The organism is Cupriavidus sp. MEYA8 (genome assembly GCF_059278825.1).
In genome coordinates this window covers 2,188,496-2,245,804 of sequence record NZ_CM181221.1, presented here as the reverse complement: position 1 = coordinate 2,245,804, position 57,309 = coordinate 2,188,496, and the positions used below count along the sequence as shown (strand labels likewise).

The following is a 57,309-nucleotide window of genomic DNA, read 5'->3' as shown; positions in this document are numbered from 1 at the left end:
CGGTAGCAGGGGGTTCCCTGTGCATTGACGCCGACTTGGTACCGTTTTTGATCTTTTTTCTGGCGCGTTTTTGCGCCGCTTGACTTGAACCGGGGAGTTCCATCCCCATCATTCACCACTAAACCTATAAATTTGGAGTGTGCCATGAGCAACAAAGGGCAACTGCTACAAGACCCGTTCCTGAACGCGCTGCGCAAAGAGCACGTGCCGGTGTCCATCTACCTCGTCAATGGCATCAAGCTGCAAGGCAATATCGAATCGTTCGATCAGTACGTCGTGCTGCTGCGTAACACTGTGACGCAGATGGTTTACAAGCATGCGATTTCCACCGTCGTTCCGGCGCGCGCGGTCAATTTCCGCGTGGATGATTCCTCCGAGAACTGATCTGCCTCACGGCCGCGGCAACCCGCGGTCGCGGACCCAAGGCATCGGCCTGGCGCCCTTCAGGGTTGCACCGATGCCCGGTACCGGTGCGCCAGCGCGGCCGGTGCCTGCCGGACCGGCCGCGCATCTCGCCGCCGTGGCTTCCCGCCCGGTGCGGGCAGCCATCCCGGCCGGGGACAGGGCAGGGCGGGACTTCCGCCGGCCATCCCTGGAAACCATCGGAAAGCGTTCCGCTATTCCTTGCTATTCCTCTCGCTACCGCTAATTCCCAGCGCATTCGCGCCATCCCTTGGATCCCAGAGCTACTTCCAACACTGCCCCGTCGCGCGCCATCCTCGTCGGCGTCGATTTCGGCAAGCATGATTTCGAGGAAAGCCTCAGCGAGCTCGCCTTGCTGACCTCCACCGCCGGCTCGCTGCCGGTGCATACGCTGACGGGCCGCCGCTCGCGGCCGGATCCGGCGCTGTTTATCGGCTCGGGCAAGGCCGAGGAACTGAAGGAAGCCGCCGACGCGCTCGATGCCGACGTGGTCGTGTTCAACCACGCACTCAGCCCGGCGCAGCAGCGTAACCTCGAGCGCTTCCTGAACCGCCACGTGATCGACCGTACCGGCCTGATCCTGGACATCTTCGGGCAGCGCGCGCAGAGCCACGTCGGCAAGGTGCAGGTCGAGCTGGCGCAGGTGACGTACCGCGCCTCGCGGCTGGTGCGCGCGTGGAGCCACCTGGAGCGGCAGAAGGGCGGTATCGGCATGCGCGGCGGCCCCGGCGAGCGCCAGCTCGAGCTGGACCGGCGCATGCTGGACGACCGTGCCAAGCGGCTCAGGGCGGACCTTTCGCGGCTGCAGCGCCAGCACAGCACGCAGCGGCGCGCACGCGCGCGCAACGACACGCTCAGCATTTCGCTGGTGGGCTATACCAATGCCGGCAAGTCGACGCTGTTCAACGCGCTGACCAAGGCGCGCGCCTATGCCGCCGACCAGCTGTTCGCCACGCTCGATACCACCTCGCGGCGGCTGTTCCTGGACGGGCTGGGCAACGTGGTGCTGAGCGACACGGTCGGATTTATCCGCGACCTGCCCACGCAGCTGGTGGCGGCGTTCCGTGCCACGCTCGAGGAAACGGTCCATGCCGACCTGCTGCTCCATGTGGTCGATGCATCTAGTCCGGTGCGCCATGAGCAGATCGAACAGGTCAACCGCGTGCTGGCCGAGATCGACGCGTCCGACATCCCGCAGATCGTGGTGATGAACAAGATCGATGCGGCGCCCGAGTTGCTGGACCAGGGCCCGCGCACCGAGCGCGATGAAGACGGCATTCCCACCCGGGTGTTCCTGAGCGCGCGCGAAGGGATCGGCCTGGATGCGCTGCGCGAAGCGGTGGTCGAGGTGGCCCAGTGGCTGGCCAGCCGCCCGCCGGAGCCCGCGCCCTACGACCAGAGGCTGGGCGACGCCCATCTGTATGAGGGCAACGGCGACAGCGGCGATCTGGCAGGCGATGGCGCCGACGACGACCAGCTGGGGGCCAGGCCCTGAGCCGGGCCAGCGCGGAGTCTTGCGCGGCTCAGGTGCCGCAGTGGTGCCGCAGCGGCGCATCTGCGGCCCGATTCGGAGCGCCTTTCCACGGATTGGTCGCGATTTGGGTAAATGTGGCGCAGATGACTGCTAGAATCCCCCTGTTACAAACTTCCCCGGACCCGTGCACTTCATGCCCCAGTTTCCCCGGAATGCTGATTCGAGCCTGACACCAGGCAGCCGCTTCGCGCCACGCGCGGGCTGGCAGCGCCTGCGCGCCATCTTCTCGCTGAACGATCCGCGCTGGGGTCGCAATGGTGACGACGACGACAAGAAGGACGGCCGCGACGACAACCGCCAGCAGAACCAGCGCCCGCAGCAGGATGGCGGCCCGCCGGATCTGGACGAACTGTGGCGCGACTTCAACCGCCGCCTGAACGGCCTGCTCGGCCGCAAGGAAAACGGCGGTGGCGGCAACCAGGGATTCGGCGGCCCGCGCACCCCGGGCAAGGGCTCGGGCGTGGGCGTCGGCGTGATCGTGGCCGCGGTGGTCGGCATCTGGCTGGCCAGCGGCTTCTTCATGGTGCAGGAAGGCCAGACCGCCGTGATCCTGCAGTTCGGCAAGTTCAAGTATTCGGCCGGTCCCGGCATCAACTGGCGGCTGCCCTGGCCGATCCAGTCGGCCGAGGTTGTCAACCTGTCGGCGGTGCGCTCGGTCGAAGTGGGCCGTTCCACCTCGATCAAGGACAGCAACCTGAAAGACTCGTCGATGCTGACGCAGGACGAGAACATCATCGACGTGCGCTTCACCGTGCAGTACGTCATCCAGGACGCGACCGAGTTCCTGTTCTTCAACAAGACCGACCGCGGCGGCGACGAGGAGCTGGTGACCCAGGCCGCCGAGACCTCGGTGCGCGAGATCGTCGGCCGCAACAAGATGGATGCGGTGCTGTACGAGAACCGCGAGCAGATCGCGCAGGGGCTGGCCAAGTCGATCCAGGCCATCCTGTCGGCCTACAAGACTGGCATCCGCGTGCTGTCGGTCAACGTGCAGAGCGTGCAGCCGCCCGAGCAGGTGCAGGCCGCGTTCGATGACGTCAACAAGGCCAGCCAGGACCGCGAGCGCGCGATCAGCGAAGGCCAGGCCTATGCCAATGACATCATCCCCCGCGCCAAGGGTACCGCGGCGCGCCTGATGGAAGAGGCCGAAGCCTACCGCTCGCGCGTGGTGGCGCAGGCCGAGGGCGATGCCTCGCGCTTCCGCTCGGTGCAGGCCGAATACGCCAAGGCGCCGCAGGTGACGCGCGACCGGATCTATCTCGAAACCATGCAGCAGATCTACACCAATTCGACCAAGGTGCTGGTGGACGCGCGCCAGGGCAACAATCTTCTTTACCTGCCGCTGGACAAACTGATGGCGCAAGCTGGCGACGGCCGAGCGGCCACCCCTGGCCAGCCGGGAGCCGGCACGCCGGCGCCGGCTCCCGAGACTTCGCCGGATACCCGGTCGCGCGAATCGCTGCGCAACCGTGACCGCGACTCGCGCTGAGGAGACCCGTCATGAACCGACTGATTTCCTTCGCGATCGGCTTTTTCATCCTGCTGGCCGTGCTGTCGTCGATGCTGTTCGTGGTCGACCAGCGCCAGTACGCCGTGGTGTTCGCCTTCGGCGAGATCAAGCAGGTGGTGCGCGAGCCCGGCCTGCATTTCAAGCTGCCGCCGCCGTTCCAGAACGTGGTCTTCATGGACCGCCGCCTGCAGACCATCGACGTGGCCGCCAACGAGCGCTTCCTGACCGCCGAGAAGAAGAGCATGGTGGTGGACTGGTTCGTCAAGTGGCGCATCACCGATCCGCGCAAGTTCTTCGTCGCCTTCGGCGGCAACCTGCGCGGCGCCCAGGACCGCATGACCCAGCGTATCGATGCCGTGGCGCGCGAGGAGTTCGGCAGGCGCACCGTGGCCGACGTGGTCGCGGGCGAGCGCGAGCAGGTGATGCAGGCCATCCGCAGCGGCATGGTCGAATACGCCAAGTCGGTGGGTGTCGAGATTCTGGACGTGCGCCTGAAGCGCGTCGACCTGCTGCCGGCGATCAGCGAATCGGTGTACCGCCGCATGGAGGCCGAGCGCAAGCGCGTGGCCAACGAGCTGCGCTCCACCGGCGCCGCCGAGGGCGAAAAGATCCGCGCCGACGCCGACCGCCAGCGCGAAGTGGTGCTGGCCGAGGCCTATCGCGATGCCCAGGTGATCAAGGGCAACGGCGATGCCAAGGCGTCGCAGATCTACGGCGATGCCTTTGGCCGCGACCCGCAGTTCGCGCAGTTCTGGCGCAGCATGGAAGCGTATCGCAACACCTTCCGCGACAAGCGCGACGTGCTGGTGCTGGAGCCCAATTCCGAGTTCTTCCGCTATATGCGTTCCAGCGGCGGCGCCGCGGCGGCCGCGTCCGGCGGGTCCGGAGGCAAGCGCTAGAACGTCCGCTTGTCCGTGTGGCGAATTGACAAAACCCCGGCTTGCCGGGGTTTTGTCCGGCTGGAGCCATCATTGCCGAGTGATGGACCGGGCGCGCGGAGAGGCAGGGCTGCGGCAACAATGTGCCCGGGCGTGGCCCGGCACCGCGGGCGCGGAGCCCGCGGGGTAACCGAATGACCGAGAAGAGATTCACCATGTCCAACCATTGGCTGCTACCAGAAAACATTGCCGACGTGCTGCCGTCGGAAGCGCGCAAGATCGAAGAACTGCGTCGCCGCATGCTGGACCTGTTCCGCACCTACGGCTACGAGCTGGTCATGCCGCCGATGCTGGAATACCTGGAGTCGCTGCTGACCGGCACCGGGCATGACCTGGACCTGCGCACGCTCAAGCTGGTGGACCAGCTGTCGGGCCGCACCATGGGCCTGCGCGCCGATATCACGCCGCAGGTGGCGCGCATCGACGCCCACCTGCTGAACCGGCCAGGCGTGACGCGCCTGTGCTATGCCGGCAACGTGCTGCATGCGCGGCCGGCGGGCTTCCATGCCACGCGCGAGCCGATCCAGATCGGTGCCGAAATCTACGGCCACGCCGGCCTCGAAGCCGACGTCGAGATCCAGGAGCTGATGCTGGCTGCGCTGCAGGCTGCGGGCCTGTCGGAGATCCGCATCGACCTGTGCCACGCCGGCATCCTGGAAGCGCTGCTGGCCGGACTGCCGTCGATCCGCAAGATCGAGGACGCACTCTTTGCCGCGCTCGAGACCAAGGATGTGCCCGCGCTGCGCGAGCTGACCGTGGGCATGCCGCAGACCGAACGCGATGCGCTGCTGGCGCTGCCGACGCTGTACGGCGGGGTCGAAGTGCTGGACCGCGCCCGCGCCACGCTGCCGCCGAGCCCGGCGATCGGCCGCGCGCTGGACGAACTGGCCGCGCTGGCGGTGCAGGTGCGTGGCGCCAGCGTCAATATCGACCTGTCGGACCTGCGCGGTTACCACTATCACAGCGGTGTGATGTTCGCCGCCTATGTGGCGGGCCTGCCCAACTACGTGGCCCGCGGCGGGCGCTATGACAAGGTGGGCGAAGCCTTCGGCCGCGCCCGCCCGGCGACGGGCTTTTCGCTCGACCTGCGCGAAGTGGCGTCGCTGTCACCGGTGGAAGTGCGCGCCCAGGCGATTTTCGCGCCCTGGGATGCGGATCCGGCACTGCGTGCCGCGATTTCCGCGCTGCGTGCCGCTGGCGAGATCGTGATCCAGTCGTTGCCGGGCCATACTCACGAGCTCGACGAATTCAACTGTGATCGCCAGCTGGTGCGCCAGGATTCCGGCTGGGCCGTGGTGCCGCGCTGACGCCGGGCGAGCAATCCCGCCCAAAAATCGGGAATCGCCCTGCAACAAGAGTAGAATACGTTTTTAACCTATTGACCAAAGCAATATGTCCGCATCCGCAGTAGGCCAGGGACGCAATGTCGTCGTGATCGGCACCCAGTGGGGTGACGAAGGCAAAGGAAAAATCGTCGATTGGCTTACCGACCATGCAAAGGGCGTGGTGCGGTTCCAGGGAGGCCACAACGCTGGCCACACCCTGATCATCGGCGGCAAGAAGACCATTCTCCGCCTGATCCCGTCGGGCATCATGCGCGAAGGCACGATCTGCTACATCGGCAACGGTGTGGTGCTGTCGCCCGAGGCGCTGTTCCGTGAAATCGAAGAACTCGAAGCCGCCGGCCTGCAGGTGCAGAGCCGCCTGCGCATCTCCGAGGCGGCAACGCTGATCTTGCCGTACCACGTTGCCATCGACAAGGCGCGCGAAGCCCGTCGCGGCGCGGCCAAGATCGGCACCACCGGCCGCGGCATCGGCCCGGCATATGAGGACAAGGTTGCCCGCCGCGCGCTGCGTGTGCAGGACCTGTTCGATCCCGAGCAGTTTGCCGAGCGCCTGCGCGAGAACCTGGACTACCACAACTTCATGCTGACCCAGTACCTGGGCGCCGAAGCGGTGGACTTCCAGCAGACGCTGGACGATGCGCTGGCCTTCGCGCCGCGCCTGGCCCCGATGGTGGCCGACGTCTCGGCCGAGCTGTACGCGGTCAACGCCGCCGGTGGCAACCTGATGTTCGAAGGCGCGCAAGGCACGCTGCTCGACGTCGACCACGGCACCTATCCGTTCGTGACCTCGAGCAACTGCGTGGCCGGTGCGGCCGCCGCGGGTGCCGGCGTCGGTCCGGGCCGCCTGAACTACATCCTGGGCATCACCAAGGCCTATTGCACGCGCGTGGGCTCGGGCCCGTTCCCCAGCGAGCTGTACGACAACGACAACCCGCAGCGCCAGGACCAGGTCGGCGTGCGCCTGGCCAACGTCGGCAAGGAATTCGGTTCGGTCACCGGCCGTCCGCGCCGCACCGGCTGGCTCGATGCGGCCGCGCTCAAGCGCTCGGTGCAGATCAACGGCGTGTCGGGTCTGTGCCTGACCAAGCTGGACGTGCTCGATGGCCTGGACAGCATCAAGCTGTGCGTCGGCTACAAGCTCGACGGCACGACTGTCGACATCCTGCCGCGCGGCTCCGACGCCGTGGCGCGCTGCGAGCCGGTCTATGAAGAGTTCCCGGGCTGGAACGAATCGACCTTCGGCGTGAAGTCGTGGGACGCGCTGCCGGAGGCGGCCCGCGTCTACCTGAAGCGCGTGGAAGAAGTGGTGGGCATCCCGATCGACATGATCTCGACCGGCCCGGACCGCGACGAGACCATCCTGCTGCGTCACCCGTACAAGGCCTGACCCGGCAACCAGAAGCATGACGTAGTGCCGCGGCGTCACGAACGCCGCGGCCTGCAACAGACCATCGGCCCGCGCAAGCGGGCCGAGCCTTATTTGCCATCCGGGCCATCCGGGCCAACGGGCCACGAAGATATCTAGAGCAAAACGATGAACCTGCCAACCAACGATGAAGAGAACCTGTGGGTCTCGTGGGACGAATACCACCGCCTGATCGCACGCCTGTCGCTGAACGTGCATGAGTCTGGCTGGAAGTTCGACAAGATCCTGTGCCTGGCGCGCGGCGGCCTGCGCGTGGGCGACCAGATGTCGCGCATCTTCGACGTGCCGCTGGCGATCCTGGCTACCAGCAGCTATCGCGAGGCGGCTGGCACGCAGCAGGGCGACCTGGATATCGCGCAATACATCACAATGACGCGCGGCGAGCTGTCGGGCAAGATCCTGCTGGTCGACGACCTGGTCGATTCGGGCATCACGCTGGAACGCGTGGGCCGCCACCTGAAGGAGCGCTATCCGGCGGTGACCGAGGTGCGCTCGGCGGTGCTGTGGTACAAGGCCTGCTCGAAGATCGAGCCGGACTATCACGTGACCTTCCTGCCGTCGAACCCCTGGATCCACCAGCCGTTCGAAGAGTACGACACGCTGCGTCCCCACAACCTGGGCGCCTGGCTCAAGCGCGGCAAGCGCGCCAGCCTGCTCGACGACGACGCGAGCGCCTGAGCGTCGTCCCGCTTCATCTGTGCCCGCGGCGCCCGCCGCGCGGCACGGGAACCGGTGGCGTCGGTAGCCGGCCGTGCCCGCGGAATGCCGGAATCGCCACTGAAGCTGTTACACTCCTCGGCATTGCCGGACCGATGTGGTTCGGTTGCCGCGCAAGGCAATTGTGCGCGGTTCCAAGGGCGGGAGAAAACCCGTACGCTGATGTATGACACCGCGGCAAGTTGCCGCCAAGCAAGGAGTGGAAGTTGCCGGATCTGGTACGCCAACAAAGCGCCGAAAACAAAAAACCCGCAGGGCTCGAAAGCGCTGCGGGTTTCCCGGTGATCTGGTGCCCAGGAGAGGACTCGAACCTCCACAGTGTTGCCACCGCTAGGACCTGAACCTAGTGCGTCTACCAATTCCGCCACCTGGGCAGGTGTCGAAACAACCGAAGCGCTCATTATAGAGAGCGCGAGAATTTTGTCAAATAGTTTCCAGAAAAAATTGAATCAGAACAACTATCCGATCCCCAGCCGGGAAGAAATCCTGGGCGTGCTGAGAACGTCGGGATCTCCGCAGTCGGCAGGCGATATCGCCAAGGCCCTGTCGGTCACGCGCAAGGAGCATGACGGCTTCCAGAAGCGCCTGGCAGCGATGGAACGCGACGGCCAGATCGAACTGAACCGCAAGGGCCGCTATGAACTGGCCCACCAGCCCAACTTCGTCACCGGCCGCGTGCAGGGCCACCGCGACGGCTTCGGCTTCCTGATCCGCGACGATGGCGAGGACGATATCTTCCTGCCCGAGCGCGAACTGCAGAAGGCCATGCACAACGACCGCGCGCAAGTGCGCGTGGTGGGCTACGACCGCCGCGGCCGGCCCGAGGGCCAGATCGTCGAGATCATCGAGCGCGCCAACCGCTACGTGATCGGGCGGCTACTCAGCGAGGGCGGCGTGCTGGTGGTCGCACCGGAAGACAAGCGCATCAGCCAGGACATCCTGATTCCGCCCAAGGCGCAGGGTAAGGCCCGCGTGGGGCAGGTGGTCAGCGTCGAGCTGATCGAATATCCCGACCGCTATGTGCAGCCGGTGGGCCGCGTGGTGGAGATCCTCGGCGAGATCGACGATCCCGGCATGGAGATCGAGATCGCGGTGCGCAAGTATGGCGTGCCGCATGCCTTCTCGCCGACCGCGGCCAAGGAAGCCGCCGCGTTGCCGGACGAAGTACGCCAGGCCGACCTGGACCACCGCATCGACCTGCGTGACATTCCGCTGGTGACCATCGACGGCGAAGACGCGCGCGACTTCGACGACGCGGTCTACTGCGAGCCGGTCAAGATCGGCCGTGCCAAGGGCTGGCGCCTGATCGTGGCGATCGCCGATGTGTCGCACTACGTGCGCCCCGGCACGCCGCTGGATGCCGATGCGCTGGACCGCGCCACCTCGGTCTACTTCCCCCGCCGCGTGATTCCGATGCTGCCGGAGAAGCTGTCCAACGGGCTGTGCTCGCTCAATCCCAACGTCGACCGGCTGTGCATGGTCTGCGATGCGGTGCTCACGGCCAAGGGCGAACTCAAGGGCTACCAGTTCTATCCCGCGGTGATGCACTCGACCGCGCGCCTGACCTACAACGAGGTCTGGTCGGTCCTGTCCAACACCAAGGGTCCCGAGGCGCACAAGCGCGCCGAACTGGTGCCGCACCTGCAGAACCTGTACGAGCTGTTCCAGGTCCTGCTGAAGGCGCGGCGCGAGCGCGGCGCGATCGACTTCGACACCACCGAGACCTATATCGTCTGCAATGCGCAGGGCAAGATCGAACAGATCCTGCCGCGCACCCGCAACGATGCGCACCGGCTGATCGAGGAATGCATGCTGACCGCCAACGTGTGCGCGGCGGATTTCCTCGAGCGCTTCAAGCACCCGGCGCTGTACCGCATCCACGCCGGCCCCAGCGAAGAGAAGCTGAAGAACCTGCGCGAGTTCCTGAAGACCGCCGGCCTGTCGCTGGGCGGCGGCGACAAGCCGCAGGCGTCCGACTATGCCGAGGTGATGGACAAGATCAAGTCCCGCCCCGATGCGCCGATGCTGCAGACCATGCTGCTGCGCTCGATGCAGCAGGCGGTGTACAGCCCAGACAATATCGGCCACTTCGGCCTGGCGTACGGGGCCTACGCGCACTTCACCAGCCCGATCCGCCGCTATCCCGACCTGCTGGTGCACCGCGCGATCAAGGCGGTGCTGGCGCATACCAAGTACCAGCCGGCGTTTGCCCACGGCACCGAGCTGAATACCGCGATCTCGCCTAAGGCGCGCCGCCTGCAGGCCAAGGACGCCGAGCAGAAGGCGGAGCTCGCCGCGGCGCGCGCCAAGCGCAACGAGGCGATCTGGGACGAGCTCGGCCTGCATTGCTCGGCCAACGAGCGCCGTGCCGACGAGGCTTCGCGCGATGTCGAGGCCTGGCTCAAGTGCTACTTCATGCGCGACAAGCTGGGCAGCGATTTTGCCGGCACCGTCAGCGCCGTGACGTCGTTCGGCATCTTCGTGCAGCTCGACGAGCTGTATGTCGAAGGGCTGGTGCACGTGACCGAACTGGGCAGCGATTACTTCCAGTACGACGAGGCGCGCAACGAACTGCGCGGCGAGCGCACCGGCATCCGCTATCGCCTGACCGACCGCGTGCGCGTGCAGGTCTCTCGTGTGGACCTCGATGCTCGCAAGATCGACTTCCGCCTGGTGCAGGAACCGTCGGCCAAGACCTTGCGTGCGCGCGCAACCGGTGCCGACACCCAGCCGCGCGTCCCGGCCGCCCATGCGGTGCCGGCGCGCAAGAAGGGGCGCCAGCTGGCGGCGCTGCTGGGCGGTTCGTCCAAGCCGGAAGAGTCGTTCGACGAGACGCTCGACCGCGTGATCGAGGAGCAGCCGGTGTTCGAAGCGGTGATCACTCCGCTCAAGCCGCACGTCAGGACCGGCGGCAAGCCGGCCAAGCGCGCGGCCAAGCCCAAGCCCGCGCACCTGGAGAAGCCGCGCAAGCCGGCGTCGAAGTCGCGTCCCGCCAAGACGGCCGGCAAGTCTGCCGCCAAGCGCACCCCGCGCAAGCGTTAAGGCGAGCCAGGACGATTAAAGGCGCAAGTCAGGGCCAACCGCCGTCCCCGCCCGCGCGGGGACGGCGCACGGGCGAGTACAATCGCGCCCATGGCTAAACAAAAACTCCTGATCGGCTTCCACGCCGTGACCGCGCGCCTGCGGCAAGATCCCAAGGGCGTGTCGGATATCTACATCGAATCCGCCCGCCGCGACCGGCGCATGCAAGACTTCGTCCGCCTGGCCGAAAGCCTGGGCGTGCGCTTGCACCCCGTCGATGCCGAGCGCCTGCGCGGCATGGCCGGCACCGACCGGCACCAGGGCGTGGTGGCGCGCGCCGAGGACGTCGCGCTGGCACTGAACCTGGACGAACTGCTGGATGGCATCGAAGGCACGCCTCTGCTGCTGGTGCTCGACGGCGTCACCGACCCGCACAACCTTGGCGCCTGCCTGCGCGTGGCCGACGGCGCCGGCGCGCACGCGGTGATCGCGCCCAAGGACCGCAGCGTCGGACTCAATGCAACCGTGGCCAAGGTGGCCAGCGGCGCGGCCGAGACCGTGCCGTATATCACCGTGACCAACCTCGCGCGCACGCTGCGCGAGCTGCAGGAGCGCGGCATCTGGGTGATCGGCACCGCCGACGGTACCGAGAAATCCCTCTACGACATCGACTTCAAGGGCCCGACCGCGATCGTGATGGGCGCCGAAGGCGAGGGCATGCGCCGGCTGACGCGCGAGACCTGCGATGAACTGGTCGGCATCCCGATGGCCGGCGGCGTCGAGAGCCTCAACGTCTCGGTGGCCAGCGGCGTCTGCCTGTACGAAGCGGTGCGCCAGCGGCGCCTGCCGCGCTGAAGCCATGGTGGCCGATCCGCTACGTTCCACCTCTGAGCCCTGGCCGGGGATGGAAGAGGCGCGTCGGCTGATCGCGCAGGCGCGCCGCATCTTCGTGCTGACCGGTGCCGGCATTTCGGCCGAGTCGGGCGTGCCGACCTTCCGCGAAGCGATGACTGGCCTGTGGGAACGGTTCAATCCGGAGGAGCTCGCCAGCGAAGAGGCTTACCGGCGCCAGCCCGAACTGGTGTGGGAGTGGTATCTGCACCGGCGCGCGCTCGTGGCGGCCGCGCATCCCAATCCGGCGCACCACGCGCTGGTGGCGCTGGCCGCGCAGAAGACCGTCACGCTGGTGACGCAGAACGTCGACGGCCTGCACCAGCGTGCCGGCAGCCAGCATGTGATCGAACTGCATGGCAACCTGTTTGCCAACAAATGGCTGGACGGGTGCGGGCGCTGCGAGGAAGCCAGCGCGGTGCCCGGCATGCCGCCGCGCTGCCATTTGTGCGGGGCACTGATGCGCCCGGGCGTGGTGTGGTTCGGCGAAGACCTGCCGCGCGTGGCGCGCTTTCGCGCCGAGCATGCGGCGGAGACTTCGGACCTGTGCCTGGTGGTGGGGACGTCGGGACTGGTTTATCCGGCTGCCGCGCTGCCGGGGCTGGCGAAGGAGCACGGCGCGCCCGTCATCGTGATCAACCCGCTGCCGTCCGCGCTGGACCAGACCGCGGACCTGGTGGTGCCGGCAGCGGCAGGCGCCTTGCTGCCGCTGCTGTGGCCGCAACCGGGGGTGGAGCCGGACTGAGCCGGCCCCGCCGGCTTCTTATTTGGCAATCTCGCCGATCAGCTTTTCCAGCTTGACTGCATCCGCCGCGAACAGGCGGATGCCTTCGGCCAGCTTCTCGGTGGCCATTGCGTCTTCATTCAGCTGCCAGCGGAACGACGGCTCGTCCGCCGTGATGCGGGCGATATTGGCGGCCTGGGCCTGGTCGACCGACAGCTTGCGCTCTGGCGCACCCTGGCCGGCGGCCAGCTGCTCCAGCAGTTCCGGGCTGATGGTCAGCAGGTCGCAGCCGGCCAGCGACAGGATCTGCGCGGTGCTGCGGAAGCTCGCGCCCATCACCTCGGTCGGGTAGCCGAACTTCTTGTAGTAGTCATAGATCTGGCGCACCGAGCGCACGCCGGGATCGTTGTCGCCGCCGTTGGCGACCGGGTCCCACTGCTCGCCGGCCTGCTTCTTGTACCAGTCGAAGATGCGGCCGACGAAGGGCGAGATCAGCTGTGCGCCGGCCTCGGCGCAGGCCACCGCCTGCACCAGCGAGAACAGCAGCGTCATGTTGCAGCGGATGCCGTCGCGCTGCAGGATCTCGGCCGCGCGGATGCCTTCCCAGGTCGAGGCGATCTTGATCAGCACGCGCTCGCGCGCGATGCCGCGCTGCTCGTACAGCTGGATCAGGTGGCGGGCCTTGTTGACGGTGGCGGTGGTGTCAAAGGACAGGCGCGCGTCGACTTCGGTCGAGACGCGGCCCGGCACGATCGCCAGGATCTCGCAGCCGAAGGCGATCAGCACTTCGTCCATCACCGCATCGACGCCGCCGTTGCCATGGTGATCCTGCACCGCCTTTTCCAGCAAGTGCCGGTATTCGGGCTTCTGCACGGCCTTCAGGATCAGCGAGGGGTTCGTGGTCGCGTCCTGCGGGGTGTATTGCTTCATCAGCTGGAAGTCGCCGGTGTCGGCCACTACCGTGGTGAACTGCCTGAGTTGTTCGAGCTGGTTCATGTCGCTTAGTCGTTGGCGCTGAATTGGCGCTGAATTGGCGCTGAATCGTTGGCGATTCGGTTTGCGGTGGCAGGGCGGCAAGCACCGGCCCCGGCCAATCCATTGTACCGCCGGTGACGGGGGATGCCGCTCAATCCGCTACACTATGCGTTTCCTCCACCGCAATCTGGCTGTTGTCATGACTCAGGATGAACTCAAGGCGTTGGTGGCGCAGGCCGCCGCCGACTATGTGAAGCAGGAAGTTCCCGAAGGTGCCGTGCTGGGCGTGGGCACCGGCTCCACCGCGAACCTCTTCATTGATGCCGTGGCGGCGTTCAAGGAGCGCTTCGCGGGTGCCGTGTCGAGCTCCGAGGCTTCCACGCGCCGCCTGCAGCAGCACGGGTTCAAGGTGCTCGACCTGAACGAGGTCGACGAGATCCCCGTGTACGTCGACGGCGCCGACGAGATCGATGCCAGCGGCGCCATGATCAAGGGCGGGGGCGGCGCGCTGACGCGCGAGAAGATCGTTGCCTCGGTGGCGAAGCGCTTTGTCTGCATCGCCGACGGCAGCAAGCTGGTCGGCACCATGGGAGCCTTCCCGCTGCCGGTCGAGGTGATTCCGATGGCACGTGCGGCAGTCGCGCGCAAGCTGCAGGCGCTGGGCGGCCAGCCGAAGCTGCGCATGACCAAGGAAGGCGGCATCTACAAGACCGACAACGGCAATGTGATTCTGGACGTCGCCGGCCTGAAGATCGACGATCCGCGCGGGCTGGAGCAGACCGTCAACCAGGTGCCGGGCGTGGTCACCGTGGGCCTGTTCGCGCTGCGTGGCGCGGACGTGCTGCTGCTTGGCACCGGCGACGGTGTGCAGCGCACGGACTACTGATCCGGCTGGCCGGCCCGTCAGCGGCCAGACGACAAAGGGGCGCCTCGGGCACCCCTTTGTCGTCTGATGCGGTCCGGAATCAGGACTGCGGCGGCACGTAGCCCTGGGCCTGATCGGCGCCTTCGCCGAAGAAGTATTTTTCGGTCTGCTTGATCAGGTACTGGCGCGCACGCGTGTCGGCCATATTCAGGCGGTTCTCGTTGATCAGCATGGTCTGGTGCTTGAGCCAGCCGGCCCACGCTTCCTTCGACACGCTCTGCCAGATCTTCTTGCCCAGCTCGCCGGGCAGCGGCGGGAAGTCGAGGCCTTCGGCTTCCTTGTTCAGCTTGATGCAATGGACCATGCGGGCCATGGGGGACTCCTTGTACGTTCGTTAGACTGGGCTCAGGGCGCTGGCGCTATTGTAGCCAAGCAGGGCGGCTGGCCGCGGCGCGGCGGCCATTGACCCTACGCCGTCACAGTTTTTTCATCAGCACCATCGACTTGCGCTGCCAGTTATAGAGCTTGCGCTTGTCTTCTGGCAGGTCGTCCACATTGGCGTGGACGAAGCCGCGCTTGAGGAACCAGTGCTCGGTGCGCGTGGTGAGCACGAACAGGCGCTCCAGGCCGAGCGCGCGGGCGCGGCGCTCGATGCGCTTGAGCAGGCGCTCGCCGTCGCCTGTGCCCTGGGCTTCAGCGGAGACCGTCAGGCAAGCCATCTCGCCCATGTTCTCGCGCGGGTAGTCATAGAGCGCGGCGCAGCCGAACAGCACGCCATCGTGCTCGATCACCGAGAAATTGGCGATATCGCGCTCGATCAGGTGGCGTCCGCGCGGCACCAGGGTGCCGTCCGCTTCCAGCGGCGCGATCAGCTGCAGGATGCCGCCGACGTCGTCCAGCGTGGCTTCGCGCAGGCTTTCGAGGTCGGTATCGGACAGCATGGTGCCGACGCCATCGTGCAGGAACAGTTCCAGCAGTACCGACCCGTCCAGCGCGTAGGGGATCAGGTGCGCGCGCGGCACGCCGCCCTTGAGCGCCTTGACCAGGTGGCGCAGGTAGTCGGCCACGTCGTGCGGCAGGTGGTTGTTCTGCAGGCGCTCCACGGCCGTGCGCAGCGACATTTCCGGCATCAGCTTGCCGACCGGGTCGGGCACGCCCGGCACCTCGGTGATAAAGATCAGCTTGTCGGCCTTGAGCGCGGTGGCGGTGGCGCTGGCCACGTCCTCCATCGACAGGTTGAAGGCCTGGCCGGTCGGCGAGAAGCCCAGCGGCGACAGCAGCACCACCTTGCCGTGCGACAGCGACATGCGCACCGACTCGGCGTCGATCTTGCGCACCAGCCCGGTGTGCTGGTAGTCGGTGCCGTTGACGATGCCGACCGGGCGCGCGGTGACGAAGTTGCCGGAAATCACCGACAGCTGCGCACCGGCCATCGGCGTATTGGGCAGGCCCTGGCTGAAGGCGGCCTCGATGTCAAGGCGCAGTTCGCCGGCGGCTTCCTTGGCGCATTCGAGCGCGGCGTTGTCGGTGATGCGCACGCCGTCGACGAATTGAGACTCGACATGGCGCAGTGCCAGTTGCTCTTCCACTTGCGGGCGCGAGCCGTGCACCAGCACGATCTGCATGCCCATCGCGTGCAGCAGCGCGACGTCGTTGACCAGCGCGTTGAGCACGCCCGACTTGACCAGTTCGCCCGCGAATGCGATCACGAAGGTCTTGCCGCGGAAGGCATGGATATACGGCGCCACCATGCGCAGCCAGTCGACGAACTGCTGGTGATCGGGGCCGCCGCGTTCGATGGCGTCCGCCGGCGCCGGTGCGGTGGCGGGCGTGGTGGAAGTCGGGGCGGGCGGGGGGAGTTCGGCCGTGGCGGGCGGCTCCGCCGCCATAGCGGCTGCCGTGTCGGAAGGGGTCGCCGGCTGCGGCGTATCGGTTCTGGCGTTCATCCCGCGGATTATAATCCCGGCCAATGTCAGAACAACGCCCCTTCAAGGCTGTAAAGCCCGCCAGGCCAGGTCAACCCGCCGCCCCGCAGACGCCGGCCGGTGCCGGCCAGTCCACGCCATCCAATCCGTCCCGGCCGCCTAAAGGGCAGACCGCGGGCCAGACCGCGGGCCAGACCGCGGGGCAGACCCGAGGGCAGGCCCAGCGCCCGGTCCGGCCGCCGGCCGGACGCCCGGACCCCGCTGCCGCCCGTCCGGCCGACGCATCCGGCCAGCGCCAGCCGCGAGGCTTGCGCCAGGAGCGCGCGCCGCGTGCGCCACAGCCACCGCGCGCGGTCAACCCGCTGCCGCCGATCACGTTCCCCGAGGCCCTGCCGGTCTCAGCCCGCCGCGACGAGATCGCCGCGGCGCTGCTGGCCAACCAGGTCGTGATCGTGTCGGGCGAGACCGGCTCGGGCAAGACCACGCAGCTGCCCAAGATCTGCCTGTCTATCGGGCGCGGGCCGGGGCGCGAGGGCGGGGGGCTGATCGGCCACACCCAGCCGCGCCGCATCGCCGCCACCTCCACCGCCAAGCGCATCGCGCAGGAGCTGGGGTCGCCGGTGGGCGAGCATGTCGGCTACCAGGTGCGCTTCAACGACACCATGTCGGCGGGCGCGTCGGTCAAGCTGATGACCGACGGCATCCTGCTGGCCGAGACGCAGAACGACCCGCTGCTGCGCGCCTACGACACCCTCATCATCGACGAGGCGCACGAGCGCAGCCTGAACATCGACTTCCTGATCGGCTACCTGCGCCAGATCTTGCCGAAGCGGCCTGACCTGAAGGTGATCATCACCTCGGCCACCATCGATGCGCAGCGCTTTGCCGAGCATTTCACGCTCAACGGCAAGCCCGCGCCGGTGATCGAGGTCAGCGGCCGGCTGTACCCCGTGGAAGTGCGCTACCGCCCGGTTACCGACGACGCGCCGCCGGGCGCCGCGCCGCGCAGCGCGCAGGCGCGCGAGCGCGACCTGTACGACGGCATCGTCGATGCCGTCGATGAGCTGTGCCGCGTCGGCCCGGGCGACGTGCTGGTGTTCCTGCCGGGCGAGCGCGAGATCCGCGAGGCCGCCGAGGCGCTGCGCAAGCACCATCCGCCGCATACCGAGATCCTGCCGCTGTTCGCGCGGCTGTCGGTGCAGGAGCAGGAGCGGGTGTTCAAGCCGTCCAACACGCGCCGCATCGTGCTGGCGACCAACGTCGCCGAAACTTCGCTGACGGTGCCGGGCATCCGCTACGTGGTCGATACCGGGATGGCGCGCGTCAAGCGCTATTCGTACCGCAACAAGGTCGAACAGCTGCAGGTCGAGTCGATCTCGCAGGCCGCCGCCAACCAGCGCGCCGGCCGTTGCGGCCGCGTGGCCAACGGCGTGTGCATCCGGCTGTACGAAGAGTCGGATTTCACCGGTCGCCCGCGCTTTACCGATCCGGAAATCCTGCGCTCGTCGCTGGCGGCGGTGATCCTGCGCATGAAGGCGCTGCGGCTGACCGATATCGAGTCGTTCCCGTTTATCGAACCGCCGCTGGGCCGCGCGGTCGCCGACGGCTACCAGCTGCTGCAGGAGCTGGGCGCGGTCGACGACGGCAACCAGCTCACGCCGACGGGGCGGCAGCTGGCCAAGCTGCCGCTGGACCCGCGCGTGGGCCGCATGATCCTGGCCGCGCGCGAGCACCAGTGCCTGCGCGAGGTGCTGATCATCGCCAGCGCGCTGTCGGTGCAGGACCCGCGCGACCGCCCGCAGGAGGCGCAGGAAGCCGCCGACCAGGCGCACCGCAAGTTCATGGACGAGAGGTCCGAGTTCCTGGGCTGGGTCAAGCTGTGGAAGTGGTTCGAGGAGGCGGTCACGCACAAGAAGTCGAACCGCCAGCTGCAGGACCAGTGCCGCGCCAGCTTCCTGTCGCACCTGCGCCTGCGCGAATGGCGCGACGTGCATTCGCAGCTGCTGACCACGGTGACCGAGCAGGGCTGGCGCCTGAACGAAAGCGAGCCGACCTACGAGCAGGTGCACAAGGCGCTGCTGACTGGCCTGCTCGGCAACGTCGGCGTGCGTATCGAGGACGGCGACGGCAAGGGCCGCGAGTACCTGGGCGCGCGTGGCATCAAGTTCCACCTGTGGCCGGGCTCGCTGATCGCGCGCAAGGTCGGCCGCTGGATCGTGGCGGCCGAGCTGGTCGAGACCAGCCGCCTGTTCGCGCGCACGCTGGCGCGGATCGAGCCGGAATGGCTGGAGCAGATCGGCGGCCACCTGCTCAAGGTGAGCTGGAGCGATCCGCACTGGGAAAAGAAGGCCGGCCAGGTGTTGGCGCTGGAACGGGCCACGCTGTACGGCCTGGTGGTCTACCAGCACCGCCGCGTCCACTACGGGCCGATGAACCCGCAGGAAGCGCGCGAGCTCTTTATCCGCCGCGCGCTGGTCGAGGGCGAATTCGATACGCGCCTGCCGTTCTTCGCGCACAACCAGCGCCTGGTGCGGGAGATCGAAAACCTGGAGCACAAGTCGCGCCGGCAGGACGTGCTGGTCGACGACGAGCTGATCTACGCCTTCTACGATCGCGCCATCCCGGCGGAGATCAACCAGCAGACCACCTTCGAACAGTGGTACCAGGCCGAAAGCGCCAAGGACCGCAAGCTGCTCTACCTCAACCGCGACGAGCTGATGCGGCACGAGGCGGCCGGCATCACCACCGACCTGTTTCCCAAGACCATGAACGTGGCTGGGGTGGACATGGGGCTGACGTACCACTTCGAGCCCGGCAGCCACCGCGACGGCGTGACGCTGACCGTGCCGTTGTACGCGCTCAACCAGGTGCGGCAGGAGCGTGCCGACTGGCTGGTCCCCGGCATGATCAAGGAAAAGGTCCACCTGCTGCTGAAGTCGCTGCCGCAGAAGCTGCGCCGCCATTGCGTTCCATTGCCGGACTTTGCCGCCGGCTTTGTCTCGCGCCAGCGGTTCGGCGAGGGCGAGCTGCTGGACGTGCTGATCGCCGATATCCGCGGCGAGACCGGCACCATGGTCAAGCGCGCCGACTTCAAGCTGGAAACGCTGCCGGCACACCATGCGATGAACTTCAAGGTCATCGACGAGCACGGCCGCCAGCTCGACATGGGCCGCAACCTGGCGCAACTGCGCGCCGAGCTGGGCGGCCAGGCGCAGCAGTCGTTCCAGCGCGTTGCAGCGCAGGCGGCCGCGCAAGCCGGCTCGCCCGACCAGGCCGCGCAGCTGCCGGCGGCCGAGCCCGGCCAGTACGAGAACCTGACCGGCTGGACCTTCGGCGAGCTGCCCGAGCTGCTGGAGATCCGCAAGGGCAGCCAGACGCTGTTCGGCTACCCGGCGCTGGTCGACCGCGGCACGCACTGCGACGTCGAGGTCTTCGACGATCCGCAGGAAGCCGCGCGCATCCACCACCTGGGGCTGCGCCGGCTGTTCGCGCTGCAACTGCGCGAGCAGGTCAAGTTCATCGAGAAGAACATCCCCGGGCTGCAGCAGATGGCGATGCAGTACATGACGCTGGGTACGCAGGAAATGCTGCGCGACCAGATCGTGATGCTGGCGCTGGAACGCGCCTGCATGCAGTCGCCGCTGCCGCGCAACGAGGCAGAGTTCAACGCCCGCAAGGACGAGGGCCGCACGCGGCTGTCGCTGCTGGCGCAGGAGATCGCACGGCTTGCCGGCGCGATCCTTGCCGAATACGCCGGGCTGCCGCGCAAGCTGCTGCAGGCCAAGCCGTTCGCCGCCGCCTACGCCGACATGGAAGCGCAGCTCGGCCGGCTGGTGGGCAAGCGCTTTATCGATGAGACGCCGTACACGCAACTGGTCCACTTCCCGCGCTACCTGAAGGGCATCGCCATGCGCATCGACAAGCTCAAGGGCGATCCGGCGCGCGATACCCAGCGCATTCAGGAGATGGCGCCGCTGCTGCAGCAATGGCAGCGCGCCGAAAAGCAACTGCGCACGCAAGGCCGTGGCGGCGAGGACGCGCGGCTGGAAGAGTTCCGCTGGATGCTGGAGGAGCTGCGCATCGCGCTGTTCGCGCAGGAGCTGCGCACGCCGGTGCCAATGTCGGTGAAGCGGCTGCAGAAGGTTTGGGAATCGATGCAGCGCTGAGGCTCGGGCGCCGGTACGGCCGCAAATGGTCGTGCCGGCGCAACAATCTGCCAAATTCTTGTTCGCCGTCAGCCGCGACGTCAGCGGAATTAGCCGCCCAAACGTTAGAATCGCCGATTCAGTTCTTCTTGTAGCGGGTCTTATGTTTGCATTGCGTCGGTTGGTGGCTGGTAGGATCACGGTGGGCGCGCTCGCGCTGGGCCTGATGGCCGCGCCGGCATCGGCGGAAGTGGTGGTGATCCTCAATTCGGGTGATGCAACCGTCACGCTGATCGACAAGGATACGCAGAAGGTGCTGGAGACCTTTCCGATCGGCAAGGAGCCGCACCACCTGATCGCGACGCCCGATGAAAAGTCGCTGATCGTCGCCAACGCGGTCGGCAATGACCTGGTGTTCCTGGACCCGGCGACCGGCAAGGTGCAGCAGCGTGTTCCCAATATCGACGACCCCTACCAGATCGGCTTTTCGCCCGACCAGAAGTGGTTTGTCGCCACCGGCAACCGGCTCGACCGGGTCGATGTCTACCGCTGGGACGGCAAGGCGCTGAAGCTGGCCAAGCAATACCCGCTGGCCAAGACGCCAAGCCATATCGCCTTTACCGCCGACAGCCGCATCGCCTTTATCACGCTGCAGGACTCGAATGAGGTCGTGGCGATCGACCTGATCACGCAGAACGTGTTGTGGCGCATGGAGGCCGGCTCCGCGCCGGCCGGCATCTGGCTGACGCCGGACCAGAAATACCTGCTGGTCGGCATGACCGGTGCGGACTATATTGCCGTGATCGACTGGCGCACCCGCACCGTGGTCAAGCAGATCCAGACCGGCAAGGGCGCGCATAACTTCCGCGCGGTGGGCGACAAGCGCCACCTGTTCCTGAGCAATCGCGTGACCGGAAGCATCAGCATCATCGACCAGCAGACGCTGGCCAAGATCGGCGACATCACGGGTCTGCCACCCGGGCCGGACGACATGGAGCTGACCGCCGACGGCAAGACCTTGTGGGTGACGTTCCGCTGGGCGCGCTCGGTCGGGCTGATCGACGTGCCGAGCCGCAAGCTGGTCAAGACCGTGCGCGTCGGCCGCTCGCCGCACGGCATCTACTTCCGCACGCGCGCGCCGCTGTACTAGACGGGGCGGGGCAGGATCATGCGCGATACCAGGGCTTCGCGTTTCGGACGGTTCGGACGCCTGGGACGATTCAGACGATTCGGCAGGATGCTGGCCGGGCTCGCGCTTGCCTGCGCCTTGCCCTCTGCGCTGCATGCGGCGGATGCAACCGGGGCCGCGGCAAAAGCCTGCCCGGCCGGCACGCTCTACCTGACCTTCGATACCGGCAGCATGAGCCAGGCCCAGCTGATCGCCGACGCGCTGCGCCGCCACAGGATCCGCGCGACCTTCTTCCTGGCCAATGAACCCACGGTGCGGCAGGACAGCTCGCTCGACCCGTCATGGGCGCCGTACTGGAAGGCGTTGGCCGCTGATGGCCATGCCTTCGGCACGCATACCTTCGACCATGTTTACCTGCGCGGCGTGCGTGCGGGCCAGGTGACCATGCGGCCGCAGTTCGGCGCGCAGGCCGGCAAGGACACGGTGATGGATGCTGCCGGCTTCTGCCGCGAACTGCGCCGCAGCGCCGACGCCTTCCGTGACATGACCGGTGCCGAGATGATGCCGATCTGGCGCGCCCCGGGCGGCCGCACCGCGCCGCAGACGCTGCAATGGGCCGAGCAGTGCGGCTTCCGCCATGTCGGCTGGGCGCCGGCCGGCTTCCTGGGCGATGAGCTGGCGTCGGATCGCTACCCGAATGCCATGCTGCTCGAGCGCGCGCTCGACAGGCTGCGCGATGGCGACATCACCATGGCGCACCTGGGCATCTGGTCGCGCAAGGACCCGTGGGCGCCGGGCGTGCTGGAGCCGCTGCTGTCCGGGCTGGAGCGCAAGGGCTTCTGCTTCGCGACGCTGCGCGAGCACCCGGCCTACCGCGACTGGATCGCCCGGCATGCCATCGGTCAACAGGAGGGCAGGCGGTAATGTGGGAGTCGCTCAACGGCTGGATCGGACAGGTCGAAGGCACGCTGTTCCAGGACGTGGTGCTGCCGGTGGTCTATGACCTCGGGTTTGGCCGCTATGCCGAAGAGGCCTTCACCGGCACCGAGTGGCTGCTGGTGGGGCTGGTGCAAATCGCGGCGATGTTCCTGATCCTGGGCCCGCTGGAAAAATGGCGTCCGGTCGAGCCGGTGGCCGACCGCGCGGCGATCCGCACCGACATGCTGTACACGGCGATCCACCGCCTCGGGCTGTTCCGCCTCGCCATGTTCTTCCTGCTGGCGCCGCTGACGGATTCGCTCGAAGGGCATCTGCGCCTGATGGGCTGGCACCGGGTCAATGTCGAGGACTGGTGGCCGGGCGTGACCTCGGTGCCGCTGGTCAGCTTCTTCGTCTACCTGCTGCTGTTCGACCTGCTCGACTACTGGTACCACCGCCTGTCGCATACGTTCCGCTGGTGGTGGCATTTGCATGCGGTGCACCACAGCCAGCGCCAGATGACGCTGTGGAGCGACAACCGCAACCACCTGCTGGACGACATGCTGCGCGACCTGGTGTTTGCGCTGGTGGCACTGGGCGTGGGTGTCGAGCCGTCGCAGTATGTGCTGCTGGTGGCGCTGTCGCAGCTGCTGCAGAGCCTGCAGCATGCCAATGTGCGGCTGCATTTCGGCGCCATCGGCGAACGCCTGCTGATCTCGCCGCGCTTCCACCGCACCCACCATGCCGTGGGCATCGGCCATGAAGCCGACGGCGCCCCGGCACGGCTGGGCGGCTGCAACTACGGCGTGATCTTTCCCTGGTGGGACATGCTGTTCGGCACCGCGGTCTTCACCGAGACCTATCACCCCACCGGTATCCGCGACCAGCTGCCGCCGCCGCTGGGCAAGGGCCACGACTACGGGGCTGGCTTCCTCGCCCACCAGTGGTACGGCATCAAGCGCCTGCTGCGGCTGCGCTGAAGCGATCCTCTACTGCCGGCGCGGCAGTCCGCGTGGCCGCGGCAAGTGGCGTATGCTAGTGTTCCGGTTTGCCGCCGGCCCCGGCGCCGGCTCGAATGCCGGCTCGAATGTCGGCTGTTTCCGCCTTCCACTGCATAATCGCCGAATTCACGCTCGGCCCCACGCTGCATGAACGATATCTTCCGCTCGTTTGGCCGCGCGCTCGTCAGCCAGCTGCATCCCCGCATGCTGCTGCTGACCGTGCTGCCTTTCGTCCTGGCCACGCTCTTCTGGGGCGGGCTGCTCTGGTGGGGCTGGGATCCCATCATGACCGCCACGCGCGGTTTTCTCGAAACCTCGGTGCTGACCAGCTGGATCTACAGCGCACTGGACTGGCTCAGCCTGCAATCGATGCGGGCCGTGGTGGCGCCGCTGTTCGTCGCCGCGCTGGTGGTGCCGCTGGTGATCGCATCGATGCTGATGTTTATCGGCGTGTTCTCGGTGCCAGCCGTGGTGCGCCACCTCGAGCGCAGCTACCCGGACTTGTCCAAGGCCCACGGCGGCAGCGTGCTCGGCAGCGTGTTCCAGTCCCTGGGCAGCACCGTCGTGTTCCTGTTGCTGGTGCTGGTGACGCTGCCGCTATGGCTGGTGCCGCCGTTCTTCGCGCTGATCCCGCCGGTGCTGTGGGGCTGGCTGACCTACCGGGTGATGACCTATGACGCGCTGTCCGACCACGCCAGCGCGGAAGAGCGCAAGACGCTGATGCGGCGCCATCGCACGCCGCTGCTGGTGATCGGCGTGGCGGTGGGTCTGCTGGGCTCGGCGCCGACACTGCTGTGGGTGTCGTCCGCGGCGGTGATCTTCCTGTTCCCGTTCGTGCTGGCGGGCACGCTGTGGCTGTACGTGCTGATCTTTATCTTTTCGGCGCTGTGGTTCGGCCACTTCTGCCTGCGCGCGCTGGCGCAGCTGCGCGCCGAACGTGCTGCAGATCGCGCACCGCCGCCGGCACAGCAGCCGACCGGTCCGTCCGCGGGCGGCGACATCATCGACCTGGCGCCCTCCGACGTGCGGCGCATCGAACATTCCTGAAGCGAGGGCAACATGGGTTTCGGCCTGATCATCATCGGCGACGAGATTCTGTCGGGGCGGCGCGAAGACAAGCATCTGCGCCGCACCATCGAACTGCTGGGCGCGCGCGGCCTGGCGCTGGACTGGGCGCAGTATGTCGGCGACGACCGCGGCCGCATCACCGCCACGCTCAAGCGCACCTTCGCCGGCACTGACGTGGTGTTCTGCACCGGCGGCATCGGCGCAACGCCTGACGACCATACGCGCCAGTGCGCTGCCGCGGCGCTGGGCGTGCCGCTGCAGCTGCATCCCGAGGCGCGCGAGCAGATCGCGCTGCGCATTGCGGAGACCGCAGGCGGCGATCCCGTCAAGGCCGACCTGAGCCAGCCGGAAAACCAGCACCGGTTCAAGATGGGCGAGTTTCCCGAAGGCGCGCGCATCATCCCCAACAGCTACAACCGCATCCCGGGCTTCTCCGTGGGACATCACCACTTCATGCCCGGCTTCCCGGTGATGGCATGGCCGATGATGGAGTGGGTGCTCGACCATGAGTACGCGCACCTGTTCCACCAGGTGCAGCACCAGGAACGCGCCTTCTATGTGTTCGAGGCGCCCGAGTCCACGCTGACCCCGCTGATGGAGACAGTAGAAGCCGCCTTTGCCGGCATCCGCGTGTTCAGCCTGCCTTCGGTCGGCGACGTGCAGCGCGGCGACCGCTTCGCACGCCGGCACATCGACCTGGGCGTCAAGGGGCCGGCCGACCTGGTGCCGCCCGCCTATGCCATGCTGCTGGACGGGGTGCGCGCGATGGGGTTTGAAGTCGTCGAGCAGCCGGCGCGGGAATCGGCGCAGGCCTGAGCGTTCGCAATAGCGGACCAACAAAAAGGGGGGGCAGCCTACGCTGCCCCTTTCGTCATTCCGGCGCGGCGGCGCTCAGGCGCCGTGCCACGGCAGGCCGCGCACGCACCAGCCTTCGACCGTCTTGCGGTGGTGATGCTCGTCGCGATTGCCCTCGAAGCCTTCCAGCACGTCCATGGCGAAGTGGTAGCCGGCTTCGGTCGCCACGCGCGCGGCATGCTTGGAGCGCGCCGCGCTGCGGCACAGGAACAGCACCGGCACGTCGGCCGGCACGCGCGCCTTCAGTTCCTCGATGAAGCGGGCGTTCTGCGCGCCGCCCGGGTACGCCATCCATTCGACATGGGCGAACTGCGCGTCGGGCACATCGACGCCGCCGACCCAGTCCAGCTCGGCCTGCGTGCGCACGTCGACCAGCACCGCCGCGGGATCGTTCTGCAGGAGGGCATAGGCTTCCTGCGGCGACAGCGCGCCGAAGTACGGGAGCTGGTTCTGTTGCTGGCGCTGCTGGGCGGCCTGGAGAAGATCGTCTCGGGTGGTCATCTGCGTGACAAATGAAATGGATGAAATTGAGGGCGCGAAGGCCGTAACCCGGTATTCTATAGCGCCGCGGCAACCCGGCGGCCGTAACACGCACCGCGCTGGCTGTATGGCATCACGACCGGGCACGCTATGACCGATTTTGGTGCCACTGCACTAATGCGGTGCGATTACTTGCTCATTGCACCATTGTGGTGTTTTATTGGTGGGCGGAACCCGAGTGTGCATGTCGATGGTGCGCCACCCCGGCGCTTTCTGGCACGGCCCTCCGGATCGCGCCTACCCCGCGACGGTGCGCGGTTCGCCGGAGTTGCACATTTTTCGGGCCGGGAAAAGCAGTGGGGCGTTTGCTTGGCATGCTTTCTGCTAACATTCCCCCGTCCTTTCGTGGCGAGGTCGGCAAGCGCGGCGACATGCAGCGGCGCCGCCGGCGACAGGCCCAAGAATTGGCTTTCACAGACATTTGCCGAATACCCAGGAGATTGGCATGGCCCACAGCGTTGCAGACGTGATGAAGCTGGTGAAGGAAAACGACGTCAAGTTCGTCGACTTCCGTTTCACCGATACCAAAGGCAAGGAGCAACACGTGTCCGTGCCCGTGTCGCACTTCGATGAAGACAAGTTCGAAAGCGGCCACGCTTTCGACGGCTCGTCGATCGCCGGCTGGAAGGGTATCGAGGCTTCGGACATGCTGCTGATGCCGGATTCGAACACGGCTCACATCGACCCGTTCTATGAAGAGCCGACGCTGGTGCTGTCGTGCGACGTGATCGAGCCGTCGGATGGCAAGGGCTATGACCGCGACCCGCGTTCGATCGCCAAGCGCGCCGAAGCCTACCTGAAGAGCACCGGCCTGGGCGACACCGCCTTCTTCGGTCCGGAACCCGAGTTCTTCATCTTCGACGGTGTGACCTGGAACGTCGACATGCAAGGCTGCTTCGTGAAGATCCATTCCGAAGAAGCCCCGTGGTCGTCGGGCAAGGAGTTCGAGCACGGCAACGCCGGCCACCGTCCGGGCAAGAAGGGCGGCTACTTCCCGGTCGCCCCGATCGACACGTTCCAGGACATGCGTTCGGAAATGTGCCTGATCCTGGAATCGCTGGGCATCCCCGTTGAAGTCCACCACCACGAAGTGGCTGGCCAGGGCCAGAACGAAATCGGCACCAGGTTCAGCACGCTGGTGCAGCGCGCCGACTGGACCCAGCTGCAGAAGTACGTGATCCAGAACGTCGCTCACACCTACGGCAAGACCGCCACGTTCATGCCGAAGCCGGTCGTCGGCGACAACGGCTCGGGCATGCACGTGCACCAGTCCGTGTGGAAGGACGGCCAGAACCTGTTCGCCGGCAACGGCTACGCCGGCCTGTCGGAATTCGCGCTGTACTACATCGGCGGCATCATCAAGCACGCCCGCGCGCTGAACGCCATCACCAACCCGGGCACGAACTCGTACAAGCGCCTGGTGCCGGGCTTCGAAGCCCCGGTCAAGCTGGCCTACTCGGCCCGCAACCGTTCGGCTTCGATCCGTATCCCGTATGTGGCCAACCCGAAGGGCCGCCGCATCGAGACCCGCTTCCCGGATCCGCTGATGAACCCGTACCTGGGCTTCTCGGCGCTGCTGATGGCCGGCCTGGACGGCGTGATGAACAAGATCCACCCGGGCGAAGCCGCCGACAAGAACCTGTACGACCTGCCGCCGGAAGAGGATGCAAAGATCCCGACCGTCTGCTCGAGCCTGGATCAGTCGCTGGAGTACCTGGACAACGACCGCGAGTTCCTGACCCGCGGCGGCGTGTTCTCGAACTCGATGATCGATGCGTACATCGAACTGAAGATGGAAGAAGTCACGCGTTTCCGCATGACCACGCACCCGGTCGAGTTCGAGATGTACTACTCGCTGTAAGCGGCCCTTGCCCGGGAATGACGCAGGTTGTGACCGGGCAACAGTTGCACCAGAAAGGGGCGGCTTCGGCTGTCCCTTTTTGCTTTGCTCGCTAGAATGGGGAATCCGATCCCATCCCGATCCATCCCTGTTCACACCTAACGCCATGTCCATGGACGCTTCTTCGCGCAAGGCCAGCCGGGCCGCGTCGCCGCACCAATTTCGTGTTCGATTCCCTGTTCTGGTGAGTGCCGTGGCATTGACACTGGGTGCCTGGGCCGGGCTGTCGCAGGCGCAGTCGTCTTCCGACGTCTACGTTTGCACCGGACCCAACGGCGTACCCGAGTATCGCAACGGCAGCGCCGGCAAGGGATGCAAGAAGCTGAGCCTGCCCGATGTGGTGACCGTGCCGGGCGGGCGAAGCGCGCCGGCGCCGGCGGCGGCCAAGGGCGGTGCTGCCACGGCCGGCAACGCCAGCTTCCCGCGCGTGGACAGTGCCACGCAGCGCAGCCGCGACAGCGAGCGCCGTACCGTGCTCACGCAGGAACTGCAGAGCGAAGAGGCCAAGCTGCAGGCGCTGCGCGCCGAATACAACAACGGCCAGCCCGAGCGCCAGGGCAATGAGCGCAACTATCAGAAATACCTGGATCGCACCGCGGCGCTGCGCGACGACATCGCGCGCAGCGAGGCCAACGCGGCATCGCTGCGGCGCGAGCTTGGCAACCTGAAGGACTAAGTCTTATGCGTCGCCTGATTCGAGGTGTGTCGCGCAAGGTCGGTGGTGCCGACAGCGCCCGTGGCGAGACCGCCGCGCCGGACCTCGTGCAATCGGGCGGCAGCGCCCAGGTGTTGCCCATGGGCGTGGTGGCCTTCCATGCCGGCCTCGACGTGGTGGCCAACCCGGTGCTGCTGGTGCGCCAGCCCGGCCTGCGCGTGGTCTACGCCAACCCCGCCGCCGAGGCGACCTTCGGCGTGTCGCGCCGGGGCATGGTGGAGCTGTCGCTGCCGGACCTGTTCGGCCACTCGGACGAGCTGCACAGCATGCTCGACACCGTGGTCGCGCGCCAGTTCGACGTGCGCCGGCAGGACCTGGTGCTGCACCCGCCGCTGCAGGAACCCATCCATGCGCACGTAGTGATCGCCGCATTGGAAGCGTCCGGCGACACCGTGGTGGTGGAAATCCTCCCCAACGAGCAGAAGGTGCGCAGCGACCGCGAGGAGCGCATCCTCGACCTGACCTCGGCCAACAAGGAACTGATCCGCAACCTGGCGCACGAGATCAAGAACCCGCTTGGCGGCATCCGCGGCGCCGCGCAGCTGCTGGAGTTCGAGCTGCCGGAGCGCTCGCTGCGCGAATACACGCAGGTCATCATCAAGGAGTCGGACCGGCTGCAGACGCTGGTGGACCGGCTGCTGGAGCCGCACCGCCATCCGCATATCGTATCGAGCCTGAATATCCACGAGGTGCTGGAGCGCGTGCGCTCGGTGGTGCTGGCCGAATTCCCGAACGGGCTCGATATCGTGCGCGACTACGATGCCAGCCTGCCCGAGCTGCAGGGCGACATGGAGCAGCTGATCCAGGCGGTGCTCAACATCGTGCACAACGCCGCGCAGGCGCTGGCCGACCGCATTGCGCGCGGCGATGCGCAGATCGTGCTGCGCACGCGCGTGGCGCGCCAGGTCACCATCGCCAAGCGCCTGTTCAAGCTGGCATTGGACTTGCATGTGATCGACAACGGCCCGGGAATCCCCGAAGACATTCGCGAGCGCATTTTCTATCCGCTGGTATCGGGTAGGGATGGCGGCAGCGGTCTCGGTCTCACACTCGCTCAAACCTTCGTGCAGCAGCACGAGGGCTTGATCGAATGCGAGAGCCGGCCGGGCTGTACCGACTTCCGCATCCTGCTGCCGTTGCACTAGCTGTCCGCGAGCGATCGCGCCGCAGTGCCGGGTATGTGGAAGACCAAATGACACCGAGCAGACAAGCGACGCACATGAAGCCGATCTGGATAGTCGACGACGATCAATCAATCCGCTGGGTCCTGGAAAAGGCCCTTGCCCGTGAAAGCCTGCTCTCGCGCAGCTTCACCAATGTGCGAGACGTGCTGGCCGCGCTGGAAGAAGACCAGCCGCAGGTGCTGATTTCCGATATCCGCATGCCCGGCGGCTCCGGGCTGGATCTGCTGCAGGCCATCAAGGCGCGGCACCCGGGGCTGCCGGTCATCGTGATGACCGCCTACTCGGACCTGGACAGCGCCGTGGCGGCGTTCCAGGGCGGCGCCTTCGAATACCTGGCCAAGCCGTTCGATGTCGACAAGGCGGTCGAGCTGATCCGCCGTGCGCTCGAAGAAAGCCTGCGCGAAGAGGAGATGGACGACCGGCTGGTCGATGCGCCGGAGATCCTCGGCCAGGCGCCGGCCATGCAGGATGTGTTCCGCGCCATCGGGCGGCTGTCGCAGTCGAATGTCACGGTGATGATCACCGGCGAGTCGGGCACCGGCAAGGAACTGGTTGCGCGCGCGCTTCACAAGCACAGCCCGCGTGCCAACGGCCCGTTCATCGCGCTCAATACCGCGGCCATTCCCAAGGACCTGCTCGAATCCGAACTGTTCGGCCACGAGCGCGGCGCCTTCACCGGTGCGCAGACCATGCGCCGCGGCCGCTTCGAACAGGCCGAGGGCGGCACGCTGTTCCTCGATGAAATCGGCGACATGCCGTTCGATTTGCAGACCCGCCTGCTGCGCGTGCTGTCCGACGGCAACTTCTATCGCGTCGGCGGCCACAACCCGTTGCGCGCCAATGTGCGGGTCATCGCCGCGACGCACCAGAACCTGGAGCTGCGCGTCAAGGAAGGCCTGTTCCGCGAGGACTTGTTCCACCGCCTGAACGTGATCCGGCTGCGCTTGCCGCCGCTGCGCGAACGGCCCGAGGACATCACGCTGCTGGCGCGCCATTTCCTGCAGAAGAGCGCCAAGGAACTGGGCGTCGAGCCCAAGCGCATGTCGGACGAGGCGCTGGCCTATGTCAGCACGCTGCCGTTCCCCGGCAACGTGCGCCAGCTCGAGAACCTGTGCAACTGGCTGACGGTGATGGCACCGGCGCAGACCATCGAGGTCAAGGACCTGCCGCGCGAAATGCTGGAGGCTGGCGTCAGCGAGCCGATCAATGCGCCGCGGCCCGAGCGCGTGGTCGAGGCGCGTGCCGCCGAGTACGAAGCCGGTCATGAGCTGGCCGACTACGGCGGCTTTGCCATGCCGGTGGCGGAGGCGGATACGGCGACCGTGGTGCGGCCGGCGCCGGCTGTCAGCGCTGCGCCGGCCGGCACTGCCGCCGGCTGGGAGCACCTGCTGGCCGGCGAAGCGCGCGCCATGCTCGAGGCCGGGCAGCCGGAGGTCATGGATGTGCTGACACGCCGGTTCGAGAAGGCGGTGCTGGAGGCCGCGCTGGGTGTCACACGCGGGCGTAGGGTCGAGGCCGCGACGCGACTGGGCATCGGGCGAAATACCATTACGCGCAAGCTGCAGGAATTGGGATTCGACTGAGCGGGCAGAGCGGAAAAAAACGGCCGGGCATGTGCCCGGCCGTTTTGCTTTTTGCCTTGCCAGATCTCAGCCGCGCGCCTGCACCAGCCGCTGCGCCATCTCGGCGAAACCTTCGCCACCCGCCGCCGCAGTGATGAAGGCCGGCGGCACCGGCAACTGCGGCAGGATATCCCGCACATTGGCCACTCCGACCGACAGCGGAAAATGCGCGAACATGCTGGCATCGTTGGCTGAATCGCCGATAAACAGCCATTCATCGCGGCAAGCATCCAGATCTTCTCCGAGCAGTTCCGCCACGCACAGCTTGCTCATCGAGAGCTTGTCATGCTCTCCGAACCAGCCGTTGACATGGATGGAGCTGACCGTGGCAGTCATGCCGGCCTCGCGCATCAAGGCGGCAATGCGTGCCACCGCTTCCTGCGGCAGTGGCGGCACGTCTTCGGCATGATCGATCGCCAGGTCGGCGGCGTGCCAGGCCTGGTCCGACGCCAGCGCGCAGCCCGGCACCTCAAGCAGGATGCGCTGGCCAAGCGCATCGATGCGCTCGAGGTTGCGCGTCCGGGTGGCCGCATCGTCCAGGAAGCGGGTATGCAGCCGGCCATCGCGCAGGTGCGAATAGAAGGCACCGTTCTCGCCGATGATCGCGTCCACCGGCCACAGCCGGGTCAGGATCTCGGCCCACGCAATGCAGCGCCCCGTTACCGGGATGACGTGCAGGCCAGCCTGGCGCAGGCCGTCCAGCGCCAGATAAGTGGAAGCGGGCAGCCGCCCGTCGGTCGTCAGCGTGCCGTCGATATCGGTCAGCACGCCGCGCACGCGCCGCAGCACGGAATTAGAGAGCTTGTTCAGGGATTGCATGGCGGGCCATTGTAACCGTCATCCTGCCGTCTTCATTGGCTATGTCGGTTATTGCACTGCAAAACGGCCGGGATCCGTGAAGTTGCTGATTTGCTTGCCCGGGTGCGACCGGCGTAACATGCCGCTGTCACAAAATAATCACATGCTGTCGGGTTTTCGACCGCACAGAAACTGACAGACCAAGGAGAGCATCGATGTCCGTATCCCGTACCGCGCTCAAACTCGTCGCGCTGGCCGCCCTGACCGGGGCCGGCAGCGCGCACGCCGCCGTTGAAATCCAGTGGTGGCACGCCATGCAGGGCGCGCTGAACGACAAGGTGAACGAGATCGCCAACAAGTTCAACGCGAGCCAGTCCGACTACAAGATCGTGCCGGTCAACAAGGGCAACTACGACGAAACCATGGCGGCTGGCATCGCCGCGTTCCGTGCCGGCGGCGCGCCGGCGATCCTGCAGGTGTTTGAGGTCGGCACCGCCACCATGATGAGTGCCAAGGGCGCGATCAAGCCGGTGTCGACGGTGATGAAGGACGCCGGCGAGAAATTCGACCAGAAGGCCTACATCCCGGCGGTGGCGGGCTACTACACCTCGTCCAAGGGCGAGATGCTGTCGTTCCCGTTCAACAGCTCGACCACGGTCTTCTACTACAACAAGGATGCCTTCAAGAAGGCCGGCCTCGACCCGGAGAAGGCGCCCAAGACTTGGCCGGAGGTGATGCAGTATTCGGCCAAGCTCAAGGCCTCGGGTACCAACTGCGCGTACACCACCGACTGGCAGGGCTGGGTCCACCTGGAAAGCTTCTCCGCCTGGCATAACACGCTGTATGCCACCAAGAACAACGGCTTCGGCGGCACCGACACGCGCCTGGTCTTCAACAGCCCGCTGCACGTCAAGCACATCACCAACCTGCAGGACATGGTGAAGAAGGGCTACTTCAGCTATGGCGGCCGCAAGGCGGAATCGCAGGCCAAGTTCTATAACGGCGAGTGCGCGATGTTTACCGGCTCGTCGGCCTCGCTGGCCAATATCCGCAAGAACGCCAAGTTCGCGTTCGCGGTGGCCCAGCTGCCGTACTACCCGGACGTGCAGGGCGCCCCGCAGAACACCATCATCGGCGGCGCTTCGCTGTGGGTGATGGGCGGCAAGAAGCCGGACGAGTACAAGGGCGTGGCCAAGTTCTTCAACTTCCTGTCGCGTCCGGAGATCCAGTCGGACTGGCACCAGGCCACCGGCTATCTGCCGGTAACGATGGCCGCCTACGAGATGACCAAGAAATCCGGCTACTACGACAAAAACCCGGGTGCCGATGTGTCGGTGCAGCAGATGGTGGTCAAGACCACCGACAAGTCGCGCGGCGTGCGCCTGGGCAACATGGTGCAGATCCGTACCGTGGTGGACGAGGAACTGGAAGCCGTCTGGGCCGGCAAGAAGGAGCCCAAGGCAGCGCTGGACTCGGCTGTGGCCCGTGGCAACGATCTGCTGGAGCGCTTCCAGAAGACCGCGCGCGAATAAGCGCGGGCTGACAGCAAGCTGATAGGAAAGGGCGGGCGGCGGCGAAACCTCCGCCCGCTTGCATTGTGGCCGGCCGCATCCGGCCGTACCTGGAACGATGCCGCGACCCGCGGCATCCGCCGGAATCCGTTCATGGAAAAACGCGTTGTTTTCCGCTCGCCGTGGCTGCCGTATCTGCTGGTCTTGCCGCAGATCGCGATCACGCTGATCTTCTTTTTCCTGCCCGCGGGGCAGGCGCTGTATCAATCGATGCTGCAACAGGATGCCTTCGGCATCAACCTGGAGTTTGTTGGCCTCGATAACTTCCGCATGCTGTGGAACGACCCGCTGTATGTGGAGTCATTCCAGACCACTGCGATCTTCGCCATCGGCGTCACCGTGGTGGGCCTGACCACCGCGCTGGCGCTGGCCTATTTTGCCGATCGCGTGATCCGCGCCGCGGTCGGCTACAAGACCTTGCTGATCTGGCCGTACGCGGTCGCGCCGGCGGTGGCGGGCGTGCTGTGGATGTTCATGTTCAACCCGACGCTGGGCGTGGTCTCGTACGCACTGCGCAAGATGGGCGTGGAATGGAATTTCCTGCTCAACGGCAACCAGGCGCTGCTGCTGGTGGTGCTGGCCGCGGCATGGAAGCAGATCAGCTACAACTTCCTGTTCTTCCTGGCCGGGCTGCAGAGCATCCCGCGCTCGCTGATCGAGGCCGCGGCCATCGACGGCGCCGGGCCGTGGCGCCGCTTCTGGTCGATCATCTTCCCGCTGCTGTCGCCGACCACTTTTTTCCTGATGGTGATCAACGTGGTCTACGCCTTCTTCGATACCTTCGCCATCATCGACGCGGTCACGCATGGCGGCCCGTTCAACTCGACCAACACGCTGGTGTACAAGGTTTTCCATGACGGCTTCCGCGGCATGGATATTGGTGGCTCGGCCGCGCAGTCGGTGGTGCTGATGGTGATCGTGATCGCGCTGACCGTGGTGCAGTTCCGCTACGTGGAACGCAAGGTCCAGTACTGACGGAGGCAGCCATGGTAGAACGACGTCCTTTCCTTGATTTCCTGACCCACGCGGTGCTGATTCTCGGCATCGTGGTGGTGGTGTTCCCGGTGTACCTGACCTTCGTCGCGTCGACGCTGACTGCGGAAGAAGTGCTGGACGCGCCGATGACGCTGATCCCGGGCAGCCACCTGATCGAGAACTATCGCACCGTGCTGTTCCAGGGCGTGGGCGAGGCCGCATCGCCGGTCTCGACCATGATGAAGAACAGCCTGATCATGGCGCTCGGCATTGCGCTGGGCAAGATCGCGATCTCGATCATCTCGGCCTTTGCCATCGTCTATTTCAAGTTCCCGCTGCGCAAGACCTTCTTCTGGCTGATCTTCATCACGCTGATGCTGCCGGTCGAGGTGCGGATCCTGCCGACCTACAAGGTCGTGTCGGACCTTGGGCTGCTCGACAGCTACTTCGGGTTGACCATTCCGATCATCGCGTCGGCGACCGCGACCTTCCTGTTCCGCCAGTTCTTCCTGACCATTCCCGATGAACTGGCGGAAGCCGCGCGCATCGACGGCGCGGGGCCACTGCGCTTTTTCTGGGACGTGGTGCTGCCGCTGTCGCGCACCAGCATCGCCGCGCTGTTCGTGATCCAGTTCATCTACGGCTGGAACCAGTACCTGTGGCCGCTGCTGATCACCACGCAGAAGTCGATGACGCCGGTGGTGGTGGGCGTGACGCAGATGATCTCGCGCTCGGGCGATGCCGCCACCGACTGGAACCTGGTGATGGCCACGGTGATGCTGGCGATGATCCCGCCCGCGGTGGTGGTGGTGCTGATGCAGAAGTGGTTCGTCAAGGGCCTGGTCGAAACCGAAAAATAAGCGGAACAACAAGGCGTGGCGCGCCACCCGCGCGCGCGCAGGACAACAGCAATGGCAAAACTGTCGCTTCGCAACGTTCAGAAAACCTACGCCGGCGGTACCCAGGTGGTGCACGGCATCGACATGGAAATCGCCGACGGCGAGTTCATCGTCATCGTCGGCCCTTCGGGCTGCGGCAAGTCAACGCTGCTGCGCATGGTGGCGGGGCTGGAAACCATCACCGGGGGCGAGATCCATATCGGCGACAAGATCGTCAACAACCTGGAGCCGGCCGAGCGGGACATCGCCATGGTGTTCCAGAACTACGCGCTCTACCCGCACATGAGCGTGTACGACAACATGGCCTACGGCCTGAAGATCCGCGGCATGGCCAAGGCCGAGATCCAGCAGCGCGTGGAGCATGCCGCCGGCATCCTGGAGCTGTCGCCGCTGCTGGACCGCAAGCCGCGCCAGCTGTCGGGCGGGCAGCGCCAGCGCGTGGCCATGGGCCGTGCCATCGTGCGCGAGCCGGCGGTGTTCCTGTTCGACGAGCCGCTGTCCAACCTCGACGCCAAGCTGCGCGTGCAGATGCGGCTGGAACTGAAGGACCTGCATCGCCGCCTCGGCACCACCAGCCTGTACGTGACCCACGACCAGGTCGAGGCGATGACGCTGGCCGACCGCATGATGGTGCTCAACGCGGGCCGCGTGGAGCAGATCGGCACGCCGCTGCAAGTCTATTCGAAGCCGGCCAGCACCTTTGTTGCGGGCTTTATCGGTTCGCCGCCGATGAACCTGATCCCGGTGGTTCGCAACGGCGCGGGCAATGGTGGCGCGCAGATGCGGGTGGTGGCGAAGGAGGGCGCCGACAGCGCTCCCGCCACGCTCGGCCACCTGCCGATGGGACTGCACCTGCCCGAACAGGCGTTGCTGGGACTGCGGCCGGAACATATCGAGCCGTGCGCCGCGCACGAGGCCATCGCCGAGGTCGATGTGCGCGTGGTGGAGGCGCTCGGCGCCGACTCGTTCGCCTATGGTTCGCTCGGCGGCCAGCCGGTGGTGGTGCGGCTGGAGAGCCATGCGCGCGTGAGCGCAGGCGACCGCCTGCCTGTGACCTCGTCGCCTGACCACCTCCATTTCTTCGCGCCGGATACCGGCAAGCGCATCGAGGCCTGACATGCCAGCCATCGCAGACACCCAGTCCTGGCCGTACCCGCGCCATATCGCGCATCGCGGCGCGGGCAAGCTGGCGCCCGAGAACACGCTCGCCGCGTTCCGCCACGGCGCCGCCTTTGGGTACCGGATGTTCGAGTTCGACGTCAAGCTGACTGCCGACGGCAAGCCGGTGCTGATGCACGACGCGACGCTCGACCGCACCACCAGCGGCAAGGGCAGGGTCGATGCGCTGACGCTTGGCGAGTTGGCGCTGCTCGATGCCGGCAGCTGGCACGGCCCGGCCTGGGCCGGAGAGCCGGTGCCGACGCTGGCCGCCATCGCCCGCTATACGCAGGCCAACGGCTTCCTGGCCAATATCGAGATCAAGCCGGTGCCCGGCACCGAAGCGCGCACCGGCGCGGCGGTCGCGCTAGATGCCGCGGCGCTGTGGGCTGGCGCTGCGGTGCCGCCGCTGCTGTCGTCGTTCTCGGAAGAGACACTGACTGCGGCAGCACGCGTGGCGCCAGACCTGCCGCGAGCGCTGCTGCTCGACAAGCTGCCGGCCGACTGGCTCGAGCGGTTGCGCCGGCTCGGCTGCGTGGCACTCGATGCGAATTACCGAGAGCTGGACGAGGGCGTCATTGCGTCCGCGCACGCGGCCGGCTACCGCGTCCTCAGCTATACCGTGAACGACCCGGCGAAGGCCGCGCAACTGCTGGGCTGGGGGCTGGACGGGCTGATCACCGATGCCGTCGACAAGATAGAGCCGCACGTCTGATTGTTGTGTGGCTGTTGCTAAAACGCCGATGGCGATGCGAGTTGTCGTGCGATGAAGTTCCGCATCGCGAAAAGTCCACATCCCGTTCAGGCAAACATGCTATTCTTACCGCCGTGAAGACTTAGGTCCTTCCCCGCACAACTTGCCCTTTCGGGCCTTGTGAGGAAGCCAGCACATGCGGCACCCCGGTGGCGCCGTTTGCGCAGGGTCCTCAGTTGGGCTCCCAAGAGTTGTTTGCAATCCGCTAACCGGTCAAGCCGTGTCGCGGAAGGTTGAATAACCCGCTGAACTCCGGCATACCCGGAGAATAGTGAGCGTCCCATGATGCAGCAGTACCAGAGCAATTCGTACCTCTTCGGCGGTAACGCCCCGTATGTCGAAGAACTGTACGAAGCCTACCTCCAGAATCCCGCCTCGGTTCCCGACAACTGGCGTTCGTATTTCGACGCCATGCAGAACGTTCCCGCCGTCGACGGCTCGAACGGCCGGGATGTCGCCCACGCTCCCATCGTTGCCTCGTTCGCCGAGCGCGCCAAGCAAGGCCCCATCAAGACCATCGTTGCCTCGGCCGATTCCGACATGGGCCGCAAGCGCGTCGCTGCCACCCAGCTGATCGCCGCCTACCGCAACATCGGTTCGCACTGGGCCGACCTGGACCCGCTCAAGCGCCAGGAGCGTCCGCCCCTGCCGGATCTGGACCCCGCGTTCTACGGTTTTTCCGAAGCTGACCTCGACATCGTCTTTAATGCCAGCAATACGTACTTTGGCAAGGAGTCGATGAGCCTGCGCGAGCTGCTGAACAACCTGCGCGAAACCTACTGCGGCACCATCGGCGCCGAATTCATGTACGTGAGCGACCAGGCGCAGAAGCGCTGGTGGCAGGAGCGCCTGGAAACCACGCGTTCCAAGCCGGTCTTCACGCTGGAGAAGAAGAAGCACATCCTCGACCGCCTGACCGCGGCCGAAGGCCTGGAGCGCTTCCTCCACACCAAGTACGTCGGCCAGAAGCGCTTCTCGCTGGAAGGCGGCGAAAGCTTCATCGCCGCGATGGACGAACTGATCCAGCGCGCCGGTACCAAGGGTGTGCAGGAAATCGTGATCGGCATGGCCCACCGCGGCCGCCTGAACGTGCTGGTCAACACGCTGGGCAAGATGCCGGCCGATCTGTTCGCCGAATTCGAAGGCAAGCACGTCGACGACCTGCCGGCCGGTGACGTCAAGTACCACAAGGGCTTCTCGAGCGATGTCTCGACCGAAGGCGGCCCGGTGCACCTGTCGCTGGCGTTCAACCCGTCGCACCTGGAAATCGTCAACCCGGTGGTGGAAGGCTCGGCCAAGGCCCGCCAGGAACGCCGCGGCGAAGTCGGCCACAAGGAAGTGCTGCCGGTGCAGGTGCACGGCGACGCCGCCTTTGCCGGCCAGGGCGTGGTCATGGAGACGCTGAATCTCGCGCAGACCCGCGGCTACGGCACGGGCGGCACGATGCACATCGTCATCAACAACCAGATCGGCTTCACCACCTCCGACCCGCGCGACGCCCGCTCGACGCTGTACTGCACGGACGTGGTCAAGATGATCGAGGCCCCGGTGCTGCACGTGAACGGCGACGATCCCGAAGCCGTGGTGTACGCCATGCAGCTGGCGGTTGATTTCCGCATGGAATTCAACAAGGACGTCGTGGTCGACATCATCTGCTTCCGCAAGCTGGGCCACAACGAGCAGGATACCCCGGCGGTCACGCAGCCGCTGATGTACAAGAAGATCAGCCAGCACCCCGGCACGCGCAAGGTGTACGCCGAGAAGCTGGCCGCGCAGAAGCTGGTCCCGGCCGAGTTTGGCGACGAGAAGGTCAAGGAATACCGCGCTGCGATGGACGCCGGCAAGCACACCGCCGACCCCGTCCTGTCGAACTTCAAGAACAAGTTCGCGGTGGACTGGATGCCGTTCCTGAACCGCAAGTGGACCGACGCCGCCGACACCGCGGTGCCGGTGACCGAACTGAAGCGCCTGGCCGAGCGCATCACCACCACGCCTGAGACGCTGAAGCTGCACCCGCTGGTGGAGAAGGTCGTCAAGGACCGCGCCAACATGGGCCGTGGCGACCAGCCGCTGGACTGGGGCATGGGTGAGCACCTGGCCTTCGCCTCGCTGGTGTCCTCGGGCTACCCGGTGCGCATCACCGGCCAGGACGCCGGCCGCGGCACCTTTACCCACCGCCACGCCGTGCTGCACGACCAGGCGCGCGAGCGCTGGGATGCCGGCTCGTACGTGCCGCTGCAGAACGTGTCGGAAAACCAGGCACCGTTCACGGTGATCGACTCGGTGCTGTCGGAAGAAGCCGTGCTCGGCTTCGAATACGGCTACTCCGCAGCCGAGCCGAACGCGCTGGTGATCTGGGAAGCCCAGTTCGGCGACTTCGTCAACGGCGCCCAGGTGGTGATCGACCAGTTCATCTCGTCGGGTGAAGTGAAGTGGGGCCGCGCCTCGGGCCTGACCCTGATGCTGCCGCACGGCTACGAAGGCCAGGGTCCGGAGCACAGCTCGGCTCGTATCGAACGTTTTCTGCAGCTCTGCGCGGACCACAACATGCAGGTCTGCCAGCCGACCACGCCGGCCCAGATCTTCCACCTGCTGCGCCGCCAGATGATCCGCCTGTTCCGCAAGCCGCTGGTGATCATGACGCCGAAGTCGCTGCTGCGTAACAAGGACGCCGTGTCGTCGCTGTCTGAACTGGCCAAGGGCCACTTCGAGACCGTGATTGCCGACCAGGAAGAACTGAACGCCAGCAAGGTCAAGCGCGTCATCATGTGCTCGGGCAAGGTCTACTACGACCTGGTCAACACGCGCAAGGAACGCGAGGCCAACGACACCGCGATTATCCGCCTGGAGCAGCTGTATCCGTTCCCGCACAAGGCTGTTGCCGCGGAACTGAAGAAATATCCGAACGCCACCGAGATCGTGTGGTGCCAGGACGAGCCGCAGAACCAGGGTGCCTGGTTCTTCGTGCAGCACTACATCATGGAAAACATGACGGATGGCCAGAAGCTCGGTTATGCCGGTCGTCCCGCCTCGGCTTCGCCGGCGGTGGGCTACTACGCAAAGCACAACGAGCAACAGAAGGCTCTGCTGGAAGCTGCCTTCGCCAAGCTCAAGGGCTTTGTTCTGACCAAGTAATCAGAGGCAGCCACGGCGACGCGCGCAGTTGCGCCGTGGCTTGCCGATATAAAGACAACACGCATAACACGAGGAATTCACAACCATGGCTATTGTTGACGTCAAGGTTCCGCAGCTGTCCGAATCGGTCGCCGAAGCGACCATGCTCAACTGGAAGAAGAAGCCTGGCGAAGCCGTTGCCCAGGACGAGATCCTGATCGAGATCGAAACCGACAAGGTCGTGCTGGAAGTGCCGGCCCCGTCGGCAGGCGTCCTGTCGATCATCGTCAAGAACGACGGCGATACCGTCGTGGCCGATGAAATCATCGCCAAGATCGATACCGAAGCCACTGCTGGTGCCGCCGCCCCGGCTGCTGCCGCTCCGGCGCCCGCCGCCGCTGCCCCGGCACCGGCTGCTGCTGCTGCCGCTCCTGCCGCCGCAGGCGGCGTGGCCATGCCGTCTGCTGCCAAGCTGATGGCCGAAGCCGGCCTGTCGGCTGGCCAGGTTGCCGGCACCGGCAAGGACGGCCGCATCACCAAGGGTGACGCGCTGGCTGCTGCTGCTCCGGCCGCCAAGGCCGCCCCGGCTCCGGCCGCCGCCAAGCCGGCGCTGCAGCAGGTTTCGGCTCCGGTCGACTTCGCCGCACTGGGCGACCGCCCGGAAGAGCGCGTGCCGATGAGCCGCCTGCGCGCCCGTATCGCCGAGCGCCTGCTGCAGTCGCAAGCCACCAACGCCATCCTCACCACCTTCAATGAAGTCAATATGAAGCCGGTGATGGACCTGCGCAACAAGTACAAGGACCGCTTCGAGAAGGAACACGGCGTGAAGCTGGGCTTCATGTCGTTCTTCGTCAAGGCCGCGGTGCACGCGCTGAAGAAGTTCCCGCTGATCAATGCCTCGATCGACGGCAACGACATCGTCTACCACGGCTATTTCGACATCGGTATCGCCGTGGGCTCGCCGCGCGGCCTGGTGGTGCCCATCCTGCGCAATGCCGACCAGATGAGCCTGGCCGACATCGAGAAGAAGATCGCCGAGTTTGGCGTGAAGGCCCGTGACGGCAAGCTGTCGCTGGACGAGCTGAGCGGCGGGACCTTCTCGATCTCCAACGGTGGCGTGTTCGGTTCGATGCTGTCGACCCCGATCATCAACCCGCCGCAATCGGCCATCCTGGGCGTGCACGCCACCAAGGATCGCCCGGTGGTGGAAGACGGCCAGATCGTGATCCGCCCGATGAACTACCTGGCCATGTCCTACGACCACCGCATCATCGACGGCCGCGAAGCCGTGCTGGGCCTGGTCGCCATGAAGGACGCGCTGGAAGATCCGGCCCGCCTGCTGCTGGACCTGTAATCGACGGTCCCCCCTGCGCGCGTTGGTTCATGCCGGCGCGCGCGGTGCGCATCTCCAGAGTTGATCGCGCGCCGGCACACGCTGCCGGTGCCACAAAGGAATCCCCATGAGCAAACAATTCGACGTGCTGGTGATCGGCGCCGGCCCCGGCGGCTATATCGCCGCGATCCGCGCCGGCCAGCTCGGCCTGAACGTGGCCTGCTGCGAAGGCAACGCCTACGACGATCCCAAGAACGAGCCGCGCCTGGGCGGCACCTGCCTGAACGTGGGCTGCATCCCGTCAAAGGCACTGCTGGCTTCCTCGGAAGAATTCGAGAACGCCCAGCACCACCTGGCGGACCACGGCATCACCGTGGGCGACGTCAAGGTCGACGTGTCCAAGATGCTCAAGCGCAAGGACGATATCGTCGGCAAGATGACCAAGGGCATCGAGTTCCTGTTCCGCAAGAACAAGGTGACGCTGCTCAAGGGCTACGGCAAGTTCGTCGGCAAGACCGCCGAGGGCTTCCAGGTCGAGATCGCCGGTGAAGTCGTGACCGCCAAGCAGGTCATCATCGCCACCGGTTCGAAGGCCCGCCACCTGCCGGGCATCAAGGTCGACAACGACCTGGTCAGCGATAACGAGGGTGCGCTCAAGTTCCCCGCAGTGCCGAAGAAGCTGGGCGTGATCGGCGCCGGCGTGATCGGCCTGGAGCTGGGTTCGGTGTGGCGCCGCCTGGGCTCGGACGTGACCGTGCTGGAAGCGCTGCCCGCGTTCCTGGGCGCCGCCGACGAAGGCGTGGCCAAGGAAGCCCAGAAGCAGCTGACCAAGCAAGGCCTGAAGTTCAGCCTCGGCGTGAACGTGAGCGAAGTGACCACCGGCAAGAACGGCGTCACCGTCAAGTACACCGACAAGGACGGCGCCGCCCAGACCCTGGAAGTCGATCGCCTGATCGTGTCGGTCGGCCGCGTGCCCAACACCGACAACCTGGGCCTGGATGCTGTCGGCCTGGCCGCCGACCAGCGCGGTTTCATCGAGGTGGACGACCACTGCGCCACCAAGGTGCCGGGCCTGTGGGCCATCGGCGACGTGGTGCGCGGCCCGATGCTGGCGCACAAGGCCGAGGACGAAGGCGTGGCCGTGGCCGAGCGCATCGCCGGCCAGAAGCCGCATATCGACTACAACTGCGTGCCGTGGGTGATCTACACCTTCCCGGAAATCGCATGGGTCGGCAAGACCGAAGCCCAGCTCAAGGCAGAAGGCCGCGAGTTCAAGGCTGGCCAGTTCCCGTTCATGGCCAACGGCCGTGCGCTGGGCATGGGTCACGCCGATGGCTTCGTCAAGATGCTGGCCGACGCCAAGACCGACGAGATCCTGGGCGTGCACATCGTGGCTGCCAACGCGTCGGACCTGATCGCCGAAGCCGTGGTGGCGATGGAGTTCAAGGCCGCCAGCGAAGATATCGGCCGCGTCTGCCATCCGCACCCGTCGATGTCGGAAGTCATGCGTGAAGCCGCGCTGGCTGTCGACAAGCGTCAACTCAATATGTAAGGCGCATGCCTCGCATTGTTTGAGTACCGGCGCGCCGCACCAGCGGCGCGCCGTTTTCACTTGCGGCGCGTGCCGCGTGAGCCCCCAGCATGAACGTCACTGAGTACTACAAAAAGGAACTGAAGGAGCGCGGCTACACATCCGACGAGGCGCAGTTGCGTGCCGTGGCGCGGCTGCAGCAGTGCTACGACGAATGGGTGGCCTACAAGAGCCGCCGCAACAACGCGCTGAAGAAGCTGCTGGTCCGTCCCGACGTGCCCAAGGGCGTCTACATGTGGGGCGGGGTGGGGCGCGGCAAGTCTTTCCTGATGGACAGCTTCTATACCTGCGTGCCGGTGGTGCGCAAGACGCGGCTGCACTTCCACGAATTCATGCGCGAGGTCCATCGCCAGCTGGAAGAGCTGCGCGGCCGCCCGGACCCGCTGGATGAACTGGCCAGGCGCATCGCGCGCCGGTTCCGGCTGATCTGTTTCGACGAGTTCCATGTCAGTGACGTCGCCGACGCGATGATCCTGCACCGCCTGCTGCAGCAGCTGTTCGACAACGGCGTGCAGTTCGTGATGACTTCCAACTACCGGCCGGACCTGCTCTATACGGACGGCCTGCACCGCGACCGGGTGCTGCCTGCCATCGCGCTGATCCAGCAGAAGATGGACGTGCTCAACGTCGATGCCGGCATCGACTACCGCAAGCGCGCACTGGAACAGGTGCAGGCTTACCACACGCCGCTCGACGCCAGCGCGAACTCGGCGCTGCGCGATGCCTTCACGTCGATTGCCGGCGTGGCCGACGAGTCGCCGCTGCTGCATATCGAGCACCGCGAACTGCGCTCGCTGCGCAAGGCCAATGGCGTGGTGTGGTTCGACTTCGCCACGCTATGCGGCGGGCCGCGCTCGCAGAACGATTACCTGGAGCTGGCTTCGCAGTTCCATACCGTGATCCTGTCCGACGTGCCGCGCATGACGCCGCGCATGTCGTCGGAAGCACGGCGCTTTACCTGGCTGATCGACGTCTTCTACGACCACAAGGTCAAGCTGCTGATGTCGGCAGAAGTGCCGGCGGACGAACTCTACACAGAGGGGCAGATGGCCAACGAATTCCACCGGACCGTGTCGCGCATCATCGAGATGCAGTCGCGCGAGTACCTGGAATCCGAGCGCCGCACCATGGACACGTCGCTCACCTGAGCGTCGGCAAGCGTTGTATTTCGGCCCGGCGCGACGATAGCCGGGCCGCATTGACCTAAATCAAGGCCGATGCCGGGACCGCCCTATACCCTGCAGGGGGTAGAAAAAGGTCCCCATGTCGTCCCCAGCCACCATCCCTTCCGCCAGCGTGCTGGCCTTGCATGCAGCGTCCGCGGCGCCTGCCGCCAACGCTGGCACGGCCGCTGTTGGGGCGCAACTCGCATGCTTCCATTGCGGCCTGCCCGTCGCGCAGGCCGAGCCACTGGCTGCCGAACTGGACGGCGCCCGCCGGGTCTTCTGCTGTGGCGGCTGCCAGGCCCTGGCGCAGACCCTCCACGCAGCCGGATTTGCCCATCTATATGGTGACGAGGCCCGCTTTGCCCGTCCGATCGACGACGCGGCGCGGCGCGAAGCCGAGCCGATCTGGGGCGCCTATGACACCCCCGAATTGCGCACCCAGTTCGTGCGCCCGCTCGACAACGGCCGCGCCGAGATCACGCTGGCGCCGGAGAACATCCGCTGCGCCGCCTGCGCCTGGCTGATCGAGCAGCACCTGACGCGCCAGCCCGGCGTGGAATCCGCGGTTGCCAATGTCGCCACCCGCCGCGTGGTGGTGCGCTGGCGCGAAGGCACGCAGTCCGTGGCCGGATTGCTGGCCGCGCTCGCCGGCATCGGCTACATGGCGTGGCCGTTCGAGGTCTCGCGCACCGACCAGCAGGACCGTCGCGCGCGCCGCAGCCTGCTGATGCGCATGGCCGTGGCCATGCTCGGCATGATGCAGGTAATGATGTACGCATGGCCGATCTACACGCACGAGGCCACCATCGACCCCGGCCAGTTGCAGCTGATGCGCTGGGCCAGCTTTGCGCTGACGTTGCCGGTGGTCTTCTATTCCGCATCGCCGATCTTTGGCGGCGCCTGGCGCAGCCTGCGCCAGCGCCATATGGGCATGGACGTGCCGGTCGCCATCGGCGTGGGCGCGGGATTTATCGCCAGTGCGCTCGCCACCGTGCGCGGCATCGGCGAGGTCTATTTCGATTCGGTGACGATGTTCGTCGCCTTCCTGCTGCTGGCGCGCTACCTCGAACTGCGGGTGCGCCAGGCATCGCGCAGCGGTGCCGAGATGCTCGCGCGCCAGCTTCCCGCCACCTGCGAGCGGCTTGCCGGAATAGGGGCCACGGGTGAACGCATCCCGGTGGCACGTTTGCGCCAGGGCGACCTGATCCGCGTGAAGGCGGGCGAGATCGTTCCCGCCGACGGGACCGTCGTCGCCGGCGCCAGCGAACTGGACGAGTCCATGCTGACCGGCGAAAGCCGGCCGGTGCGCCGCCGTGCCGGTGAAACCGTGCTGGCCGGCTGCTTCAACACCGCCAGCCCGCTGGAGCTGCGCGTGTCGCGCGTGGGCGCCGGCACACGGCTGGCCGAGATCGTGGCGGTGCTCGACCGCGCACTGGCGGAGAAGCCCCGCCTGGCCACGCTGGCCGACCGTGTCGCCGGCTGGTTCGTGGCGACGCTGCTGGTGCTGGCGGCGCTGACCGGGCTGGTGTGGGGGCTGTGGATCGATCCGTCACGCGCGCTGCTGGTGACGATCGCCGTGCTGGTGGTCAGCTGTCCGTGCGCGCTGTCGCTGGCCACGCCGGCCGCGCTGGCCGCCGCGGGCGCCGCGCTGTCGCGGCGCGGCGTACTGCTGACGCGCGGCCATGCGCTGGAGACGCTGGCGCGCGTGACCGATGTGGTGCTGGACAAGACCGGCACGCTGACTGAAGGACGCTTTGCCGTGGCGGCAGTGCAGCCGCTGGCCGACCTGAGCGAGGCGCAATGCCTTGCACTGGCCGCGGCGATGGAGCGCGGCGGCGAGCACCCCATCGCACGCGCACTGCTCGCGGCCGTGCCCGATGGAGGGGGCCATGCCGTGGCGGTCACCGGCATCCGCAACGTGCCCGGACAGGGCCTTGAAGCCACGGTCGGCGGACGCCGCCTGCGGCTCGGCCGGCTGGATTTCGCGCGCGGGCTCGTTAGCGGCGGCTCATCCGTGCCAGTGCCGGCGGTTGCGGGCCCGGCCCATCCCGGCGCCACGGTCGTGTGGCTGGCGGCACAGGACGGCGTGCTCGCCAGCTTCGTGCTGGCCGATGTCGAGCGCGCGCAGACGTCCGCGCTGCTGGCGCGGCTCGGTGCGCTGGGCGTGCGCTGCCACCTCGTCTCCGGCGATAACGCCGCGGCCGTGCGCTGGTGGGCAGAGCACTTCGGCATCGGCCATGCCGCCGGCGAAGTGACACCCGAGGGCAAGCGCGACTACGTCGCGCGGCTGCAGCAGGGCGGGGCGGTAGTGCTGGCCGTGGGCGACGGCATCAACGACGCCCCGGTGCTGGCGCAGGCGCAGGTCTCGATCGCGATCGGCAGCGGCGCGCCGCTGGCGCAGGCCGGCGCCGACGCCGTGCTGACACACGGCGGCATCGACGAGATCGCAACCGCGCTGGCGGTGTCGCGCAAGGCGCGGCGCGTGGTGCGGCAGAACCTGGGCTGGTCCTTTTTCTACAACGTGGTGGCGATCCCGCTGGCGGCGACCGGGCTGGTGATGGCATGGATGGCCGGTATCGGCATGTCACTGTCGTCGCTGCTGGTGGTGGCCAACGCCTGGCGTCTGCTGCGCGCCGGCCGCAAGTCGGTCTAGGAGCCTCATGGAAACGCTTTACCTGCTCGTGCCGATGAGCCTGGTACTCGTCGTCGTGATCGCCGCCGCGCTGTGGTGGGCATTGCATGCGGGCCAGTACGACGATCTCGACCGGCCCGCGGAATCGATCCTGCTGGACAACGACAAGCCTTGATGCGCGCATGTCCTGGGATGACATCGGTCTCGGACCGGGGCGGCGCCGCGAGGTTCATTGCCGGTCCTGAGCGACTTGATAAAGATCAACACACCGGTGGCGGGGTTTTTCTAAAGTCACAACGTCAGTAGGTTTTTCTCTTCTCTAAGCTTTGGGGGTCTGAATGGATGTCACTGCCGCGTCTTCACGCGTCGACACCTTCAATTACGGCGTCGTAAGACAGTTCGCTGTCATGACGGTAGTCTGGGGGATCGTCGGCATGGCCGTCGGCGTGCTGCTGGCAGCACAGCTGATCTGGCCTGAACTCAACTTCAACACGCCCTGGCTGTCGTTCGGCCGCCTGCGGCCGCTGCATACCAATGCGGTGATCTTTGCCTTCGGCGGCAGCGCGCTGTTCGCGACCTCGTACTACGTGGTCCAGCGCACCTGCCAGGCCCGCCTGTTCTGCGGCCCGCTCGCGGCGTTCACGTTCTGGGGCTGGCAACTGGTTATCGTCGCCGCGGCCATCACGCTGCCGCTGGGCATTACCTCCTCGAAGGAATACGCCGAACTGGAATGGCCGATCGACCTGCTGATCACCGCGGTCTGGGTGGCCTATGCGATCGTGTTCTTCGGCACCATCGTCAAGCGCAAGACACGGCATATTTATGTCGCCAACTGGTTCTTCGGCGCCTACATCCTGACCATCGCGCTGTTGCACATCGTCAACAACATTGAGATGCCGGTGTCGCTGTGGAAGTCCTACTCGGCCTATGCCGGCGTGCAGGACGCAATGATCCAGTGGTGGTATGGCCATAACGCGGTGGGCTTCTTCCTGACCACCAGCTTCCTCGGGATGATGTACTACTTCATTCCCAAGCAGGCCGAGCGTCCGATCTATTCATACCGCCTGTCCATCGTCCACTTCTGGGCGTTGAACTTCACCTACATGTGGGCCGGCCCGCACCACCTGCAGTACACCGCGCTGCCAGACTGGGCGCAGTCGCTCGGCATGGTGTTCTCGCTGATTCTGCTGGCGCCGTCGTGGGGCGGCATGATCAACGGCATCATGACCCTGTCGGGCGCCTGGCACAAGCTGCGCACCGACCCGATCCTGAAGTTCCTGGTGGTGGCGCTGTCGTTCTATGGCATGTCCACGTTCGAAGGCTCGATGATGTCGATCAAGACCGTCAATGCGCTGTCGCACTACACGGACTGGACCATCGGCCACGTGCACTCCGGCGCGCTGGGCTGGGTGGCAATGATCTCGATTGGTTCGCTCTACTACCTGATCCCGCGGCTGTTCGGCGAGAAGCAGATGTACAGCGTGCGCCTGATCGAATGGCACTTCTGGATCGCGACCATCGGCGTGGTGCTGTATATCGCCTCGATGTGGATCGCCGGCGTGATGGAAGGCCTGATGTGGCGCGCCACGCAGCCTGACGGCACGCTGACCTATGCCTTCGTCGAAGCGGTCAAGGCCAAGTACCCGTTCTACCTGATCCGTCTGCTGGGTGGCATCTGTTTCCTCTCCGGCATGCTGCTGATGGCCTACAACGTCGCCAAGACCATCGTCGGCAAGCGTGCCGTGGATGCGCCGATCCCGGCCAGCATCCCGGCCTCCGCACACTGATCATTCCAGGATAGAAAGATGTCGGAAAAACAAAGATTCTTTTCCCACGAAACGCTGGAGAAGAACATCGGCTGGCTGATCATCTGCACGATCCTCGTGGTCAGCATCGCGGGTCTGGTGCAGATCGTGCCGCTGTTCTTCCAGCACTCCACGACCAAGCCGGATCCGGGTATCACGCCGTATTCGCCGCTGCGGCTGATGGGCCGGGATATCTATATCCGCGAAGGCTGCGTCGGCTGCCACTCGCAGCAGGTGCGGACACTGCAGGCCGAAACCGAGCGTTACGGCCATTTCTCCACCGCGGGCGAGGCCGTCTACGATCACCCGTTCCTGTGGGGCTCGAAGCGTACCGGTCCCGACCTGGCACGCGTCGGCGGCCGCTACTCGGACGACTGGCAACGCATCCACCTGCGCAACCCGCGTGACGTGGTGCCCGAGTCGGTGATGCCTTCCTACCCGTGGCTGGAGAAGGCCGCGCTGCCGACCAACGATATCCAGGCGCGCATGCAGGCGCTGGCGAAGCTGGGCGTGCCATACACCGAGGCCGACATCGCCAAGGCGCCGGACGAGCTCCAGGGCAAGACCGAGGAAGACGCGCTGGTGGCTTACCTCCAGGCTCTGGGCACCAACCGCCGCAATGTCCGCGTGGACACCGCTGCAGCAGTTGCACCGGCGAAGGAGTAAGCCATGGCCATGATCACCGCTATTGCGACCGTCGTGTCGATGGTCGTCTTCCTTGGCATCTGCTGGTGGGCGTGGTCGGCCGGCCGGCAGGCCGCCAACCGGGAATCCGCCATGCTGCCGTTCGCGCTGCCTGACGAAACCACGACAACATCGAGCCGGAACACCTAGCCATGAGCGATTTCTTTTCCGATTTCTGGAGTTACTACATTGCCGCGATCGCGCTCGTCGGCATCGTCTGGTGCGTATGGCTGCTGTTCTCGCAACGCAAGATCACCAAGACCGCCAGCGGGGGCGACGACACCGGCCACGTCTGGGACGACGACCTGCGCGAACTGAACAACCCGCTGCCGCGCTGGTGGATGTGGATGTTCCTGCTGGCCTGTATCTTCGGCCTGGTCTACCTCGTGTTGTATCCGGGTCTGGGCAAGTACTCAGGCGTGCTGAAGTTCTCGACGCAGGGCGAACTGGCCGCGCATCGTGCCGCGCAGGAGCAGATGCAGAACGAGATCTATGCCAAGTACCTGAAGATGGATGTCAAGCAGGTGGCTGGAGATCCGCAGGCGCGCGAAATTGGCCAGCGGCTGTTCCTGAACTACTGCGCGCAATGCCATGGTTCGGATGCGCGCGGCAGCCGCGGCTTTCCCAACCTGACGGACGGCGACTGGCTGTATGGCGGCGAACCCGAGACCATCCAGCAGACCATTGCCAAGGGCCGCAATGGCGTGATGCCGCCGTTCGCATCCACCATCGACGGCAAGCTGGCAGGCGACGTGGCGCAGTATGTCCGCTCGCTGTCGGGGCTGTCTTCGGATCCCATCCGCGCCTCGCGTGGCGAGAGCACTTTCAAGTCGACCTGCGCGGCTTGCCACGGTGCCGGCGGCAAGGGCAACCAGGCACTGGGCGCGCCGAACCTGTCCGATAACGTGTGGCTGTATGGCAGTTCGGAAGGCAGCATCGTCGACGCCATCCTGAAGGGGCATAACAACCATATGCCGGCACATGAAGAGATCCTGACGCCAGAGCGGATCCGCATGCTGACGGCCTATGTCTGGGGTCTGTCGAATACCGGCGGGGGTGCCGGCCAATGACAGGCGACTCATCTGAGCGGGCGCGGGCCGCCCGCAGGAGAAACCATCCATGAACGCACCCGGGACCGAAGAAATGGCCCGGGCGGCCGACCGCCAGCGGTCGGCCGCTGCGCCTGCCGAGACCTCGGATGAAACGCTGTACGAGGTCCGCCGCAAGATCTATCCGCGCTCCGTTACGGGCGCTTTCTCCAGTTGGCGCGTCTGGCTGGTCCTCTTCACGCAGCTGATCTACTACGGCACGCCCTGGCTCCAGTGGAACGGACGCCAGGCCGTGCTGTTCGACCTTGGCGAACGCAAGTTCTACATCTTCGGGCTGGTGTTGTGGCCTCAGGATGTCATCTATCTCGCCGTGCTGCTGGTCATTTCGGCGCTGGCGCTGTTCCTGTTCACGGCGATCGCCGGGCGGCTGTTCTGCGGTTACGCCTGTCCACAGACGGTCTATACCGAGATCTTCATGTGGATCGAGCGGCGGATCGAAGGCGACCGGATCGCCCGCATCCGTCTCGACGGCGACCCCTGGAGCCTGCGCAAACTGCGTATCAAGGCCACCAAGCACTTCCTGTGGGTACTGATCGCGCTGTGGACCGGCTTCACCTTCATCGGCTACTTCGCGCCGATCCGTGAGCTGGGTGGCGAGCTGGCGAGCCTGTCGCTGGGCCCGTGGCAGACGTTCTGGATGCTGTTCTATGCGTTCGCCACCTGGGGCAACGCTGGCTTCATGCGCGAGCAGGTGTGCAAGTACATGTGCCCGTATGCGCGTTTCCAGAGCGTGATGGTCGACCGCGACACCTACGTCGTGACCTACGACGTCGGCCGGGGCGAGCCGCGCGGCAGCCGTTCGCGCAAGACCGACCATCGCCAGGCGGGCCTGGGCGATTGCGTCAACTGCAGCATCTGCGTGCAGGTGTGCCCGACCGGCATCGATATCCGCGATGGCCTGCAGTATGAATGCATCGGCTGCGGCGCGTGCATCGACGCCTGCAACCAGGTCATGGACAAGATGTCCTACCCGCGCGGGCTGATCCGATACACTTCGGAGAATGCCATGCGCAAGGCGCTGTCCGCGGCAGCATCGCGCAAGCGCCTGCTGCGTCCGCGTGTCATCATCTATTCCGTGATCTGGGTCGCGCTGCTCGCTGGCTTTGTGGCTTCGATCGCGCTGCGCACGCCGCTGAAGGTGGACATCATCCGCGACCGCGGCGCGCTGGGCCGGGAGGTCGAAGGCCGCTGGATCGAGAATGTGTATCGCCTGCAGCTGATCAACACGACCGAGGGGCCGATGTATATCAGCGTGCGAGCCGACAGCGACGAGCTGAAGCACCTGACGGTCGAATATGACAAGCAGGCCGAATCGCTGGCGCCGACCTCGAACCGGCTGTTGCCGATCCGCATACGCGTGCCGATCGAAGACGCGGCGCAGGGTACGCACAAGATCAGCGTGACGGTGACCAGCGAAGGATCGGAGCAGGGCAACGCCGAGATCCGGCAGAGCACCAGCTTTATCGTGCCGCGCGACCTGTGACGCCAGGCGCTCGGTGCAGAACTCAAGGGGGCATGATGAATCAGCAAGGCAATCCGTGGTGGAAAGAGCCGTGGCCGTGGCTGTTGATGAGCGGCCCGCTGGTCGCGATGGTGGCGTGCGGCGTCACCATCTGGCTTGCGTCGTCGCATCCTGACGTGCCGGTGCAGGGCGCAGCGCGCCATGGACTGGTGGTCGAGAAGGCCGAGGCGGTGCGGCCTCAGCCGAGCGCAGCGAGGCAGCCATGAGGTTGCGCTGGCTGATGTGGGTCTTGTGGCCCGGGTTCCTGATGGCGGGCTTCGCCACCGCGACGGTGTTCTCGGTCGTGGACCCCGGTGATCTGAAGTTCTTCGGGCATCCGATCGAGGCGTCGCGCGAATCGATCTACACGATGAGCTTCCTGCTAGCGTGGATCTTCTGCGCGCTGTCCAGCGGGTTGACGCTGTACACGATGCCGACGCGGCTCAGCGATACCGACGAGTTGGAGTGAATGCCGATGCCTGCGCCGCCCCGCGCGGCGCAGGCGCAAAGCGGCGGGTGGTGGGAAGGGTCAGCAGCTACGGCTGTAGAGCTGCTTGATGCCGGCGAGATCCACCAGCTTGACGTGGCGCTGGCGAATCTGGATCAGGCCGGCTTCAGCGAAACGCGAGAACAGGCGGCTGACGGTTTCCAGCTTCAGGCCCAGGTAGCTGCCGATTTCCTCGCGGCTCATGCGCATCACGAATTCGGTCGACGAGTAGCCGCGCGCCGACAGGCGCTCAGACAGGTTGATCAGGAAAGCGGCCAGGCGTTCTTCGGCGCGCATCGAACCGAGTGTCACCAGCATCATCTGGTCGTGCGTGATTTCCTTGCCCATCAGCCGCAGGAACTGATGCTGCAGCGAAGGCAGGTCTGCAGACAGCGTCTGCAGGTCCCCAAGGCGGACTACACAGACCTCGGTATCTTCCAGCGCGGTGGCGTCCGAGGCATGCTGCATCTCACCGAGGCCGTCGAGGCCGACGATTTCGCCTGGCAGGTGGAAACCGGTAATCTGTGAACGGCCGTCTTCGGTCGTGACATGGGTCTTCAGCGTGCCGAAGCGAACGGCGTAAACCGCGGTGAGGGGATCGCCCATGCGATACAAGGTCTCACCCTTATGGACCCGGATGCGTTCCTGCACCAGCGTGTCCATCTTGGTGAGGTCTTGCTGGGACATGCCAACCGGAAGGCACAGTTGCCCCATCGCGCAAGTGGAGCAACGGGGCGACATCTCAGTGATTGGAATGGAGGTGAGCAATTGGAACCTGCAAGAGTGGATGCGAGGGCGCGACCCCGCCATTTTACCGTGCGATGTGATGAGGCAGGGAGTCAGATTTGCCATTTGGTGTACTAATTAGCGTTTTTATGCTGGCATTGCTGGGCGGCGTGCACTGCGCGGCAATGTGTGGCGGCATCGCACTGGCGGTTGAACAGCCGCGTGGCGGCGTCGCGGCCCTGACCTTCGTGCGTAGCCGCGCTGCCTGGGCCGGCGAGTTGCTGGCAATGCACCTGGGCAGGATTTCGACCTATGTGCTGCTTGGCGCGCTGTTGGGCGCGATTGGCGCCGGCGCGTGGAAGCAGGACTACCTGCCGTTGCAGCGCTGGTTGTTTGGTGCCGGCAGTGCCATGCTGCTGTGGTCGGGCTGGCGCGTGCTGCGCGGCAATGCCTTTACCGTCGCGTGGCTCGAGCGGCTGGCGGTGCGGGCAGGCAGCGTGCTGGCGCGGCAGCTTGGGCGGCTGGGCGGCGGCGCCATGCCCACCTTCGTGCGTGCGCATGGGGGGCTTGCCAGGCGCTATGGTGTTGGCCTGGCGTGGGGGCTGGTGCCGTGCGGCATGGTCTATGGAGCGCTGACGCTGGCGCTGCTCGCCGGCAATGCCGGTTCCGGTGCGCTGGTGATGGGTGTGTTTGGCATCGGTACGCTGCCCAACCTGCTGGTGCTGTCGGGGCTGTCCGGCTACCTGCGCAGCCTGTCGCGGCGGCGCGCGGTGCGCGTGGGCGCGGGCGTGGCGGTCATGGTGTTCGGGGCCCTTGGTCTGGCGCGCGCGGTGTTGTTGCCACATTCGCTGGCAGAGCAGGGTTTCTGCCTGGTCTTTTGAGACGTATGCGGCGCTCGGCGCGTCGGATGGTGGTTGCGGGCGAGGGCGGGAATGCCATACAATCGCCAGCATTGCGGTATCGCGCGGTGTTTTGTAAGCAGCGGCGAGCAGCGCCAGCGGCCTTCCTGCCAGAAGGTGCGCCCAGGGCGGCGGGGAGTGTTGGTAGTTCGATTCCCGGCCCGTCCCACGGTCCATCCGGATCAAATGATCTGGTTCAAAAGCCCGGCTGGCACTGCGGTGTTGGAGATGCCGGCCTTGCTCCCGATACCCGTTTTTCTTGCGTCCGAGGCGTTCAGTTCGCCGACAGCGGCGTCCGTTGTGCGGACGCGCCACGCAAGAGGTTCGCTGACCGGCCCATGGCGGCATGCGAACGATCTCCTGCCGGAGTGACCCGGCAACTCGATGCAAAGAAAGGGAAGTGCACGGCTTGGATGCAGCAGGCATCCGGGTGAGCTGCGCAATGAGATGGCGATGGCATTGGCATCGCTGTATCCAAAATCTCCGGTGCCCCGGATCCGTCCGGGAGCAGGTGCAAAGACAGGCTGCACACCATCAACATGAATACCCAAGAGGCGAAGATCGTCCTCGAGACGGCGCTGATCTGCGCGCAGGAGCCTTTGCGCGTCAATGATCTGCGACGGTTGTTCGCCGACGACGTCGGCGCGGACACCGTCCGCGTGCTGCTGGAGGAACTGCGCCAGGACTGGCGCCCGCGCGGCGTGGAGCTTGTGTCGCTGGCCAGCGGCTGGCGCTTCCAGAGCCGCCCCGAGATGCGTGAATACCTTGATCGCCTGAATCCGGAAAAGCCGCCGAAATACTCGCGCGCCGTGATGGAGACGCTGGCGATCATCGCTTATCGCCAGCCGGTGACGCGTGGCGATATCGAGGAAATCCGCGGCGTGACGGTCAGCACGGAAGTCATCAAGAAGCTGGAAGACCGCAGCTGGATCGAGGTGATCGGGCACCGCGACGTGCCGGGGCGCCCGGCCCTGTATGCCACCACCAAGGCGTTCCTGGACGACCTCGGGCTGCGCACGCTGGACGAGCTGCCCCCGCTCGAGGATGCCCAGGCGCAGGCGCAGGCAACGCTGCTGGACCAGCAGGCCATCGATTTCGAGGCGCTGGCGGCAGGCAAGCCTGGCAGTGCCGATGAAGAGGCGTTTGCCGAGCCGGCCCGGCCCGAGGCATCCGCCGCAGGCGAGCCCGAAGCCACGGACGCCGGCCAGGGGTCCGCCGACGGCGCAGTCGCCAACGGATTCGACCTGCAGCCGCACCAGCATGGGGCGGAGGAACTGGGTGCCGAAGGCGAACCAACCGAGCTGGGCAATCCTGCCGATTCCGATCCGGACGGGGCACGGGCTGAACTGCCGGAAGACGGCGCCTCGCCGCACCCGAGCGAGCACGACGAACGCGTGCCGAACTGAACAACATGCAACATCCGATAGTGAATATCTTGTCTGATTCCGTTGAGCAAGACACCCGCCATGCGGGCGCACCCGCCGATTCCGGCGCCGCCGAACCCGGATCGGGCAGCGAAGCCGCGCCCCGCCGCAAGGGGCTGCGCCGCGGGCTGAGGAACCTGGTGGCGTCGCGCCGCCAGGCCACGCAAGATCGCGATGCCGGCCGCGCCGAAGGCGCCGAGGCCGGTATGCCCGGCGACGCCGCGGAAGCGGCCCCGGCGCCAGCGGCGGCCGGCGGGCGCGGTGCCCAGCGCGGCCGCGGCAAGCGCAAGCCGGCTCAGGGCGATGGCGGCCAGTCGGCGCAGGCCCCGGCCGACAAGGCGCACAAGGCGCACAAGGCTGAAAGCGGCGAGAAAGCCGAAAGAGCCGAGAGGGCGGACAAGGGTGAGCAGGCGCCCCGCAAGCGCAAGCCGAACCCGCGCAGCGGCAAGTCAGCCGCTCCGGCCGAGGGCCAGGGCGCTGCCGGCCGGCAGCCGCAGGGCCGCCGCAAGGAGGGTGCCAAGCCGCAGGGCCAGCGCAAGGGCCAGGGCCAGGGTGGTGGCGACAAGGCCGCGGCCAGCAGCGAGGACCTGTTCCGCTTCGTGATTTCCGAGCAGTACGACAAGGAAGACACGGTCATCCCGCGCACCAAGGCGAAGCCGGTGCGTGAGCTGTCGGCCGAGGACGACGCCCCGAAGCTGCACAAGGTGCTGGCCGAAGGCGGCCTGGGCTCGCGCCGCGAAATGGAAGAGCTGATCCTGCAGGGACGGGTCTCGGTCAACGGGCTGCCGGCGCATATCGGCCAGCGCATCCTGCCGGCCGACCAAGTGCGCGTCAACGGCAAGCTGATTCACCGTAAGGTCTCGACCAAGCCGCCGCGCGTGCTGCTGTACCACAAGCCGGCCGGCGAAATCGTCAGCCAGTCGGACCCGGAAGGCCGTCCGACCGTGTTCGACAGCCTGCCGCGCATCAAGTCCGGCAAGTGGGTCGCCATTGGCCGGCTGGACTTCAATACCGAGGGCCTGCTGATCTTCACCACCTCGGGCGATATCGCCAACCGCTTCATGCACCCGCGCTACGGCGTCGAACGTGAATACGCGGTGCGCACGCTGGGCGAGCTGGCCGAAGCCGACCGCCAGCGCCTGCTGCACGGCATCAAGCTGGACGACGGCGAGGCCAACTTCCTGCGCATCGCGGACGGCGGCGGCGAGGGCGTCAACCAGTGGTACCACGTGGCGCTGACCGAAGGCCGCAACCGCGAAGTGCGGCGCATGTTCGAGGCGGTCGGCCTGACCGTGTCGCGCCTGATCCGTA

At 66.2% G+C, this 57,309-nt stretch carries 48 protein-coding genes and 1 tRNA gene (1 of these 49 running past the window's edge); 42 read left to right on the top strand and 7 right to left on the bottom strand.

What is annotated here, in order from left to right; all coding sequences use genetic code 11:
• Window positions 1-144 precede the first annotated feature (144 nt).
• From hfq to AC5WJ1_RS10330, 7 genes are all read left to right on the top strand, one after another.
• Window positions 145-384: an RNA chaperone Hfq gene (hfq, locus tag AC5WJ1_RS10360; RefSeq protein WP_029046151.1), complete on the top strand. Its 240-nt coding sequence runs from the start codon at window positions 145-147 to the stop codon at window positions 382-384.
• Window positions 385-673: 289 nt separating this feature from the next.
• A complete protein-coding gene (hflX, locus tag AC5WJ1_RS10355; RefSeq protein WP_135705506.1) occupies window positions 674-1,918 on the top strand; it encodes a GTPase HflX in 1,245 nt (414 codons plus the stop codon).
• Window positions 1,919-2,090: 172 nt separating this feature from the next.
• Window positions 2,091-3,446: an FtsH protease activity modulator HflK gene (gene hflK / locus AC5WJ1_RS10350; RefSeq protein WP_135705505.1), complete on the top strand. Its 1,356-nt coding sequence runs from the start codon at window positions 2,091-2,093 to the stop codon at window positions 3,444-3,446.
• Between the two features lie 11 nt (window positions 3,447-3,457).
• Complete coding sequence (gene hflC, locus AC5WJ1_RS10345) at window positions 3,458-4,366, top strand: protease modulator HflC (RefSeq protein WP_133096524.1); 909 nt, start codon at window positions 3,458-3,460, stop codon at window positions 4,364-4,366.
• Between the two features lie 194 nt (window positions 4,367-4,560).
• Window positions 4,561-5,712: an ATP phosphoribosyltransferase regulatory subunit gene (locus AC5WJ1_RS10340; RefSeq protein WP_135705504.1), complete on the top strand. Its 1,152-nt coding sequence runs from the start codon at window positions 4,561-4,563 to the stop codon at window positions 5,710-5,712.
• Window positions 5,713-5,797: 85 nt separating this feature from the next.
• A complete protein-coding gene (locus AC5WJ1_RS10335; RefSeq protein WP_135705503.1) occupies window positions 5,798-7,138 on the top strand; it encodes an adenylosuccinate synthase in 1,341 nt (446 codons plus the stop codon).
• Between the two features lie 147 nt (window positions 7,139-7,285).
• Window positions 7,286-7,855: a phosphoribosyltransferase gene (locus tag AC5WJ1_RS10330; protein ID WP_029046156.1), complete on the top strand. Its 570-nt coding sequence runs from the start codon at window positions 7,286-7,288 to the stop codon at window positions 7,853-7,855.
• 326 nt (window positions 7,856-8,181) lie between these two features.
• On the opposite strand, the gene AC5WJ1_RS10325 is transcribed toward AC5WJ1_RS10330, so the two are convergent.
• A tRNA-Leu gene (locus AC5WJ1_RS10325) sits at window positions 8,182-8,268 on the bottom strand.
• A gap of 70 nt (window positions 8,269-8,338) precedes the next feature.
• Between AC5WJ1_RS10325 and rnr the strand changes: the two genes are divergently transcribed.
• From rnr to AC5WJ1_RS10310, 3 genes are all read left to right on the top strand, one after another.
• On the top strand, window positions 8,339-10,936 hold the full coding sequence (gene rnr, locus AC5WJ1_RS10320; protein WP_135705502.1) for a ribonuclease R: 2,598 nt from the start codon (window positions 8,339-8,341) through the stop codon (window positions 10,934-10,936).
• 90 nt (window positions 10,937-11,026) lie between these two features.
• Complete coding sequence (gene rlmB, locus AC5WJ1_RS10315) at window positions 11,027-11,770, top strand: 23S rRNA (guanosine(2251)-2'-O)-methyltransferase RlmB (protein ID WP_012353149.1); 744 nt, start codon at window positions 11,027-11,029, stop codon at window positions 11,768-11,770.
• A 49-nt stretch (window positions 11,771-11,819) separates the two neighbouring features.
• Window positions 11,820-12,551: an SIR2 family NAD-dependent protein deacylase gene (locus tag AC5WJ1_RS10310; RefSeq protein WP_240745883.1), complete on the top strand. Its 732-nt coding sequence runs from the start codon at window positions 11,820-11,822 to the stop codon at window positions 12,549-12,551.
• Window positions 12,552-12,569: 18 nt separating this feature from the next.
• On the opposite strand, the gene tal is transcribed toward AC5WJ1_RS10310, so the two are convergent.
• A complete protein-coding gene (gene tal / locus AC5WJ1_RS10305) occupies window positions 12,570-13,526 on the bottom strand; it encodes a transaldolase (RefSeq protein WP_133096519.1) in 957 nt (318 codons plus the stop codon).
• Window positions 13,527-13,704: 178 nt separating this feature from the next.
• On the opposite strand from tal, the gene rpiA reads away from it, so the two are divergent.
• Window positions 13,705-14,391 carry a ribose-5-phosphate isomerase RpiA gene (gene rpiA, locus AC5WJ1_RS10300; protein ID WP_029046162.1) on the top strand — a complete coding sequence of 229 codons (687 nt, stop codon included), beginning with the start codon at window positions 13,705-13,707 and terminating at the stop codon, window positions 14,389-14,391.
• Between the two features lie 79 nt (window positions 14,392-14,470).
• Here rpiA and AC5WJ1_RS10295 read toward each other — a convergent pair whose 3' ends face one another.
• Complete coding sequence (locus AC5WJ1_RS10295) at window positions 14,471-14,743, bottom strand: oxidative damage protection protein (protein WP_029046163.1); 273 nt, start codon at window positions 14,741-14,743, stop codon at window positions 14,471-14,473.
• Window positions 14,744-14,846: 103 nt separating this feature from the next.
• A complete protein-coding gene (gene argA, locus AC5WJ1_RS10290; protein WP_135706289.1) occupies window positions 14,847-16,259 on the bottom strand; it encodes an amino-acid N-acetyltransferase in 1,413 nt (470 codons plus the stop codon).
• Window positions 16,260-16,339: 80 nt separating this feature from the next.
• On the opposite strand from argA, the gene hrpA reads away from it, so the two are divergent.
• From hrpA to AC5WJ1_RS10260, 6 genes are all read left to right on the top strand, one after another.
• Window positions 16,340-20,461 carry an ATP-dependent RNA helicase HrpA gene (gene hrpA / locus AC5WJ1_RS10285; protein ID WP_135705500.1) on the top strand — a complete coding sequence of 1,374 codons (4,122 nt, stop codon included), beginning with the start codon at window positions 16,340-16,342 and terminating at the stop codon, window positions 20,459-20,461.
• Between the two features lie 142 nt (window positions 20,462-20,603).
• The gene (locus AC5WJ1_RS10280; RefSeq protein ID WP_434033638.1) at window positions 20,604-21,590 is read left to right on the top strand and encodes a YVTN family beta-propeller repeat protein; all 987 of its coding nucleotides are present in this window, start codon (window positions 20,604-20,606) and stop codon (window positions 21,588-21,590) included.
• An 18-nt stretch (window positions 21,591-21,608) separates the two neighbouring features.
• Window positions 21,609-22,493: a polysaccharide deacetylase family protein gene (locus tag AC5WJ1_RS10275; RefSeq protein WP_494476066.1), complete on the top strand. Its 885-nt coding sequence runs from the start codon at window positions 21,609-21,611 to the stop codon at window positions 22,491-22,493.
• On the top strand, window positions 22,493-23,467 hold the full coding sequence (locus AC5WJ1_RS10270; protein ID WP_133096514.1) for a sterol desaturase family protein: 975 nt from the start codon (window positions 22,493-22,495) through the stop codon (window positions 23,465-23,467). The genes AC5WJ1_RS10275 and AC5WJ1_RS10270 overlap by 1 nt, the downstream gene beginning before the upstream one ends.
• Window positions 23,468-23,635: 168 nt before the next feature.
• Window positions 23,636-24,535 carry an EI24 domain-containing protein gene (locus AC5WJ1_RS10265; protein WP_135705496.1) on the top strand — a complete coding sequence of 300 codons (900 nt, stop codon included), beginning with the start codon at window positions 23,636-23,638 and terminating at the stop codon, window positions 24,533-24,535.
• 12 nt (window positions 24,536-24,547) lie between these two features.
• Window positions 24,548-25,372 (top strand): competence/damage-inducible protein A, encoded by an 825-nt coding sequence (locus AC5WJ1_RS10260; protein ID WP_135705495.1) that lies wholly within the window; start codon window positions 24,548-24,550, stop codon window positions 25,370-25,372.
• A gap of 75 nt (window positions 25,373-25,447) precedes the next feature.
• Here the strand turns inward: AC5WJ1_RS10260 and AC5WJ1_RS10255 are convergent, their stop codons facing one another.
• Window positions 25,448-25,912 (bottom strand): rhodanese-like domain-containing protein, encoded by a 465-nt coding sequence (locus tag AC5WJ1_RS10255; RefSeq protein ID WP_133096511.1) that lies wholly within the window; start codon window positions 25,910-25,912, stop codon window positions 25,448-25,450.
• Between the two features lie 484 nt (window positions 25,913-26,396).
• On the opposite strand from AC5WJ1_RS10255, the gene AC5WJ1_RS10250 reads away from it, so the two are divergent.
• From AC5WJ1_RS10250 to ntrC, 4 genes are all read left to right on the top strand, one after another.
• Window positions 26,397-27,812: a 3-hydroxylaminophenol mutase gene (locus AC5WJ1_RS10250; RefSeq protein ID WP_116320415.1), complete on the top strand. Its 1,416-nt coding sequence runs from the start codon at window positions 26,397-26,399 to the stop codon at window positions 27,810-27,812.
• A 151-nt stretch (window positions 27,813-27,963) separates the two neighbouring features.
• Entirely contained in the window at window positions 27,964-28,527 is a 564-nt protein-coding gene (locus tag AC5WJ1_RS10245; RefSeq protein WP_133096510.1) for a DUF4124 domain-containing protein, read from the top strand.
• Window positions 28,528-28,532: 5 nt separating this feature from the next.
• On the top strand, window positions 28,533-29,711 hold the full coding sequence (glnL, locus tag AC5WJ1_RS10240; protein ID WP_133096509.1) for a nitrogen regulation protein NR(II): 1,179 nt from the start codon (window positions 28,533-28,535) through the stop codon (window positions 29,709-29,711).
• Window positions 29,712-29,785: 74 nt separating this feature from the next.
• Window positions 29,786-31,333 (top strand): nitrogen regulation protein NR(I), encoded by a 1,548-nt coding sequence (gene ntrC, locus AC5WJ1_RS10235; protein ID WP_133096508.1) that lies wholly within the window; start codon window positions 29,786-29,788, stop codon window positions 31,331-31,333.
• Window positions 31,334-31,399: 66 nt separating this feature from the next.
• Here the strand turns inward: ntrC and AC5WJ1_RS10230 are convergent, their stop codons facing one another.
• Complete coding sequence (locus AC5WJ1_RS10230) at window positions 31,400-32,191, bottom strand: HAD-IIB family hydrolase (RefSeq protein WP_135705493.1); 792 nt, start codon at window positions 32,189-32,191, stop codon at window positions 31,400-31,402.
• Window positions 32,192-32,385: 194 nt separating this feature from the next.
• Here AC5WJ1_RS10230 and ugpB point away from each other — a divergent pair, with 194 nt between their 5' ends.
• From ugpB to AC5WJ1_RS10140, 18 genes are all read left to right on the top strand, one after another.
• Entirely contained in the window at window positions 32,386-33,702 is a 1,317-nt protein-coding gene (ugpB, locus tag AC5WJ1_RS10225) for a sn-glycerol-3-phosphate ABC transporter substrate-binding protein UgpB (RefSeq protein ID WP_135705492.1), read from the top strand.
• Window positions 33,703-33,834: 132 nt separating this feature from the next.
• Window positions 33,835-34,716, top strand: a complete 882-nt coding sequence (gene ugpA / locus AC5WJ1_RS10220; protein WP_029046178.1) for a sn-glycerol-3-phosphate ABC transporter permease UgpA — start codon at window positions 33,835-33,837, stop codon at window positions 34,714-34,716.
• Between the two features lie 11 nt (window positions 34,717-34,727).
• On the top strand, window positions 34,728-35,576 hold the full coding sequence (ugpE, locus tag AC5WJ1_RS10215; protein WP_133096505.1) for a sn-glycerol-3-phosphate ABC transporter permease UgpE: 849 nt from the start codon (window positions 34,728-34,730) through the stop codon (window positions 35,574-35,576).
• Between the two features lie 51 nt (window positions 35,577-35,627).
• On the top strand, window positions 35,628-36,731 hold the full coding sequence (locus AC5WJ1_RS10210; RefSeq protein ID WP_133096504.1) for a sn-glycerol-3-phosphate import ATP-binding protein UgpC: 1,104 nt from the start codon (window positions 35,628-35,630) through the stop codon (window positions 36,729-36,731).
• A 1-nt stretch (window position 36,732) separates the two neighbouring features.
• A complete protein-coding gene (gene ugpQ / locus AC5WJ1_RS10205; protein ID WP_133096503.1) occupies window positions 36,733-37,488 on the top strand; it encodes a glycerophosphodiester phosphodiesterase in 756 nt (251 codons plus the stop codon).
• A gap of 321 nt (window positions 37,489-37,809) precedes the next feature.
• A complete protein-coding gene (locus AC5WJ1_RS10200; RefSeq protein ID WP_133096502.1) occupies window positions 37,810-40,662 on the top strand; it encodes a 2-oxoglutarate dehydrogenase E1 component in 2,853 nt (950 codons plus the stop codon).
• Between the two features lie 85 nt (window positions 40,663-40,747).
• A complete protein-coding gene (gene odhB, locus AC5WJ1_RS10195) occupies window positions 40,748-41,995 on the top strand; it encodes a 2-oxoglutarate dehydrogenase complex dihydrolipoyllysine-residue succinyltransferase (protein ID WP_494476065.1) in 1,248 nt (415 codons plus the stop codon).
• Between the two features lie 106 nt (window positions 41,996-42,101).
• Window positions 42,102-43,526 (top strand): dihydrolipoyl dehydrogenase, encoded by a 1,425-nt coding sequence (gene lpdA, locus AC5WJ1_RS10190; protein ID WP_133096500.1) that lies wholly within the window; start codon window positions 42,102-42,104, stop codon window positions 43,524-43,526.
• A gap of 89 nt (window positions 43,527-43,615) precedes the next feature.
• Window positions 43,616-44,713 (top strand): cell division protein ZapE, encoded by a 1,098-nt coding sequence (gene zapE / locus AC5WJ1_RS10185; RefSeq protein ID WP_133096499.1) that lies wholly within the window; start codon window positions 43,616-43,618, stop codon window positions 44,711-44,713.
• A gap of 115 nt (window positions 44,714-44,828) precedes the next feature.
• Window positions 44,829-47,384 carry a heavy metal translocating P-type ATPase gene (locus AC5WJ1_RS10180; protein ID WP_494476064.1) on the top strand — a complete coding sequence of 852 codons (2,556 nt, stop codon included), beginning with the start codon at window positions 44,829-44,831 and terminating at the stop codon, window positions 47,382-47,384.
• A gap of 7 nt (window positions 47,385-47,391) precedes the next feature.
• Window positions 47,392-47,538 (top strand): cbb3-type cytochrome oxidase assembly protein CcoS, encoded by a 147-nt coding sequence (gene ccoS, locus AC5WJ1_RS10175; RefSeq protein ID WP_063238066.1) that lies wholly within the window; start codon window positions 47,392-47,394, stop codon window positions 47,536-47,538.
• A 163-nt stretch (window positions 47,539-47,701) separates the two neighbouring features.
• On the top strand, window positions 47,702-49,150 hold the full coding sequence (gene ccoN / locus AC5WJ1_RS10170; RefSeq protein ID WP_133096497.1) for a cytochrome-c oxidase, cbb3-type subunit I: 1,449 nt from the start codon (window positions 47,702-47,704) through the stop codon (window positions 49,148-49,150).
• 18 nt (window positions 49,151-49,168) lie between these two features.
• Complete coding sequence (gene ccoO, locus AC5WJ1_RS10165; RefSeq protein ID WP_494476063.1) at window positions 49,169-49,834, top strand: cytochrome-c oxidase, cbb3-type subunit II; 666 nt, start codon at window positions 49,169-49,171, stop codon at window positions 49,832-49,834.
• 3 nt (window positions 49,835-49,837) lie between these two features.
• Window positions 49,838-50,002 carry a cbb3-type cytochrome oxidase subunit 3 gene (locus AC5WJ1_RS10160; protein ID WP_010809472.1) on the top strand — a complete coding sequence of 55 codons (165 nt, stop codon included), beginning with the start codon at window positions 49,838-49,840 and terminating at the stop codon, window positions 50,000-50,002.
• A gap of 2 nt (window positions 50,003-50,004) precedes the next feature.
• Window positions 50,005-50,922: a cytochrome-c oxidase, cbb3-type subunit III gene (gene ccoP, locus AC5WJ1_RS10155; RefSeq protein ID WP_133096495.1), complete on the top strand. Its 918-nt coding sequence runs from the start codon at window positions 50,005-50,007 to the stop codon at window positions 50,920-50,922.
• A 49-nt stretch (window positions 50,923-50,971) separates the two neighbouring features.
• Window positions 50,972-52,444, top strand: a complete 1,473-nt coding sequence (ccoG, locus tag AC5WJ1_RS10150) for a cytochrome c oxidase accessory protein CcoG (protein ID WP_494476062.1) — start codon at window positions 50,972-50,974, stop codon at window positions 52,442-52,444.
• A 35-nt stretch (window positions 52,445-52,479) separates the two neighbouring features.
• Window positions 52,480-52,689, top strand: coding sequence for a FixH family protein (locus AC5WJ1_RS10145; RefSeq protein ID WP_133096566.1), 210 nt, complete (start codon window positions 52,480-52,482; stop codon window positions 52,687-52,689).
• The gene (locus AC5WJ1_RS10140; RefSeq protein ID WP_029046193.1) at window positions 52,686-52,931 is read left to right on the top strand and encodes a hypothetical protein; all 246 of its coding nucleotides are present in this window, start codon (window positions 52,686-52,688) and stop codon (window positions 52,929-52,931) included. The genes AC5WJ1_RS10145 and AC5WJ1_RS10140 overlap by 4 nt, the downstream gene beginning before the upstream one ends.
• Before the next feature lie 60 nt (window positions 52,932-52,991).
• Here the strand turns inward: AC5WJ1_RS10140 and fnr are convergent, their stop codons facing one another.
• A complete protein-coding gene (gene fnr, locus AC5WJ1_RS10135; protein WP_063238060.1) occupies window positions 52,992-53,717 on the bottom strand; it encodes a fumarate/nitrate reduction transcriptional regulator Fnr in 726 nt (241 codons plus the stop codon).
• A 77-nt stretch (window positions 53,718-53,794) separates the two neighbouring features.
• On the opposite strand from fnr, the gene AC5WJ1_RS10130 reads away from it, so the two are divergent.
• The 3 genes from AC5WJ1_RS10130 to rluB form a co-directional block, all read left to right on the top strand.
• On the top strand, window positions 53,795-54,556 hold the full coding sequence (locus AC5WJ1_RS10130) for a sulfite exporter TauE/SafE family protein (RefSeq protein WP_133096493.1): 762 nt from the start codon (window positions 53,795-53,797) through the stop codon (window positions 54,554-54,556).
• Between the two features lie 557 nt (window positions 54,557-55,113).
• Window positions 55,114-55,980, top strand: a complete 867-nt coding sequence (gene scpB / locus AC5WJ1_RS10125; protein ID WP_135705488.1) for an SMC-Scp complex subunit ScpB — start codon at window positions 55,114-55,116, stop codon at window positions 55,978-55,980.
• Window positions 55,981-55,985: 5 nt separating this feature from the next.
• A protein-coding gene (gene rluB, locus AC5WJ1_RS10120) for a 23S rRNA pseudouridine(2605) synthase RluB (RefSeq protein ID WP_195427496.1) crosses the window boundary here: on the top strand, window positions 55,986-57,309 show its 5' portion. Its footprint extends 557 nt past the window's final position; only the first 1,324 of its 1,881 coding nucleotides appear in the window; the start codon lies at window positions 55,986-55,988; its stop codon lies beyond the right edge, outside the window.

Excerpts from the sequence above, each read along its gene's own strand:
- ugpB (WP_135705492.1), top strand. The coding sequence starts at position 32,386 with ATGTCCGTATCCCGTACCGCGCTCAAACTCGTCGCGCTGGCCGCCCTG.
- hfq (WP_029046151.1), top strand. The coding sequence starts at position 145 with ATGAGCAACAAAGGGCAACTGCTACAAGACCCGTTCCTGAACGCGCTG.
- hrpA (WP_135705500.1), top strand. The coding sequence starts at position 16,340 with ATGTCAGAACAACGCCCCTTCAAGGCTGTAAAGCCCGCCAGGCCAGGT.
- AC5WJ1_RS10265 (WP_135705496.1), top strand. The coding sequence starts at position 23,636 with ATGAACGATATCTTCCGCTCGTTTGGCCGCGCGCTCGTCAGCCAGCTG.
- tal (WP_133096519.1), bottom strand. The coding sequence starts at position 13,526 with ATGAACCAGCTCGAACAACTCAGGCAGTTCACCACGGTAGTGGCCGAC.
- AC5WJ1_RS10210 (WP_133096504.1), top strand. The coding sequence starts at position 35,628 with ATGGCAAAACTGTCGCTTCGCAACGTTCAGAAAACCTACGCCGGCGGT.
- zapE (WP_133096499.1), top strand. The coding sequence starts at position 43,616 with ATGAACGTCACTGAGTACTACAAAAAGGAACTGAAGGAGCGCGGCTAC.
- rlmB (WP_012353149.1), top strand. The coding sequence starts at position 11,027 with ATGGCTAAACAAAAACTCCTGATCGGCTTCCACGCCGTGACCGCGCGC.
- ccoP (WP_133096495.1), top strand. The coding sequence starts at position 50,005 with ATGAGCGATTTCTTTTCCGATTTCTGGAGTTACTACATTGCCGCGATC.
- ccoG (WP_494476062.1), top strand. The coding sequence starts at position 50,972 with ATGAACGCACCCGGGACCGAAGAAATGGCCCGGGCGGCCGACCGCCAG.
- AC5WJ1_RS10140 (WP_029046193.1), top strand. The coding sequence starts at position 52,686 with ATGAGGTTGCGCTGGCTGATGTGGGTCTTGTGGCCCGGGTTCCTGATG.
- ntrC (WP_133096508.1), top strand. The coding sequence starts at position 29,786 with ATGAAGCCGATCTGGATAGTCGACGACGATCAATCAATCCGCTGGGTC.
- AC5WJ1_RS10310 (WP_240745883.1), top strand. The coding sequence starts at position 11,820 with ATGGAAGAGGCGCGTCGGCTGATCGCGCAGGCGCGCCGCATCTTCGTG.
- rpiA (WP_029046162.1), top strand. The coding sequence starts at position 13,705 with ATGACTCAGGATGAACTCAAGGCGTTGGTGGCGCAGGCCGCCGCCGAC.
- ccoN (WP_133096497.1), top strand. The coding sequence starts at position 47,702 with ATGGATGTCACTGCCGCGTCTTCACGCGTCGACACCTTCAATTACGGC.
- hflC (WP_133096524.1), top strand. The coding sequence starts at position 3,458 with ATGAACCGACTGATTTCCTTCGCGATCGGCTTTTTCATCCTGCTGGCC.
- AC5WJ1_RS10340 (WP_135705504.1), top strand. The coding sequence starts at position 4,561 with ATGTCCAACCATTGGCTGCTACCAGAAAACATTGCCGACGTGCTGCCG.
- AC5WJ1_RS10180 (WP_494476064.1), top strand. The coding sequence starts at position 44,829 with ATGTCGTCCCCAGCCACCATCCCTTCCGCCAGCGTGCTGGCCTTGCAT.
- ugpQ (WP_133096503.1), top strand. The coding sequence starts at position 36,733 with ATGCCAGCCATCGCAGACACCCAGTCCTGGCCGTACCCGCGCCATATC.
- AC5WJ1_RS10160 (WP_010809472.1), top strand. The coding sequence starts at position 49,838 with ATGGCCATGATCACCGCTATTGCGACCGTCGTGTCGATGGTCGTCTTC.
- scpB (WP_135705488.1), top strand. The coding sequence starts at position 55,114 with ATGAATACCCAAGAGGCGAAGATCGTCCTCGAGACGGCGCTGATCTGC.
- ugpA (WP_029046178.1), top strand. The coding sequence starts at position 33,835 with ATGGAAAAACGCGTTGTTTTCCGCTCGCCGTGGCTGCCGTATCTGCTG.
- ccoS (WP_063238066.1), top strand. The coding sequence starts at position 47,392 with ATGGAAACGCTTTACCTGCTCGTGCCGATGAGCCTGGTACTCGTCGTC.
- AC5WJ1_RS10230 (WP_135705493.1), bottom strand. The coding sequence starts at position 32,191 with ATGCAATCCCTGAACAAGCTCTCTAATTCCGTGCTGCGGCGCGTGCGC.
- AC5WJ1_RS10255 (WP_133096511.1), bottom strand. The coding sequence starts at position 25,912 with ATGACCACCCGAGACGATCTTCTCCAGGCCGCCCAGCAGCGCCAGCAA.
- AC5WJ1_RS10295 (WP_029046163.1), bottom strand. The coding sequence starts at position 14,743 with ATGGCCCGCATGGTCCATTGCATCAAGCTGAACAAGGAAGCCGAAGGC.
- ugpE (WP_133096505.1), top strand. The coding sequence starts at position 34,728 with ATGGTAGAACGACGTCCTTTCCTTGATTTCCTGACCCACGCGGTGCTG.
- AC5WJ1_RS10245 (WP_133096510.1), top strand. The coding sequence starts at position 27,964 with ATGGACGCTTCTTCGCGCAAGGCCAGCCGGGCCGCGTCGCCGCACCAA.
- odhB (WP_494476065.1), top strand. The coding sequence starts at position 40,748 with ATGGCTATTGTTGACGTCAAGGTTCCGCAGCTGTCCGAATCGGTCGCC.
- AC5WJ1_RS10335 (WP_135705503.1), top strand. The coding sequence starts at position 5,798 with ATGTCCGCATCCGCAGTAGGCCAGGGACGCAATGTCGTCGTGATCGGC.
- AC5WJ1_RS10330 (WP_029046156.1), top strand. The coding sequence starts at position 7,286 with ATGAACCTGCCAACCAACGATGAAGAGAACCTGTGGGTCTCGTGGGAC.
- AC5WJ1_RS10270 (WP_133096514.1), top strand. The coding sequence starts at position 22,493 with ATGTGGGAGTCGCTCAACGGCTGGATCGGACAGGTCGAAGGCACGCTG.
- AC5WJ1_RS10250 (WP_116320415.1), top strand. The coding sequence starts at position 26,397 with ATGGCCCACAGCGTTGCAGACGTGATGAAGCTGGTGAAGGAAAACGAC.
- hflK (WP_135705505.1), top strand. The coding sequence starts at position 2,091 with ATGCCCCAGTTTCCCCGGAATGCTGATTCGAGCCTGACACCAGGCAGC.
- AC5WJ1_RS10275 (WP_494476066.1), top strand. The coding sequence starts at position 21,609 with ATGCGCGATACCAGGGCTTCGCGTTTCGGACGGTTCGGACGCCTGGGA.
- AC5WJ1_RS10260 (WP_135705495.1), top strand. The coding sequence starts at position 24,548 with ATGGGTTTCGGCCTGATCATCATCGGCGACGAGATTCTGTCGGGGCGG.
- glnL (WP_133096509.1), top strand. The coding sequence starts at position 28,533 with ATGCGTCGCCTGATTCGAGGTGTGTCGCGCAAGGTCGGTGGTGCCGAC.
- ccoO (WP_494476063.1), top strand. The coding sequence starts at position 49,169 with ATGTCGGAAAAACAAAGATTCTTTTCCCACGAAACGCTGGAGAAGAAC.
- argA (WP_135706289.1), bottom strand. The coding sequence starts at position 16,259 with ATGGCGGCGGAGCCGCCCGCCACGGCCGAACTCCCCCCGCCCGCCCCG.
- AC5WJ1_RS10280 (WP_434033638.1), top strand. The coding sequence starts at position 20,604 with ATGTTTGCATTGCGTCGGTTGGTGGCTGGTAGGATCACGGTGGGCGCG.
- lpdA (WP_133096500.1), top strand. The coding sequence starts at position 42,102 with ATGAGCAAACAATTCGACGTGCTGGTGATCGGCGCCGGCCCCGGCGGC.
- AC5WJ1_RS10200 (WP_133096502.1), top strand. The coding sequence starts at position 37,810 with ATGATGCAGCAGTACCAGAGCAATTCGTACCTCTTCGGCGGTAACGCC.
- AC5WJ1_RS10145 (WP_133096566.1), top strand. The coding sequence starts at position 52,480 with ATGAATCAGCAAGGCAATCCGTGGTGGAAAGAGCCGTGGCCGTGGCTG.